Source organism: Ruegeria sp. O11, assembly GCF_056535285.1.
Map to the genome: position 1 here is coordinate 1 of NZ_JBQERS010000005.1, position 57,671 is coordinate 57,671.

Below are 57,671 nucleotides of genomic sequence, written 5' to 3' on the forward strand. Positions count from 1 at the left end.
AAATCTCAGCACGCTGTGCGGCGTTATAGTAAATGCGACGACGATACTTCATGGGAAACACTCCATCTTTGCTCAAAGATTAAAGTGTTGCGTCCACCTGTTGAGGGCACCCCGCAAAGCGGTCATTTGACAAAAACTGTCGGATGACGGCTTTCCAGTGAAACCCCCTGCCCGCACTTAAACGCATTTTTCAAAATGTCCCTCAACCTTCGGCAGCTCCACCTAAGCGGTCTGCCTCCCAATAGTGAAACTTTAGAACGAAGTAGATGTAGGCAGACAAACCTGCCGCAACGAAGCACCAGATTGACGTGAAGGCATGAGAAGCAAAGAAGAACCCCAAAGCAACGGAAACGACAATTAGATACCCGAAACCTCGTAAGCCTTTATCGCTCGATCCCACAAGCGGAACGCAGATCACCAAAGCGTAGAAAACACGTGCAAAGTTCCTCGTAGTTTCGGACGGGAACGTTTCTATGTTTTCATACTGAATGGAGTGTTGAGCTAGGCCAATATCTAGGTTTGCAGGTGACAACAACACTGGTAAGTAAAGCAACAAGCCTAAGCAAAAACCAATTCCGCAAATCCCTTGGAATATGAGCCTGCGACGCCGGTTACGTTCAATCGAAGCCGCGGACAGCGGAACCCAAAACGGCCAAAAGAAATAGGCAAAGAAGAGAAACGTCAACGCAGCTGCCGAAGAAGGGTTTGCCGACGGGTTGTCAATGGACACCCACAAGAAGCCTTCGGACAATTGCTGAATCCCAAAGAAAAGTGGAAAGCTGGCTAGCGGAAGAAATCGTTCGCCCATTTGCAACGCCAAACGTATCGTAAGACCACTGCAGGCTATGATTGCTGCACCGGCTACAAAACTGGCTTGTGATGAGAAACACATGCTTAGACACCTCTGCCGTTTTACATAGCTGAAGTCGTTGAAGCAAAGAACACTTTTCATTCCGAAGTACTGGCTTGTGCTGCCTAAAGGGGGCATTGTCTGTTGTCTGGCCAACTATTTAGGAAACGGTGCTGTCAGGTAAATTCGGACCAGTCAAATCGGACCAACCAGCGGAATGTTGGTCGTTAAGCGCCGACGATCTCAGCGGCCGGGTCCGCGAAGAAATTGGTTAAAAAGTTAAGTGTCTTTATGTTTTCTTCCGACGTACCAAGGAATGCCGATAGCCTGTGCTACGCGGATTTTCGGGCTCGTCTTTTGACGTTCTTCCCCATGCTGTTTGTCTTGACCAACGAAATCGCTCCGGCCTTGAGTTTACAGTTGAGGAAGTGACTTCAACGCTGGCTTGCAGCTATCAGGAAAAATCGCGGCATTGAGGCTCACCTTAACTAAAAAGTATCCATCACTCGGAATTAGCCGCGCTGCCAACGATCCGTCCCTCCGGTCCAGTTGATGGCGCGAGTTGCGAATCCAATCCGGGCTTTGCCGGCTGTCACATGCACCCCAAACCTGTAACCTGCGCGTACCACCCATCCCTCGGGCGCCGTTTTTTTTCGGTCCAACCGTCTGAATTGTACGTGTTAGCAATATCACAAATCACAAACGGTTTGTCTTGTAATTTGATCCCGCTGCTCCACTGGCAGCGAACACTCCAGTTATGCTCAGTGGAACTGAGATCACGAATTAATTGGAATTGGGAGGAAAATCATGACCAATAGTTTAGACGTGAAAACCACATGGGCTTCGGTAATGGATGAAACCAAAAACCCACTAAGAAATCAGTCCTTACCCGTGGCCCATTTGCTGATGCAAATGTTGGCATGGATGTGGAGCGCAATTTTTTCGCTTATGGTCGGCAGTTACTTCGTGTTCGGCGTAACAGCGGCGGCGCATATGCTACTGATAGGCGGTCTCTTTGTAACACTGTTGGTGTTCAGAAAGTCGGAAGCGACTAAAATCGACTAATTGGCTTCTGTTGCTGGCGTGTTTCCTATGTGCCCCGGTGGTCCACAGAGTTCCTGCTCGGTCGGTATGGCGTGGTCTGGCGGTTCGACGCCGTGATGGTTCAAGATCCGCAAATTGCGGTTGAACTGGAACATAGTCGCGTCCCACCTGCCAGCCGTCGTACGAAAGCGTAGATCGCTGAATCTTGCCGCCATCCGGCACAGGCACAGCCTCCATGTTCGTCCAACCTTTGGCCTATCCCTCCGTTGCAGCGGCCCACACTGCACCTCCAGGAGTTTCACTTAGTCAGTTGCTCAGCTTCGTCGATCAGATCAGCGACACACAACGTGAATATTGAATGCCCTACGGCCGCCCGCTCTTACCATCCCTTGCAGTAAAAGCGCTGGCTTTTTGTGGTCTGGGCTATCTATTGATCCGTATTCCCAGTACCCGGTATGCATAGCCCTCTTTGCAAATCGGGCGTTCCCGCGCTGCGAGTGTGCAAGCTTCCGTCGGCGCGGGAGCTTTGATTGGCCCGATGACGTTTCAGTCTAGTATCCAAACTGCCACCGCTCCCGATGGTTCGCCTTGTCGTGAACGCCTCATTGATCGAACGCGACATGCTTCGCAAATTGCTTCAGGCCAACGGACGACTCGATCGAGCAACTTTGCAAGAAGTCTATAGATACCTGATCACAGGTCGCCAGATCGGCGAACAAATAGTATTTTAGCGTCAGTCAAACACTCTAATGGGTGAGTTTGCCATAATCCGTTCGATTGGAGGCGCTGAACTGGTTCCAAATCTGCTCGCTGAATTTAGACCCAACCCAATCAACTGCACGACCTCCGGCGACCCAGTGAACTTGCTGTGGCTTCCAGAATCGGAGTTCTCAATGTCGGATAGGTCTATGACAAGAACTCCGAATTCTTTTTCAAGTTCCTCCGCATCAGAGGCCCCAACCCTAGGGATGCCACCTGCCAATCGGCGTGAGAATTTCAAAGCACTGTCATCTTCTGACGTCAAAATGAAGATTTTCTCGGTGATCGACTGGGGGATCGCCTCCATGTGGCTTCTGAATAAGTCGATATCGATATCTGGCGAAGCAAGCATGATGTTTTCAACTTTCGTGATGCCTCGCGCGCGACCAGTCTCGACGGAGTTGACAATACCTTCCATAGTTAAAAGGCAACCCATCGAATGAGCGAAGATATTGACACTTGTAGCGTTGGTCTGTTGAAGAACACTCGCAATTTCAGGAAGTTTACTGCGTGCAATCAGCGTGCTGTTTAAGTCGTAGACATACCCAGTTGTCTGAGCAGAGGACGCCCAAGACATTAAAACGGGCACTCCTTCGTATCCAGAGTCCTCAACGAACTGCGCAAGCCTCAAAAGTGCATCAGTGGTAGTGTTATTATAGCCGTGCACAAAGAAAAGGATTGTGCGTTTAGAAGGTGGGCGAGAGTTCAATTCCTTGTTTACCGCAGAAATAAACCTTGCATCGCTGGAATAGACAATAGGGTCTATTATTGTGAACTCTTTGCTCGGATCAGGGGGCAACTTCTTGGGTCGTTTCAATTCGCCAATCTCATGCGTTGGAGGAATTGTCACATCGACCGACGCCAAACCGACTTCTTTTGCTCTGTCTCCGGAGAAAAAAACACCCTGCACACCTGTTGCCGCCCTAGTCGTCGCCATAAAGATTTTTTGCTTCTTCACTCCAGCTTGGTCTTCAATGCTAACCTCAGGATTTTCTATCCCGACCAGTTCAGGAGGTCGTGAACACGCACTAACCAGAACCATTAGACCCAAAATGAGCAGAGTGAGCTTTAACACTTCGCTTTTTTTGGTCATGTGAGTAGCCCTATTTGACGCATCCAATGTGATTGTAAGTGCATCTAGTAAATATCATCTTTTAAGGTTTGGGGACACCTACTCGTATGGCCTCCGAATAGCCGTCCACCAAGCCGAAGGCCTCAGCCTTCTCAGTGATATCCCCCAATCGAAATATCTCTTCGATCGATAGATCAGTGTTCATGCTCCCATGATCATAAAGAAAATATGGGAAATACCCGTTGACAATGATTCTCCAATCCATCGGTATTTTGATGCCAATATGCCGTGCGATCTGGACCACTGTACGTGAGCAATTGGTGAACACCGAATTAAACCAATGCGGTTTTTCTACGACCCCGTTCGCCGCTGCAACATACCCTTCGAGAAGCTTCCTACGATTCCCAGGCACTGTTCTGAGACTAAAAATCTGAACGCGAGCGCCCTGAATGTTCGAGCGTAAGCCGACAACATCTTTTTCTTCGCTCGCCACAACTGCAATCGAGTGCGCTTTGAAAAAGTCAGCAACTGGCGAGAAAGAAACCCCCTTCTCTCGACGGACTTCATTTGACCAAGCAAGGTACCGCCCGTCTTTGAAGCCAAAGCTCAAAATCATATGCGCCATGGATGGCCCGCCCCAATACGACATAAAAAGATCCACTGTCTCAATCTGCGAGAGATTGTAACTGCGTGTTTCCCATGTCTCCGTCACGTCGGTTTCGCTTCGCCAATCGAAGTTCCGTACATTCTCTAGTGTTAAGATGTCCCCGTCGATTGAGCCTGTTACCTGTTGCGCGACCTCCGGAGACCAATTTCCCGCGAACGGCGGAACCAGCGTGTTCCACCACAAATTCAGTGCAACAAGAGCTGTTGCGAAAACAACGAGCCAGCGCCACCGCACCCGTGTAAACATTGCGACTAGCGTTCCCATGCCGAAGACTGCGAAACCACCGCAAACGACCCACTTCAGCCACTCGGGTCCGGGAAGTTTGAACCATAGAGCGAGAGTTCCCCAAATTACGGAATAAGCCAGGGCAGGAAGAAGCACTGAAACACTTAGAACCGTAAAGACAACTCGCATTCTAGAATGCTCCTCCAAATGATGTGAGCAATCTTAAGCTAGCACGACCAACGGACCATTCGATGTCAAATCTTCAGTTTCTTGAAACAGCAGATCTAAGAAACGAAGGCGCGCAATTGCAAATATCACTTTAGTGGATACAGCTGAAAATCCCCAAATAGCAGAGAGTGTCCAGTATCCGCAAAACCTTGTCCCGACGGCAAAAGACAGCAGACGGTGGTCCGTGCAAAACAGATCATGAAGGACAATATCGTGATCGATACGCTCAATTGCGTCGGAATGGAAAGGCCGCTCGGCTGGGTACATGATGATCAGTCAAGAGACCTGATGCTCGGGTATTGGGATCGCGCGCGAGAAGCAGGTGTCACGGCGATGGCGATGACAGTCCAGATCGATCCCGCACGCAGCGAAGCGGCCATCAAAAAAATCGGGACCCACCTGGATGCGATCAGCCGTTACCCGGAGAAGTACCTGCTTGTCCGCAACACACAAGACATCGAAACCGCGCATGCCACCGGCAAGCTCGGCTTGTATTTCACATATCAGGGCTCGTGCATTTACGACGAAAACCCGGAACTGGTGGCCGTGTTCCGACAACTGGGCCTTGGCTACAGCCTGATGGCCTACAACAACCGATATCGCGTCGGAGACGGGGTCTATGTGCCCGACAATGGGGGTTTGACGCCTTGGGGTAAAACCATCATTGACGCTCAGGTTCGCTATGGCATGCCCGTTGACGTGACCCACACCGGCATACGCTGTACCGGCGAAGTCATCGCCTACGTCAAGGACACCCATCCCGGCTGGCCAGTGATCTATTCCCACACAGGATTAAAATGCTGGGTCGATCACGAGCGGGCTGCCACGGACGAAAATGCTCTGGCCCTCGCAGAAACAGGCGGTGTTATGCATGTGAACCTTTGCAACCCGGTCGTCAGTGCCGACCCGCAACCAGAAATCAAACCTGAAGAACACGCCGGGGCCATCGACTGCGCAGTCCAGCTATTGGGCGTTGATCATGTAGGGATTGCAACCGACGACTTTGAGGACAACCAGCCTTTCATCGATTTGGTTCTGGCTAATGCTGACAAGTACGATGAACGCAGCCTCAACGATGTGCGTCGCGGAGTGAACCTCTTTGCCGAATTATCTAAATGTCTGCCCGCGATCATCGACGTGCTTCTGGGCAAGGGCTACTCAGAAGACGACATCGCCAAGATTATCGGTGGAAACACGTTGCGCGTGCTGCGTCAAACCTGGGACACAGGAGTGGCAAAATCGACAGGATAACTGATGTACAAAGTTCCGGTTCATCTACCTGCTGACCTTGCGCATGACAACCTGGATGAACTTCTTCTGATGACTCGCCTCGGTGCTCTTGCAGCGGCCATGGCACTGTTCGCCGGTCCCTTGGCTGCACAGGACACTGGCCCACGCGGCCGCCTTGAGGCTGCAGCTGGATCCTCGATTGGTGGACCGGCCACTGCTCCCGCTCAGCAAGAGCAGGATCGGCTCAAGCGGCTGGAGGACAGTCGGTTACCGTTGGTCGACCGGTTCTTCGATCCCTTTGAGGCGGCCAAAGAGGAGTTCCGCAAGGACACGGGTCTCGCGCTTTCCTTTGACTATCAGGCGCTCTACCAGCGGGCCTCTCACAGCCTGACGGGTGTCGATGACGGCGCGGCTGGACACCTGAGGCTGCTGGGCACCTGGACCCTGTTCGACCGGGGAGGCGGCAACCCCGGCAGCCTGGTTTTCATTCTCGAGAACCGGCACAAGCTGGGCCTCGAACAGACGCCAGCGGGTCTTGCCGGAGAGATCGGCTATGCCGGTCTGACCGGCCTGACCTTTGGAGACACTGGCAACAGCCTCTCGGTCGCCTACTGGTCGCAGACGATCCTCAATGGTGCCGGAGGGCTTGTATTCGGGCGGATCGACCCGGCGGACTATCTCGACATTCTTGGATATGTGAACCCGCGAACCGGGTTTCAGAACTTCGGCATCAACTACAACCCGGTTCTGGCGATCCCCGACCCAGGCTTCGGCTTTGGGGGAGGTGCTTATCTCACCGACCAGATCTACGCCTTGGCCATTGCATCAGACGCCAATGGATCATTGACGGATGTCGAGTGGTTTCCGGGCGGTTCGGAGTTCTTCAAATATGCTGAGATCGGATGGACCCCGGCCCGGGACCAACGCTACCTGACCAACGTCCACCTCGGCTACTATCATGTCGACGAGCGAATACAGGCCGGAGTTCCCTCAAGCTCGGGCTGGGTCGTTTCCGCGAACCACACCTTCGACAATGATCTGATGATCTTCGGTCGCTATGGGCAATCCGATGGAGACACTCCTATAGCCCGGGAAGCAGGCACAATAGGCCTGATGTGGAGGCCGGGGATTTACGACGACCTCTTCGGCATTGCGGTAACGTTCGCCGAACTGGTTGACCCAACGCTTCCGACGCAGACCACGACCGAAGCCTTTTATCGGCTTGATCTCGCGGACAACATGGCCCTGACAGCGGACGTGCAATACCTCAGCAATCCCGGCTTCAATGATCGCGACCCGCTAGTGTTCGGCCTTAGGTTCAGGATTAACTTGTAAAGGCAACGGGACGGCTGGCGCGATTGTCTGCTTTCCGCTTGGGATTGGACATTTGCAATGACTGAACAAACCGTCCGCTCCAGGCTGGAGACAGTCATCTGAGTCTTTCAGTCAGATGACGGTTTAAGAACGGATAGCGGTCATTGTTGGTGGTCATTCCGAGAATTTTCGCTTGAAGGTCTGCATTGAACGGCAGCGGACGTTCGCTGAAATCTGCTGAACGGCAGAGTTGCCGGACAAAGCCGTAATTTACCGTCCATACGAGCGTTGTTAAGCTGTCATCCATGTGGCGTTCCGTGCAACACCAGCGCCCAATTACTATTGTTTGCGGGGGTGAGGCTATTTCCATCCCTTCCCGAGACGCAACACTTGCCTACTTTGCGAATTCAACTGCGGCTGCTGGCATTTCGGGCAATCTGCTCTTTTTCATGTTCTGGGTGCCTGGCGTTTTGCATCGCGGTTGCGTGCGTTGCTGATTTTTCAGAAACAGTTTGTTTCGAATATATTAATTGTCAAATTTGATCCGGTGAACGACGTCAAACGTAAGCCCTATATCGAAACAAATGGGGGCTAAAAATGAAAAAGCTTTTCGTAATTTCCACTACCGCGCTCATCGCGTTCACTGCACCTGCCATGGCTAACGGTAATTCCGATGCCGCGAAAAATATGGCGGACACTCTTTCCAGTACGCCGGGAATTGGAGCTGCCGCACCGTCGGTCAGTGGTAAAAACGCTATCGATGGTGACACGAGTGATAGCGGTTGGGGGAACGCCGGCAGTCGTGAGGTTTCGGGACAGCAAGTCTCTCGCGGAAAGAAATAATAAACCACCTTCGTGTACCGAACCTAGTTGGGTACAAGTTATCATTTTTGGAGGGCGTCGTTCTAATGATCGGCGTCCCTACTTTGCTTTTTGCGTCGCGTCTCAGTTGGAATAATCTGCAAAGCAGCGCCGACATGATGCACGTCTGCTTAGGGCTCGATGCAGCCATTCGCGGATTTCACCTGAACGCCTGCTTTGCGGACAGAGCAGACAATTGATTAGCTGCAGCATAGTTACTTCAACGCCGCATGCGCAACGATGGTGAATCATCAGACTAGTGTATAGACTGAGCGCATAAGGGGCGAAGTCTATGAGCGATCTCGGTGATTGGCTGAACAAGAACGGGCTCGGCGAATTCGAGGGCATTTTTGACGAGAATAGGGTCGAACTCAACGACCTTCGATTTTTGACAGATGAAGATCTCAGGGACCTGGGAATTCCACTTGGACCACGGCGCAGGCTTCAGGCTGCTACGAAAATCCTGTCTGACCCGGATAGTCCCGCAGTTGAATCCCGTCGCCGTTCGGTGGAATTTGATGGGGAAAGACGGCAAGTGACAGTTTTGTTCGCCGATCTTGCTGGTTTCACCACGTTATCCGAAGAGCTCGACGCGGAAGAGCTGCACGCCATTCTCAATCGCTATTTCGACACCACCGACGCGGTCATCCAGCGCTACGGCGGGCAGATCGATAAGCATATCGGGGACGGTGTAATGGCAGTTTTCGGCGCTCCGATTGCACATACCGACGATCCAGAACGCGCGGTCAGGGCAGCGCTGGATATCCATCGGGCGATGGGCGAACTCAGCCATTCAATAGGACGCGAACTCTCGGCCCATGTTGGCATCGCCAGTGGTGAAGTTGTGGCAAGCGGGACGGGAAGTAACGCATTCAGCGAATACACAGTGATCGGGATGACTGTTAACCTTGCGTCCCACCTCGACGACCTCGCGGAGTCCGGCGAAACGCTTGTTTCAGACGATGCGTATGAGGCTGTTTCCCGCAGGTTTTTATGCGTGGATCGTGGAAGCCTGACGGTGAAGGGTATTGCAGAACCCGTGCGGGCATGGAGCGTCGAGGGGCCATTGGCCGAAACTGCCAAGCGACCTGTCGGCAAACTTCTTGGGCGGCGTATGGAACTCAGCCAATTCCGGGCGTTGCGCGAGGAATGCGTCTTCGCAGGCGAAGGGTGTTGCCTTCTCGTGCGAGGCGATCCAGGGATCGGAAAGACCAGGTTGGTCGAAGCATTCATCGAGGATGCAGAGTCTCAAGGCTTCAAGTCGATTAGGGGCCTTGTGCTCGACTTCGGTACGTCGCACGGAAACGACACCATCAATGCTCTGCTTCTCGGTTTGCTCGCCATTCCGCAAAGTAGCGATGCGGAAGATCAGGAAATTGCGCTGCAGAGGGCGATTGCGAAGGGCTGGTTGCCTGAAGATCTGAGAGTCTTTGCAGCGAACCTTTTGGCTGTGCCGCGGAGCCCTGAATCTGAGGCGATATACAACAACATGGACTATGCGGCGCGCGAAGAGGGGTGTCGCGAGACGCTTACGAAACTCGTTCTTGCCCAGTCTGAAGAGAATCCACTGTTGGTAATCGTTGAAGACATTCACTGGGCCGATGCTCAAACCCTAGCTTACCTTTCGGATCTTGCCCGCGAGATTGCGGACACGCCGGTCCTGCTCGTCATGACGTCGCGAATTGAGGGGGCCTCAACGCAAGGAGACTGGTTTGGCAAGATGAGCGGGGCCTCACACAGCGTTATGGAGCTCCAACCGCTGTCAGGGCGAGAATCCCGTGCACTTGCGGAAAGCCTTGTGCCGAACGCCAAACAAGATCTTGGCGCATTTGTTGAAAGGTCAGGCGGCAACCCGCTTTACCTGGAACTCCTGATGCGAAACCTTGACGAGATCACAGAGGAAACCCTTCCGAGTACAATTCAGGGTCTTGTCCTATCCCGGATAGACCGGCTTTCTCCGGTCGACAAAGCGGTGCTGCAGGCAGGCTCTGCGATCGGGCAGAAAATGACACTCGAATTGCTGCGTCACATGGCGTGCGAACCTGGCTATGACGCCCAGGGCCTTGTCGAACACCGTCTTCTGAAACCAGAGGGTGAGGATTTTCTATTCGAACACGCTCTGATCAGGGACGGGGTTTATGCCTCGCTACTTGGCAGTCGGAGACGGCAGCTTCATCTGCGCGCAGCTGAGTGGTTTCAGGACAGGGACCCGGTGCTTTGGTCGGAACATTTGGATCGGGCTGAGGATCCAGATGCGGCCAATGCCTATCTCGCCGCCGCAACTGCCGAAGCCGCAGACTTCCGACCAGAGAAGGCGCTCGAATTGCTGCGTCGGGGATTGGAAATTGTGGATGAGGACAGGCTTCGATTTCAGCTTTTGAAGTTTGATGGAGAGATCCTAGAGATCCTGAACCAGTTCGATGAGTCTGCGTCCGTATGGGAAGCAGCGACTTCGATCGCGCCGACAAGAATTGATGCGTGCCATTGCCTGACCGGGCGTGCGCTTGCGTTGCTTAGGTCGGACCGACACTCTGAAGCCGACAACCTGCTCAACGAAGCAGCCGCCATCGCGTCGGATCTGAATCTGAAGAAAGAACAGGCGCTAATCCATCGACGGCGAGCGACAATCGAGTTTGCGCGCGGCAATAACAGGGCCACTTTTTCCGAAAGCCAGGCGGCACTTGACCTTGCGGAGGAGTTGGGTCTTGTCGAGCTAGAGGCCGAGGCGCTGAGCTGCCTTGCCGATGCCGAGGCTGCAGCCGGAAAGTTTGTGAGCGCTCGTGCGTATTACACCCGATGCATCGACATTTGCCGCGCAAATGACCTGCGCCGCTTTGCGATCGTCAATGAAAAGATGTTGGGCGACAACGCGTTCTACCGGGGCGAGCTGATGGAAGCCCGCGCCAACTTCGAGCGTGTCGTCGAAAACTCGACAGAATTGCGCGACGTTCGATCCGAAGCTCTGGCTCGCAATATGCTTTCGTATCTCGACAATCTCGCCGGACGCGCAGAGGCGGCGATGGAACACGCCAGACGCGCAGAGGAACTGATCGAAAGCATCGACATTCGACGCTTTCTTATGAACACATACTGCCTACTAGCCATGGCCCACCGTGTGAACGGGTCTCCAAAAATTGCGTTGAGCCATCTAGATGACGCTGAATCTCTGGCCAAAGAGTTGAACGTCATTTGGTCGATGCCGTGGGTTTACGGCGAACGGGCTATGGCGCTTGGACCAGGCAAAGGGCGCAACCAGTCTCTCGACAAAGGGATGGAACTTCTCGCAGCTGGCCATGGAGGTTATTTCACGTTTGAATTTTTCCGTCCAGCCATCGAAGCCGCGCTGGACAGCCAAGACTGGCCGAGGGCCAAAAAGCTTTGTGATGCCTTCAGTAAATCCATGGGCGACGAACCTGTGGGACTTCCCGAATATGTCATCAATAGAGCCAAAGCGATAATCGCGGCGAGGAATGCAGTTAAAAACGATGACCTCATTTCGAAAGTCCATGCTCAGGCTTTGGAGATGGAACTTCTGGTCGATTTACCCGCGATATGCGATGCCATGGGTCAGTAGGGGATTCTCATTACCTGCCCGAGGCAAGAAGTCTTCGGATATGTGGGCGACTGGCCGCTCTGCGGACATCGAGTCGTTCAAACTAGCGATTTCTCAAAAGCGGACCGCCTGGTCCAATATAGACCGCCGATTCCCATACCCCTTTGGCAACCTTGCAGTTGCAGGCTCCTTTTTCCTTATCATCGGCTCTGCCGATTTCTGCAGCTGCTGACCTCTGCAAGGACGTTGGCCAAATCCTGAATGAAATTTGTTCCCAAAGCGTGTTCACCATACCCAAACCCTCCTACGAATTTCGAGTGGTGGTAGACTGTTGGACATTTACTGTTGGGCGTGAGCGGCAGAACGGCTAAAAAGGGGGCAAATTCACCAATTTGGAATTTTGACGATGCCATTTTCAGTTCAGATCGTGACCACTCCAGAAACGAGCGCTTCCAGCGTTTTTGGTCTATATGACACATTGGTAGCCGCGGGGCGGGACTGGGAATATTTGGTCAGCGGCGAAGAGCCTGCGCCAGTGTTTGACGTCAGCCTCGTTGGCCCGGACATTGAAGGGTTTCGTTGCGGAAGTGGCGTTTGGGTCGTGCCAGACCAGACATTCGACCAAGAAGACGACGCTGATATTGTTGTCGTACCTGGGTTGACGCTTTCACCTCATGACAGACTTGACCCCGAACAACACCCTTGTTTGGCGTGGCTTGCTAAACGCGACTTGTCCAAAACGCGAATAGTTTCAGCGTGTACGGGGGCGGTCTATCTAGCGGAAATTGGTATTCTGGACGGGGTTGAAGCGACGACTCATTGGGCTTGGGAAGGTCTCTTCCGAAAGTTTTATCCAAATGTGCGGCTTCGGACCGAACGCGGCCTTTGCTTTGCTGATGCGTCTCGCGGACCTGTTACGTCGGGCGGTACAACCGGATGGCAGGAACTCGCAACATTCCTGATCGCGCACTATGGCAGCGCGCAAAGGGCGGCACGGGCAGCAAAAGTCTGGCTTATGGCCAACCGGGGAGAGCTTCAGTCGCCTTTCAGCTCAATGATTACCACGGCACCCCATGCAGACGCGGCTATAGCACAGGCTCAGCAATGGATTGCTGAGAATTACGGCATCGATAACCCGGTTGCCGAAATGGCGGAACGTTCCGGCTTGCCGCCAACTACTTTTGCGCGCCGCTTTCGCAAAGCCACCAGCAAGCCACCGCAAGACTACGTTTTGGCGCTTCGCATTGAAGAAGCCCGGCAAATTTTGGAAACCACCGAGGACTCGGTTGCAGAGATTGGAGAAGCAGTCGGCTATGTTGATACGCCGTCGTTTAGGAGGTTGTTCAAGCGAAAGACCGGGCTGACCCCTAGCGAACATCGCAAGATGTTCGGCCAGTCTCGGTTCTCCAAATACTCCTGATGGAAGGTGGCGCGGATCGGCAATCCCACTGACCGCCTTTGGAGCTCGAAGCGGCCGTTCGCTGCACTCGGTTTAGACGACTAAGCGGATATCGCTGATGCAATGCCGAAATGACCACTTTGGGCTCGAATCGGTCGCTCGTAGAGTTTGGGCGAGCGTCTGCTGTAAGTGGACAAACCTGCCCTTAGCTGCGCTGCGGCAGGTTTGCTTTGCTTGGACGACCGCTGTGCGGATAACGCGGACACGCCGCGTAAGAAAATATTCGATCGAACAGAGCGCATCGCCGCTCAGATGACAGTTCGGACATATCGCACAATTTTGTGTATGATGCCGCCGAGCCATACGCTCAAACAATTTCGGACAATATTTAATGTGGAGACGATAGATGCAGCATTTGCATACCAAAGCCCGCAATACTTTTGTCGCCTGTATTAGCTCGTTTTTTGTTTTCGTGCCCGCAGTCTCAGCGGACGCTAATTTCCAGACGACATGCAACCCAAAAGCGGACCAGGCTTTCAACGAAGGTCTGAATCTCATTCACAACATGATGTATATTCAAGCCGAAGAAGCGTTCAATATGGCAGCGGCGGCAGATCCAGCATGTGCTATGGCGCAATGGGGTATCGCGATGTCGAACTTTCATCCTCTTTGGCCCGGCACTCCAAGTGAAGCCGAAACAGAGAGAGGGTCTGCTGCAGCCGAAAAACTCGCGTCAATGTCCACCGAAAGCGCCCTTGAACAAGCGATGATGGATGCTGCTGCTGCTTTCTACGCCCCGAACCAAGAAGGCTACCGCGCTCAGCTTACTTCTTGGGCAGAGACACAAATCGCTGCTGCGGACCAACATTCGGACGACGTAGACGCTGCGGCTTTCGCATCGCTGGCGCGCCTTGCAACCGCGCCGCGGGGCTCCGACGGGATCAAAGTGAAGTCGCAGGTGGGAGACACGCTCGACAAACTTCACCAAAAGGTACCAGAACATCCCGGTGTCATACACTACGCCATCCATGCTTATGACAATCCGCCCCTAAAGGATCGAGGCAGGCCATATGCCGAGATTTATGACAAAACGGCTCCTAGCGCTCCACACGCGCTGCATATGCCCGCCCACATCTTTACACGGACAGGGGAATGGGAAAAATCAATCGATCTGAATGGCCGATCGGCCGAAGCTGCTCTTGAGCAATCCAAAGACGTTGTGCAAAGCCATTATGCGCATGCCATCGACTATATGGTTTACGGCCATTTGCAACTTGGCGATGTGGACGAAGCCGAAAGGCTCGTCGGCGAAATGCTGGCAATCCAAAACCATCAGGTCAGTTTCGGCAGCGCTTATGCACTGGCGGCTGCGCCTGTTCGGCTGCCTCTTGAGCAGGGACAATGGGACGTCGCGGCGGCACTGTCGCCTGAGATGCATCCGGTCATTCCATGGGAGAAATTTCCACAAACTGTTGCCATGCGGTGGTTTGCGATCGGTATCGGCGCGGCCCGTAGCGGTGATGTCGATACAGCGCAGAGCGCGCTTGCCGAGCTCAAGTCTTTGCACGCTGTGATGAAGGAGCGTGGGCAGGGCTATTGGGCGCAGTTGACCGAAGCACAGATCATGTCGGTGGAAGCCTGGATTGAACTGGCCGATGGGGGCTCTGAGATCGCAGTTGCTAAGCAGGCAGCTGCGGCTGATCTCGAGGATAAGATTGGCAAAAGCCCGGTTACACCCGGCCACGTCCTTCCGGCACGAGAACTTCTGGGGGACATGTTGATGGTGCTAGGAAAGCCCGATGAAGCTGCGGTCGCTTATCAGGCAACGCTGGATCTTTCTCCAAACAGAGCACGAAGCCTCGCGGCACTTCAATAAGCGGCAACAAAACACTTGGTCGGTGCTTTGTAGTTTTTGCAGCAGCATCGATCGCTTTGGGCAAAAGCAACCGCATAGCGATCATGGCCCGAACGACTGCCATGCTGGACAAAGCTGACTATGTCTTTTTGGCCGCCCCGGCTTGGCTTAAACCACCGGAAAACTTCAGAAATGGAAGATTTCGGAAAAGGTTATGCCATGACACGCTTCGAAACGAACCGCGCTTTCGAAAGCCGTAATTTTCAAAACATTTTTTGAGTCGTCGACGCGACGGTGTTGGCATGGGAGATACGATCAGCCCCTCTTCGCAACTCGCCGCTATAGTGGCACGATGGATCAACGCCTAAACCAGCCTTGTCCCGCGCATACTGTTCGAAGATGAATGCCATTTCGATCTGATTTGGGCTGTTGATAAACTGCCCAAATTCCACACCAGTTTCTTGCGCGGGAATGACCGGCGGCATGACCTACCATGCAATCAGGGGATCAGATGCTGCCGGCGAGCCAGACAGCCATTTTCCTGTCTGCGTATCTTCCGGTTACGTGGCGTAGCTTAAGTGCGTGATTCGATGCAGAGGGGGTAGTCGGAGATGGGCGACGCCAAATACCGAAATGATGCCGGGCGACCGCATCGCGACCGCCCGGCACAACAGCTTATTCAGCCGGTGCAGCGTGCTTTTGCCGCAATCCGTCACGATACAGCGCCTTGGCAAGCGCCACGCACATCAGCCCCATCACCATCGTAAAGGGCAATGCGCCGATAATCATCGCGTTTCGCAACGCGTCCATCGGGTTGTTCTCACCCGCAGCCAGGATCAGCGCACCGATCACAGCCGTCAGGATCAGACCCCAGATGATCTTGTGCTTGTTGCCGATATTCTGATCGCCACCCGACATGATGGTGTTCATCACCAGAATGCCCGAGTCCGCCGATGTGACCAGGAACGTCATGATCAATACGACGCACATCACGGTGATGCCGGACAGCAACCCACCCGAAATCATCTCTTGCAGGGTTACAAACAGCTTGGCGGTGTTCGATGCACCGATGATGGCGCCTTCGGCCGTGCCGTTCAGTTCCAGATCGATCGCGGTGCCACCCAGAATGGTCATCCATGCAAAGCAGACCAGCGCTGGTGCGAATACACAGCCAACGATGAACTCACGAACCGAACGCCCTTTGGATATGCGCGCTAGGAACAGGCCCACGAAGGGCGAGAACGCGATCCACCAGGCCCAGTAGAACGTGGTCCAACCTGCCTGCCAACCAAACTGACGACCGGGGTCACCAGCGGCATAGACCGAAGCGAGAACGGATTCAGGCAGGGCTGCGGCGTCGCCTTCAAGTCCTGATTTGAACCCGTCAAACGAACCCCAGGGGTTGGTTGCACCGCTGTACAGGGCATCGGCAAATGGGGCAGCTTCGCTTGGCAACGCTGCATCAAATGCTGCCGCTGACTGCGGGTTGAACGCGCCAAAGCTGAGCGAGATGAAATGCAGGATGTAGTCGATGAACGCCGTTGCATAGGTGGTCATTGCAAACAGGAACGACCCGAATACGACGAAGACCAGCAGCAGGATCAGAGACAACACCAGATTTAGGTTAGACAGATACTTAACGCCACGACCAACGCCGGATACAGCCGATACGATCGACAGGCCCATGATGACGATCAGACCCGCCAACAGACCTACTGTACTTGGCGTCGGCACTTCTCCGTTCAGATCCATAATCCATCCCATACCGGTGATGGCATAAAGACCGTCGATAAACTGTGAAACGCCAAAACCGATCGTTACCGAGACACCCAGGATTGTTGCAACAACACCCAGAACGTCCACGACGTGGCCAAGAAAACCGTTCATCAGCTTGCCGAACAAAGGTGTCAGCGCAGTGCGGATCGTTAGCGGCATGTTGCGTGTGTAGGCATAGTAGGCCAGCGACAAGCCCGTCACGACATAGATCGCCCAGGCATGAAATCCGTAGTGCAGGAAGGTATAACGATACCCGGACTGCAGTGCCTCTTCGGTATTACCAACTACCTGTTCGGCGATCACAACCGGGTTTGACCCCCAAAGGCCCAGAGGCTCAGCGGTGGCAAATACCATCAGACCGACGCCCAGACCGGCGCCGAACATCATAGAAAACCACGAGAAATCCGAAAATTCCGGTTTTTCACCTTCCGGCCCCATGAGTCGTTTACCAGTTTGCGGCAGCGCAGCCACAACAAACAGGAAAAAGGCAAAGAAGCCGACGATGATGATATAGAAAGCGTTAAAGTCTTCCAGCAGGCGAGAGTTCAGGCTGCCAAGAACACCGTTTGCATTAGCGGGCCAGACCAATGCCCAGATCACCAGCGCGACCATGATTGACTTGCTGAGCAAGGCAATTTCGACGCTGTGGCCTTCGTAAAACCCACCCGAAGATCGCTTGATCTCCAGATCGGTAAAAGGGTCCTTCATAGACATGTGATTCCTCCCTGTTCGCACGTGTCCCGATTTCCAGGTCATTCTCTTCTGGCACCCCGGATTTGCACCACAAAGCCCTAAGTCAGCAGGGCCTCAATTTTGCTAAGTGTCGCTACGTTCACCGCAACGCCATCAGATTTAGCTGCCAGTCGCTTTGCACGGCGGCCATCTCCGGGCAAATGTGCGCCCTCTTGCGACCGGATCGCTTCGACAAGATCGACAATTCCTGTTGAAAATGCGTCATTCGCCGTCGCATTTGCGTCAATCGCAATAAAGAACTGCCCCGTCTTCGGCGGACCACCGGCCGTGCCAGAAAACGGAGAGGCGTGGATTCCCAAAGTCGCGCCGGTCAGAGCAGCAGCCAGAACTTCGGTCAGCAGCGCGATGCCAACACCTTTATAACCACCCGACGGCGCCATCGAACCCTTGAGGCCCACATTCGGATCAGTGGTTGGATTTCCTTCATCGTCCAGTGCCCAACCAACAGGGATCGGCCTGCCTTCACGCGCGTGTTTCATGACTTCGCTTTTGGCGATGGTGCTGGCGCTCTGGTCAATCAATAGGGCGGGCTGGCCGTCCGTGCCCGGAGCGGCGATTGAAAACGGATTGGTGCCGACCACCGGCTTGGCCCCGCCGGAGGGCGCAATTGAGGCCGGAGCGTTGGTGAAACCCAGACCAACCAGGCCGGCCTGCGCCAGACGATAAGTATGATATCCAAGAACGCCGCAGTTATAGCTGTTTCTGATCGCCAGCGCCGCAATCCCCTGCGCGCGGGCAGCGGGGATCAAGGCGTCGAACCCGGCTTCAATGGCGGAATGCGCAAATCCGGTGGCAGCATCGACTGTAACGACGCCGGGGCGTGGCTGCGCCAGAACCGGCTGTGCCAGCCCATCAACCTTGCCGCATTGAACATGCTCACAGTAGATCGGGATATAGGCCAGACCATGGCTGGCAACCCCGTCAGCCTCGGTTGCCGCGGTCGCAACCGCTAAAGGACGCGCGTTTTCTTCGCTCGTCCCCGCAGCCACCAGCGCGCGAAAGGACAGGTTTTCAATTTCAGCAAGTGAAAGGGTGCGGGTTTCAATCATGTCTGTCTCTTTTCAGTCATTGTCAGAAAGCCCGGCCCCTGCGCCGAGCAAACGGGATTCTTCAGTCGCAGGAGCATAGGTAAGATGGGCAAAACGGTTGAGTATCGTCCATGCCGCCGGATCAGGCGTTGCACGCGTCTGTCGTGAACACGGCTCGATCAGTAGGTCGCTAAATGCAACCTCGACATGATCCGCGCGAATCGGGCATTCGTTTCTCGGCATCAAACTCGCACCATCCGTCAAAGCCTTGAAATCGCCCGCCGTGATTGAAAACACCGTGTTGTGTATGCGCGCAGCATAGGCCGCAAATGGCAGTAGCATCATTGGCGAAGCAACCTGTCTGATCCGGATCGGGCCTGCCAACAGCATGTGCGCACAGTCAGAAAGCAGAGCACCGACCATCAGTGGGCATAGGTCTTTGCGACCAACCCAGTCTCCGTCCAGCCCTGCGGGAACATGATCTTCCAGTGACCCGGCAAACTCGCCTGCCAGCACGCGCGACAATTCGACCGTTCCGTCCAGCCCCTGCGCACAGAGCCATCGCGTCGCTTTTGCGGCCTCTTCAGAGATGCCCCAGGCATAGCCCGCACCCCGCGTTGCACGCTTGGCCGTGGCTTCGATTTCATTAAGGGAAAAACTCATTGGGTGCGCTCCGGATAAACCCACAAATCCGCGTTTTCCGGACTCAGTTCCTCGGGGTAAGGTGCCCCCGAATACATGCAAATACGCACCCAACGATCCGAGCGCGGGTCGAAATGCGTGGCACCAAAGAACGACAATTTGGCGCGCAACATGTCTATCGGCAGGACCTCCGCACTGATCGTATTGTCGCTGATTTCGCCATATGGTGCCAGACGGCTCATCTGCGCACGACGTACGGTGTGGCGGTGTTCAGGGTGGCGCAGCAGGAATTCGGCGATCGGACTTTCGCCCGACCAGTCCGCCAAAGCCTTATCGGCAAGCGCGGAATCACGTGCCGGAGCAAGCGGTTGCTCATATTCCTCTATCGGTTCTTCAAACCGTTCCCCCAAACGAGGCTCAAGCTTTTCTTCCGACACATACCAGGCGCGCGCGCAGTTTTCAGGCGCCGACCAGTCAAGATCGAGTGCCCAGCCAAAACTGGAGCGGATCAGGTTGCGCACCTGTGCGACTGGCATCGCCCCGTCAATTGTAAAGGCCGCGCTATTGCCATCCGCCATGCAGCAGGCCAGCCCGTCCACCAACTCGCCATACGGTTCAAGGATCAAAGAAGCCAGCAACTCTTGCCCTTCTTCGCTAAGCGCGGTCCGGGACCACAGGATCAGGCGATCCCAGGGCTGATTTTCCGTCAGATCGGTCTGATCGAGATGCGCGGCTATCGCACCCAGATCGGCATTCAGTGCGAAGAGTTTTTCAATCTGGATCGGGTGCTCGGACCGCCACCACGAGATCGACAATTTACTGCGCTCGAAAATCTCGCGGAACAAGGCAACTTCGGCGTCTGTGGCGGCATCAAGGGACCGAACGCGTGCGATGGCCTCTTCACGGACCATGATCCAGTTGTTGAACAGGATCGGGTGATTGACGATGAAAGGCGCCATGCCCAATCCCGTCGAGTTGCCGATCCCCAGCCAGCGGGCGATATCGGGGTCAAGCTGCGCGGTCTGCGTACCACCCTTGGCATTTGCCATATGCTGCACCAGATCACGGACGAATATTCGCGTCAGATATACCGACAGCATCTCGGCCTGAAACGGGCCGCTGACCTCGGGGCGATCAGCGATCTTTTCCCGATCCGCCGCGCCGAACTTGCCCGATCCGTAAACCGCAGTTGTGCGCATCAGATAGCCAACCTTGTAGATCTGCGCGAGATCCGGTTGCTGGCCCGCAGCCAACTGGTCGACCACATGAGCCCACAACCGAACAGAACGGTTGGCACGCGACAGCGACAACTCGTTTTCACTGACACGCCCGGCCTCTTGCAGTGGTACGTTCCGAGACAAACGTTGGATATCGTCCTTGGTGGGAACACCATCAAACAAGGTGAAGGTCGCATCCCAGGCCTCGGCGATCACACGGTCCGAGCGTTGCTCGGGCGGCAGGTCATGGGCGAATGCGACCAGTGAATAGGTGCGATCGGGTCCTTGTGCGGAATAGACCGCGTGGCCAACCCCGTTGTCATCGATATCGAACACGGGGCGGCTAAAAACCCACTGCTCGGCCGCCATGCGACGGGTGAGCTGGCGCATAAAACTGAGCCGACATTGATGAAGCGAGCCCAGACGCGAAAGGCGCATCACCGTAGCGGGATCGCGGCGTTCGATATTTGGGTTCACGGTATTCATGGTTTATAAGGTCCAAAGTTCTCTGCAAAGAACCGATACCAGTTGCCGCCCATGATTCCGGCGACTTCCTCGGCATTCATGCCAACGGCACGCAATCCAGATTCGATATTGCCAAAATCCCGATTGTCGCGGAACCAGTTTGGCATCGGCGGGAAACCGGCGTTAGAAGCCGAGCCTTCGCCATAGTCGATCTCTTTTGTCCAGCGCCCAACCCGCATCCATTCGACCACGCTATCGGGTTGGTCCTGACACAGGTCGGTACCAATCCCCAGATGCTGAGCCCCGTACTTGTCAGCGGTGCGGGCGATCATCTCGCAAAAGCTTTCCAATGTGCAGTCGGACTTGTCTCTCAGGTGATGAGGATAGACCGAAAAGCCCAGCATCCCACCTTTTTCCGTCACTGCCCGGATCACGTCATCCCGCTTGTTGCGAAGCGCTGGAGACCATTCATGGGGGTTTGCGTGGGTGATCGCGATGGGGCGTTCGGACAGTTCTGCCGCTTCGATGGTCGAACGGTCCGCCGAATGGCTCATATCAACCACCAACCCCACACGGTTCATCTCTTTGATCACCTGCTTGCCCATGCGGGTGATGCCGGTGTCTTCGGCCTCATAACACCCAGTCGCCAGAAGGGACTGATTGTTGTAGGTCAATTGCATGAACCGCGCGCCCAGATCGTGCAGGATTTCGACCAGCCCGATATCGTCTTCGATGGGGCTGGGGTTCTGGAAACCGAAGAACACTGCCGTCCGCCCGGATTCGCGGGCTGTGTCGATATCGCTGGCCCAGCGGCCTTTCATGATCAGATCCGGGTATTGTTCGAACCAACGATTCCACTTTTCAAAGTTAAGAACGGTTTCGCGGAAATTCTCATGGTAGGCGATGGTGACGTGGATCGCGTCCACGCCTCCTTCACGCAGTTGCCGGAAGATCTTCTCCGACCAGTTTGCATATTGCAGGCCATCGATCAGCATCAGACAGGGCCTGCGCTGATATAGGCGGTTTTGACGGTGGTGTAGAACTCCGCCGCTGCCTTGCCCTGTTCACGCGGACCGTAAGAACTGTCACCCCGCCCACCGAAAGGCACATGGTAATCGGTGCCTGCGGTGGGCAGGTTGACAGTAACAACACCCGTGCGGGCATTGCGGCGGAAGTGAGTGGCACGTGCCAGAGATTTAGTAACGATGCCCGAAGTCAGACCGAAATTGGTGTCATTGACCACGCTCAGCGCCTCGTCATAGCTGCTGACCTTGATGACGCTGGTCAAAGGCGCGAACATTTCCTCGCGGTTGATACGCATGTCATTATTGGTGTTCAGAAACACGCCCGGCGACATGTAGAAGCCATCGTGCGGCATCTCAAGGCGCTGACCACCGCAGGCCAGTTCCGCGCCTTCGGATTTGCCCAGATCAACATAAGCGAGGTTCTCGCCTAGTTGTTGTTGGCTGACGACGGGGCCCATCTGAACGCCCTCTTCCAGTGCATGGCCGACCTTCATCGCCTGCGCGCCTGCAACCAGTTTCTCGACAAAGGCATCGTGAATGCCCGCGTGCACCACCAGCCGCGAAGAGGCGGTGCATTTTTGACCGGTGCCACCGAACGCGCCACCCAAGGCCAGCGAAACCGCCAGATCCAGATCGGCATCGTCCATGACCGCCAGCGCGTTCTTGGACCCCATTTCCATCTGAACCTTCGTCAGATTCTGTATGGCCGCTGCGGCGATGCCCTTGCCCACCGGGACCGATCCGGTGAACGAGATTGCATTGACCTTGGGGCTTTCAACAAGACGCTGCCCGATTGAGCGGCCAGACCCCATAACGAGGCTGAACAATCCTTTGGGAACATCCTGACGCTCGATGATCTCGGTCAAGGCCACTGCCGAGGCCGGGGTGATGTTGGCAGGCTTCCAGACGACAGCGTTGCCATAGCACAGCGCCGGGGCGATCTTCCACGAGGCCGTCGCGGTGGGGAAGTTCCACGGACTGATGATCGCAACAACGCCAACGGCTTCGCGACGCACATCCACTTCGATATCCGGGCGCACAGAGTCCGCGTTCTCACCGATCTGACGCAGGCATTCTGCAGCGTAGTACGTGAAGAACTGACCGGCGCGATAAACTTCGCCCTTGCCTTCGGCCAGCGGTTTGCCCTCTTCCCGGCTGAGCAGCGTACCCAGTTCCTCGGCGCGCGCCATCAATTCATTGCCGATTGCGTTAAGAACTGCTTGCTTGCGCTCCAGTCCGTAGGCGGCCCATTCCGCCTGTGCCACGCGTGCCTTATCCAGTGTCGCCTCAAGCTGGTCGCCGCTGGCTTGCGCGAACATGCCGACTAGATCGGTCAGATCAGAAGGGTTCCGGTTTTCAATTTCGCTTTCGCCTGCCAGCCATTCGCCAGCGATTAGGTTCAGTTTGGTCACAATGCGCCCCAGAGTCAGAATTCGTTTGTCACAGGATGGATTTTCGGGGGCGCATCAGTCAAACTCAAATAACTTAAACAAACTTCAAGGAAGTTGAAGGTTGGCTATCAAAATCGAAATGTTGCGTTGCTTTTGCACAGTCGCGCAGACCGGCAATCTGGTCGAGGCAGCCGATCGCCTTGGCCGAACGCAATCAGCCATCTCAATGACGCTGAAACAGCTCGAAGACCATCTGGGTAAGAAACTGTTTGAAGGCGAGCGAAAAAACCAGCTATCGCCGTTGGGTGAGCAGGTGTTCGAACTTGCCCTGAAACAGATCCGCCAATTTGACCAGGCCGTCCAGAACATCGATGCGGCGGCACAGGCTCAACAAGGTCTGATCCGGATCGTATCTGTCCCTTCGGTCGGGGCGTTGATATTTCCACCTCTGCTGGAATACATGACCAGCCAGTTCCCAGGTGTTAAGATCGAACTGCGCGACTCGGATACGCAACAGGTGTTGGATGCGATTGCGCAGGATCAGGCCGATATCGGCATTGCATCGGGATATCATCCATTGAATGGTGTTCGCGCTCTTCCACTATTTCAGGATCCATTTGGACTCGTCGCAGCCTCAGATCATGACCTGATCACAAGTGCAAAACCGCTGAGCATCGCTGATATCCCAACCGCGCCATTTGTGCGAAACAGGCTTTGCGATCTCATTCAATCGCCAGCGTTCCTGTCAGCCACCGAAAATGCCGCGATCACAATCCACAATACACATTCACTGATCACTCTGGTTCGGTCCGGTAATTGGATCACTGTTTTGCCCCAAACCGTGGCAGAATTTCTGCCAGAGGCGGTCGCTTTCCGCCCTATCGTGGACCTTGACGACAAGAGGCAGGTTTATCTGTATGTCCGCGAACGGTCGCGGTTTCAGAACCTGACCGAACAGTGCAGCACTTTCATATTGTCATGCGATTTCGCCAAGAAATAGGATTCCGAAATTCAGCCTCCGCGCAGGCGCTGCATCAGATAAACTTCGGCACCTTCCGGGATCGGCTCGGACAGACCCGTCGCGATGATGCGACCGTCAACCGCAACCGATACGCCCGCGTCAATTGGGGCCTGTAATCGGGGATGATGGCGCACCAGTTCTTTCAACAACTCGCCCGTGGTAGCCGCCTCAACTTCGACCACCTGCTGGCCTCCGGTCAGAGACCGGAGGCTGGACCAGAGGTGAACCTGGATCATTTTTCCTTAAGCGCCGCCAGAATGCGCGGCGGTGACATTGGCAGTTGCTTCATCCGCACACCAGCTGCGTTGGATACCGCGTTGGCGATGGCGGCCAGAGGCGGCACGATCCCGGTTTCTCCCACGCCGCGCACGCCAAAGGGGTGGCCGGGGTTGGGCACTTCGACAATCACCGTATCAATCATCGGCAAATCGCTTGCGACCGGAATGCGGTAGTCAAGGAAGATCGAGTTCTGCAATCGACCATCCTCGCCATAGATATATTCTTCGTTCAGCGCCCAGCCGATGCCCTGGGCGGCGCCGCCTTGGTATTGGCCTTCCACATAGGTCGGGTGGATTGCCTTGCCGGCATCCTGAATGACCGTGTAGCGGACGATGCTTGTTTTGCCGGTTTCCGAATCCACCTCGGCATCCACTATATGAGTGCCAAAGGACACACCCGCGCCTTCAGGGGTGGCTTCGAAATGACCTGAGATCGGACCTCCGGTCGCGCCCATATCTGCGGTGATGTCAGCCAACGGCAGCGGGTCGAAATCGCCCGCATTCGGGCCCGACGGTACTGCGCAACCATCCTCCCATTTCACCGCATCAACCGGAATGCCCCATTTGGCTGCTGCGCGTTCGCACAGTTTCTCAACCGCGTGGTTTGCGGCTTTGATCGTTGCCAGACCACTGGCATAGGTCACGCGGCTGCCGTGAGAGACATCATTGTAACCAAGCGAAGCGGTGTCCGCGACGGTCACCCGAATGTTTTCATAGGGAATACCCAGAACCTCGGCCGCCATCAGGGCCATTGATGCACGCGAACCGCCAATGTCAGGCGTTCCAACCATAACTTGCGCCGAGCCATCCTCGGACAAGGCCAACGAAACAGACGTCTCGCCACCATGATTGAACCAGAAGCCACAGGAAATTCCGCGCCCCTGCCCCGGTTTCAGCGGCGCCGAATAATGCGGATGCGCCTTGGCTGCTTCAAGTGTTTCGACAAGGCCGATGCGCTCATATGTGGGTCCATAGCTGGCTTTTGAACCTTCAGCCGCCGCGTTCTTGAGGCGCACATCCACAGGGTCGAGACCCAGTTGATTACACAACTCATCCAGCACGGATTCAACCGCAAAAGCACCCATTGGTGCGCCCGGCGCGCGATAGGCGGCCTGTTTGGGGCGGTTAGCTATGACGTCATACCCCACCTGCCGCACGTTGGTCAGGTCATAGGGCGCAAAAGCACACATCGCAGTCAAATCGCCAGGTGCACCGGGAAACGCGCCGCCCTGCAGACGAAAAATACCTTGGGCCGCTGTGATCGTGCCGTCTTTCTTCATCCCGATCTTAATATCCATCGACGCGGATGAAGTGGGGCCAGTGGACCGGAATACCTCGGATCGGTTCATCACCAGCTTGACCGGGCGGTTGGCTTTGCGGCTTAACGCCAAAGCCACCGGTTCAATGAAAACAGTGGTCTTGCCGCCGAAACCTCCTCCGATTTCGGAAGCTGTCACGCGCAACTGCGCGGTTTCGATGCCTAGCAACGTGGCACAGTATTTCTGAGCGTACCAATGACCCTGAGTGGTGCACCACAATTCTCCCTTACCATCCATGCCCAACGACGCAAGACAGGCATGAGGCTCGATATAGCCCTGATGAGTCGCCTCGGTCACAAAGCTGTCTTCGATGACCAGATCAGCCTCGCCAAACCCGGCCTCCACATCTCCGTGACCGCTTTCATGATAGCGTACGACATTTGGATGCATGCCTTCAGGCACCGAATAGTCGGCCGCACCTTCGCGGATCACCGGTGCATCCGCAGCCATCGCCTTGTCTACATCGGTGACATGAGGCAACACTTCATATTCCACCTCGATCAGTTTCAGTGCATCACGTGCAGCCAACGCTGAAGTCGCGGCAACCGCAGCAATCGCATGGCCGTCATACAGCGCCTTCTCGCCCGCCATGACGTTTTCCAGGACATTCCAGAACTCGCCTTCCAGACCCGGCTTGAACGGGAGTACGGCAAAATCTGCGCGAGTGACGATAGCCTTGACGTCCTTGAGCGCCTCGGCCTTTGAGGTGTCGATCCTGACGATCCGCGCATGTGCGTGCGGTGAGCGCAGGATTGCCCCGTGCAACATACCCGGCGCGTAGGCATCAGCCCCGAACCTGGCACGACCTGTCACTTTGTCGAGCCCATCAGGGCGGTCGGGGCGCGTGCCTACGAAGTTGAAGATGGACTTACGATCGTCGAGTGCCATTACGAAGCCTCCCGCAGCTCAGCAGCCGTATCCATCACGGCGCGGATGATCTTGTCATAACCGGTGCAGCGGCACAGATTGCCGGCCAGCCAATAGCGCGCCTCTTCCTCGGTTGGATCCGGGTTCTTTTCCAACAGGGATTTGGCCGCAACCAATATGCCCGGCGTGCAAACACCGCACTGCAGGGCGGCATATTCAATGAACTTCTTCTGCAACGGATGAAGGACATCGCCATCTGCGATCCCTTCAACGGTTTCGATCTGCTTGCCCTCAGCCTCGACGCCCAGCATCAGGCACGAACACACCAGACGACCATCGACGGTCACAGAGCAAGCGCCGCAATCACCCGTGCCGCAGCCTTCTTTCGTGCCGGTCAAGTTCAGCTTGTCGCGCAAACAATCCAGCAGCGTTTCGCGCGGATCGCAGAGATATTCAACTTCATCACCGTTTACGGTGGTCGTTACGTGCAGCTTACTCATGCTTGCTCTCCCTTGGCGCGGGTATAGGCGATCTTGGCGGTACGCTTGGCAAGAACTCCGGCAACTTCGGTCCGAAACGCGATGGTGCCACGTTTGTCATCAATTGGGTTGCACGCGGCCGATGCGGCAGCGGCGAGAGCATCGAGAGCGGCGTCATCCAAAGTGGTGCCAATGATCGCGCGGACTGCTTCTTCGACCAGAAGAACGGTCGGAGCGACAGCCCCAAGTGATACGCGCGCCTCGGTGATGATGTCGCCGTCCAGTCGCAGGTTTACACCCACTCCGACCACGGCGATATCCATTTCGGTACGCGGGATGAAACGCAGATAGGCATCCCCACCGTTTTCGCCACGCGCCGGAATGTTGACAGACGAGATTACCTCACCCTTAGCCAGTGAAGTTCTACCGGGGCCGGTCGGGATGTTTTCAACCGCCACGTCCCGCACACCCTCTGAGCCAGTGACTGTGACCGTTACACCTGCCGCGACCATGGCGGGAACGGAATCAGCCGCCGGAGAGCCATTGCAAAGGTTGCCGGTCAACGTCGCGCGCCCCTGTACCTGAGTCGATCCGATCAGGTCCATTGCCTCGACCACGCCGGGCCAGTCGTGGCCAAGCTCAGGGTGCTCGCTCATCTCTGCGCCGGTTGTGGCTACACCCAATGTCCAACTGCCGTCGGAATTACGGGTGATGTCATGTACGCCGTTGATCTTCTTGATATCGATCAGCGTATCCGGTGTCACCAGTTCCGAGCGCAGTTGCACCAGAACGTCGGTGCCCCCCGCCAGAAACCGCGTGATGCCCGTTGCATTTTGTGCCAGCGCCGAAGCTTCGGCAAAACTGGCGGGGCTGTGATAGTCCATGAAAGTACCTCGCACCTGTTGATCAGGGTTCACTGGGTTTTGCGAGGGACGTTAGTGCAGCGACCCCTGTTCGTCCATGGCCTGTGCGACCTATTTTTTGATCTAAATATGTCGCATTCAGACTGCGCTCAGAGATCGATTTCGATCACACCGTCTTTTTGCGCCGCACGGCTTTGGCAGAGTATGATCGCCCCTTCTCGTTGTTTGTTCGATAACACAAAATCACGATGTTCGATTTCGCCCGAAATCACTCCGCATTTGCAGACACCACAGATGCCATCGGCGCATTTCACATCAACGTGTATTCCCGCTTCATTCAGGACCTGAGCAGCATCTTTGTCCTCTGGCACTTTCAGTTCCCGACCGGATTTTGCCAGCTTGAGGGTGAATTCGTGGTTTTCGTATTCCGGCTGTTCAGGGACCGAAAAGTACTCCAGATGCCGCGCTTCTTCTGGGAAACCCTGCGCTTCGGCGGCTTGCATGACGCCATCCATGAAACGATCCGGACCGCAGGTGTAGACATGCCAACCCTCCTGATAACCGCCAAGGATCGCATCTACGTCGGCACGCGTGCCCTCATCTGAGAAATGATAGTGGACGTGATCCGCCCAGGGCATCGTGGCCAAGTCGTCCAGATATCCCGCCCCGGCGCGCGTGCTGGCGGAGTAGTGCAGTTCAAATGGCCTGCCTAACGCATGCAATCGATGCGCGAAGGCAATCATCGGAGTAATCCCGATGCCGCCCCCCATCAGGAAGGTTCTTGATGCATCTTCATTCAGCTCAAAGTGGTTGATCGGTTTGGAAATGAAAACCTTACGACCTTCATTGAAAATCCGATGCAAGAGGGCTGATCCACCACGCCCCTCGTCTTCACGCAGAACGCCGATCTGATAGGTCGAGCAATCTGACGGGTCGCCGGACATGGAGTATTGGCGCAAAAATTCTGGCGCGACCAGCACGTCCAGATGCGCACCAGCGGTCCATTCAGGCAGCGGGGCACCATTGAGCGTCGAGAATTCATACTTCGTGACATCCGCGGTCATCTTGTCGACCTTAGTCAGCTCCACCCTCATGACCGGAGCATCGCCTGCGATCTGATAACGATGAATGACCGACATATCGCCCGCTGCCTTGCGCGCCTTGTATTCATCGGCGGTCAGCATCGCTTCATACGCTGCGATCCCGGCCTCGCGGTCCATCGCAAACGGATAGGGCCACGGATGCGGCGCAAGATAGGCCGGATAAACCGCAAGCGTCTGATCCTCGTATTTCAGGTCGAGGTCCTTTTGCAGATCGCGCCGGTTCAGGGGATGTTGCGTTGGGCGATAGGCACCGTCAGCTTCCAGCTCTATATCCCACCACCATTTCTTGGTGTCATTCAGACCGCCATTGCCGACGGCATCATCCAGTTTTGCTAAGGCAGGCGCAGCCTGAGGGATATTCATCGCGGCCCATCGGAAAGGGCGTTCCTTAAATATACCTTCCAGGTTCCAGGGGCAGGTTTTCATGCAACGCCCACACATGGCGCCGCCCGGAGTGGTGACCCGGTAGGTCGCGCATTTCTGGCTATCGGACTTCCAGATTTCGTAGCCATTGAACATCAGCTTCGGCCCGGCGGTGATCGCACCCGATGGGCACTCACGCGCGCATTTGTTGCAGTTCTCACAGAAAGTCTGCAGGCCAAAATCGATCGGCTTGTCATGCGTCATCGGCATGTCGGTTGTCACGACACCCGATTTCAATCGGGGGCCGAGATATGGGTTCAGAATAACTTCTCCGATCCGACTGACCTCGCCCATTCCCGACAGTAGCAACAGAGGGGGTTGCAGCACCTCTCCATCCATCACCGTATGGGCCTTGGCTTTGTAGCCGAGGTTGCGGATTTGCTGCGCGATTACGCCGCCCAAAAGCGAAAACCGCAGATATGCGCGCATCGACTGGGCCACGCTGATCCAGTCATCACCGCTGGCACCTTCCATCGTCTCGTAACCCTGGTCAATGATCATGCTGATCGCCTGGTCATGTGACGGGTTTATCTCTTCGCCAGTGGCGTCGTGGGAATACCAACTCCATTCGGGACACCGGCTGAGGCCCACCGCGTCGACTCCAAGGAAGTAAGTCGCAGCCTTGATGTTCGCGCCATTTCGGTCGGCATCTGCAGGTCCTTCGACCATGGCGCTGTCGCCATCCTGCAGCAGAACAAACGCGCCCAGCGCACGGCGCTGTGCAAAGCTTGGGGCCGCTTTGCGGACATAATAGCCGCCTTTGGCTGCGTCCTGCAGGTTTTTGCCCATGTCGCCGAACTGTGCGCGCGCGAACATATCCGCCCGTTTGGGAACGCGGGCGACATTCTCTTCGTCGATATATGTGGTGGGGTTGTCCACGCGTTTGAGGTTTTCGAACGGATGCGCACCATCGACATATCGACGCTTAGCATACGGATCACGGTTCATGGCATTCTTCGCAAAGCCGGTACCCAACCACCACGCCGGACCCTGGGTCCGGAACCAGGGTTGTTCCGCCATGGGACAAAGCGGGAGGTCATGAGCAATTTCCATTTCGGTGGTTACCGCAGCCAGACCAAAGCGTTTGCCAAGCCAGGGCACTACGACTTCGCCGTCCTCCAGTGAAGCCAGGCCTGCGGCCACGGCGAGTTTGCCCAGATCAACCTCGGATGACATTGCCGAGTGTGCCCGTGCATCAAACCCCAACAAACGAATATAGTTGGCTATCACAACGGCATTTTCGGTGGCCAAGAGGCAGGCGCGGTGATCCTGCGCCTCCGCGATCCATTCGGCCCCCGGCTCCGAAGGATCAGGATCACGGTTGAATTCATAAAGAAACACAAGTGCATGGCGATGGCTGTCGATGGGCTTGGGCGCGGCTTCCATGCTTTCTTTCAGATCAGCCATGATCACATCGATGCCCGAGGCCAGGGTTTTGGTCTGACGGGTTCGAAGGGCATGGGCCAAGCGATCGATATCCGGGTTGCGCCGGGGTTCGGCCAACATTGCATCCGGCAGCAGAGGTCCGCAGCCCATCATCGACACGTCGTTAAAATAGCCGAACGCTTTCAGGTGGTTGACGCGATCAACGGGATCGGCTGGGATTTCAGACGCGACTGGATTCACGAAACCGTCCCGGATCGCATCCAGCATTGCCTGGAATTCTCCCATTGCATTGACGATGCTTTCGGGCCGATCAGAACGGTGAAAGCTGAGCGCGCGCATTGGTGGGACTTGTGTCAAGTCAGGCATCCGGTTTTGCCGTGCCAGCCGTTCCAATGGGTACGAGCCCATATGAACGGGTCGGTTCTTGTCCGAGAAAAAGCGGATCCCCATCGTGTGCCTCCTGCTTGCTGCCCTTCCCCCTATCCCGGCATGGACACCAAATCCATTCATGAATAATCATATACAGTATGAATAAAATTGATTTCACTGATCTTGATGGCAAAGTCCTTCGGGTATTTCTGACAATACTCGAAGAAAGTTCAGTCTCGAAGGCAGCCGACCGGCTCGGGGTGACGCAATCGGCCATCAGCCATACGCTGGGAAAGTTGCGGCAAGTGCTTGGTGATCCGCTGTTCGTTCGATCCGGTCAAGGGCTGACCCCGACTGAACGCGCGCTTGCCCTCAAAGAGCCGGTTCAACAGGTGTTGGACAACATGCGCGCCTTGACCGTCGGCCGTCCATTTGATCCTGTGTCTGAACAGATGGGCATCCAGATCGCCACCAATGATATGCCGCGCGAGCTGATCTTTCCCGAATTGCTGCGTAAAACGCGCAAGGAAGGCGTCCGGTTGCGACTGGAATTCATCCCTTCGGGGGTTCCGGACCCGGACCTACTACGCAGTGACCGGTGCCAGTTGATGCTGACCCCATTGCCGCCAGATGGACCGGATATCTTTCAGAAGCGCCTGATCACCAGCCCACTGATGGTGTTTTATGACGCTGCCCACCGTGAACCACCCAGGGACTGGTCCGCCTATTGTGACAGCGATCATGTCGAGGTGCGTTTCACCGACGGACGAAATGCCCGTGCCGTAATGCGTGGCGTGGACCAAAGCCAGATCAGACCACCCGTTGTTACCTTGCCGCATTTCAACGCAATCCCGCCTTTCGTGAAAGGCAGCGACCTGATCTCGACCGATACAGCTTTGATGCAACGCGGCCCGCTTGCGGCGCTGGACTGTGCACCCTTACCGTTTGAGTGCGATCCCGTCTCTATCTACATGGTCTGGCACCAGCGCTCGACCAACGATCCCGCGCATCGCTGGTTACGCACACGGATCGAGAGCATTGCCGCCAATCTTCAGACCTGAGATAGAAGCCAGTCGCGCATGTGTCCTACTAATTCTGGTTGACGTGGCTTCTTGGGTATGACGATAAAAAAGCTCAGATCATCAACCAGCACCTCGGATAATGGTTGCGATAGGCGCCCCGAGGCCAGTTCATCCGAAACAAGCGGGGCATTGGCCAGCGCAAACCCCTGACCGGAGATTGCGGCGTCAATCGCCAGGCTTGTCTGACTGAAGCTTATCGTCCGGGGTTTCCCCTCTACCCCGGCACGTTCCAGATACAGAGGCCAAAGTCTGTGGGAATCGCTGAGTAGAACGTACTCCATCAGATCATCTGGGCTGGAGATTTGTGACGCCAATTTTGGAGAGCTGACAACAACGAACTCGGTCGAGAATAGCGGTATGGCATTCAGGTCCTTCGCAATCGGCGAACGGCTTTGACGTACTGCGATGTCGATCCCATCCGATCTGAAATCCGCCAACCGCTCGCGCGCATCAACCTGAACTGAAATATCGGGATAGCTGGTCAGAAAATCATTCAAACGCGGCACCAGCCATTTAGATGCAAAACTGGGCGTGACCGATATTGCGATCTGCCTATTATTGGATAGGTCATCGAAGGCATCTTCGATCAGACGAAACGCCCGACGTAGTGGCGCTTGTAGCCTGCGTCCCGCTTCGGTTAGCCGCAACCCGCGCGGAAGGCGTTCAAACAGAGCAGTCCCCAATCGCGCCTCAAGTCCACGCACTTGCTGAGCAACGGCCCCTTGAGTGACCCCAATTTCTTCCGCTGCAAGGCGAAAGTTCAAGTGACGCGCCGAGGCCTCGAAGGCGCGCATCGCGTTGAGAGGTGGAAGAGCAGGCATACATAGACTGTAGATTTTCTACTGCTACTGCGCAACAGAACTGATTGGTCAAATTCATACAGGTCAGCCATCTTTACACCAGTTATCGCAGAGGGGCGCGAAGATGGAAAAAGTTGCATTGATCACTGCAGGCGGCAGCGGTATGGGCGCGGACAGCGCGCGCCGGTTGGCGGCGGACGGGTTCAAGGTTGGCATCCTATCCTCTTCGGGTAAGGGTGAGACGTTGGCGCATGAATTGGGCGGCGTCGGTGCCACGGGTTCGAACCAGTCAACTGATGACCTGCAAAAACTTGTGGATGCGGCGATGAACCATTGGGGGCGCATCGATGTATTGGTCAACTCGGCTGGTCATGGCCCACGCGCACCGGTGCTCGAGCTTACGGATGAGGACTGGCACACTGGTATGGATGTCTATTTCATGAACGCGGTGCGGACCACACGTCTGGTTACCCCTATCATGCAGGCGCAGGGTGGTGGATCGATCATCAACATCTCGACCTTTGCCGCCTTCGAACCTGACCCGGTGTTTCCGACTTCGGGCGTATTCCGCGCGGGGCTGGCGGCCTTTGCAAAACTGTTCTCGGACAAATATGCCATCGACAATATCCGCATGAACAACGTCTTGCCGGGGTTCATCGACAGCCTTCCCGAGAAGGAAGAGTTCCGCTCACGCATTCCGATGGGCCGCTATGGGCGCAGCTATGATGAGATCGCCTCGGTCGTCTCGCTGCTGGCCTCTGAGGGTGGCGGATATATCACCGGCCAGAATATCCGTGTGGACGGCGGTATTACCCGGTCTGTCTAAACTTCAAAATCGGGTTTTGACGAGGTGCGTCAGTGCAGCTCCGGTTTCGAAAAAAGCACGGCGCAGACCCGTCCAGTTTTCACTGTATTCGTTTACCGGCGGCACAGGCAGCAGCGACGGATCATCGTTCAGCAGGCTTTCGGCCATTAAGCGACCGAACACGGTGCCCGGTCCGATCCCGCGCCCCGAGAACCCATGGGCGGCAAGCGCATTCGGGCCGATCTGAATGATCTTGGGGATGTGGTCTGAAGTCATCGCAATGCGTCCGTGCCAACCTTTGACCAGCGGTTGATCCGCCAGTTGTGGATAGAGCTCCACCAACTTGCGACTGACCCAAGCTTTGTGCGCAAAGCCTCCGACGCTGTTCAGATCACCCATTCCGCCGATGATAAATCGTCCCTCCTGATCCAGCCGGAACGATGTCATGATCAGCCCTGTATCCCAACACCCTTCACCCTCGGGCAGTATGCTGGCTCGTAGGTTATGTGACAGCGGAGCAGTGGCGTATTGGAAATAGTACACAGGTACGTAGGCGGGCGCGGTATCGACGATGCCTTGATGATAGGCGTTGGTCGCCTGAATGATCGATTTGGCACGCACGGTGCCGTTTTCTCCGTGCAAAACCCACATCCCCGCCTCCTGTCGCAGGGATTGGATTGGGCTTTCGGTATAGATCAGCGTCCCCACATCCTGCGCGGCGCGTGCCAAGCCGACTACAAAGGCCAGCGGTTGAATTGTGCCAGCACGGGGGTCGAACAAAGCGCCATGGACAGCGGGGCTACCTGTGCGCTTGCGTGAGGTGTTTGCATCAAGTAGCTCGACCGGCGCTCCAGAAACGCTCAACTGGCTATGGCGTGTATGCAAATCCTCAAAGCCCTTGGCCGAATGGGCACAATGTAACGTGCCATGCCTCACCGGCTCGCAGGCGATCTCATGCGCATTGACCAGCCCAAAGACTTCAGACGGTGCATTCGCCAGCAGATCGATCAGACGGCTACCCGGCACCTGCCCCAGATGCGATCGAATTTGATCAGGCGGCAGCCAAAGCCCAGCATTGACCAACCCAACATTTCGACCCGAGCCGCCATGCCCAATCTGATGTGCTTCGAGTAGGCAAACCGAAGCCCCAGCCTTTGCTGCGGTCAAGGCGGCAGAGCATCCCGTGTACCCGCCTCCTATAATTGCAATGTCTACGGTTACGTCACCGGAGAGTTTTTGCGTTTTGATACTCTCGCCGCAGGTCTGCCGCCATAACGATTGATCATAGTCAGGCATTCCCAAGCCTCGCCAAATTTTCGTCGATCATCAGGCCGGATCTAGCCAGTTGCAAGGGCGCGTTGATCGGCCCGCCCCATGGCAATCAGAAACGGGTCAGTTTCCTGCAGCGACTGGAACGACATCTTGTCCGTCATACCGCGCCAGTTCCCCAAAGTCAGAGATTGCGCGACGGCACCGCCTAGCGTTGCACCGGGGCCTGTCACAATAAAGAGGTCCGGAGCGAACTCGCGCGCGGCCGTCTGGATGGCATGGGTGAAATCATAGGTCTCGGTCACCTGATGGCCAAGTGTATACTCCCACAGTGCCCCGGCATCTGTCGCTCCTGGCCACCAGATTTTGCCACGGCCGTCTATCATCGGGAACACGGGTTGGCCAAACAGATCAGCGCACAGTAGCGCCCGACCTTCGGTCGCTACTGGTGCCTGTAGCGCGGTGTGGAAGGCAGCGTGGTTCGCCAGTCGCAAAGGAAACCTATCCTGCACAACGGGATTGGCGGTTTCAAATGCATTTAGCCCTGCCTCATTCCCTGCAAGTACCAGCATCCCGCCCAGATCAATCGAAAGCGCCAGAGTATGGTCTTTCAATGTGTTGATCCGTGCAACCGCGTCTAACAACGCTGATTTGCGTGCAACATCATTCGACCATTCTTCGTCGACGAACGGGTACACCAATTGGCCACCGATCAGTTGCTTTTGCATTAGCGTACCCATCGTATTGACCACACGAAAGCCGTTCTCTGGGGTCAATGCACCAGCGACGGCCAGCGCGATATACCATCCCATCGAATTGCCGGTGACGGCGACAACATCAATATCCTTGGCAAGTGCCTGCGCATCCGCCAATGACGCCGCATAGATCAAGGGTGAGGCCACATCGCCACGCGAATATTTACCAACGCTGAAACGGCCAGCACCATCCAGCGCCGTAACCGTCTCCTGACCCGCTTCAGCACGGATCTCATCGAAACTGTGAAATTGGCTCATCCGACCCGCATGATGTTGATGCAGGTAGCCCAATTCAGGCTTGTTATAAGTACCCCGACCAGGACAGATCACAACAGCAGTGCGGGTCATGATTTTCCTCCGGTCAGCGCCAAAGCAGCGTCAACAATTCCGTCTTTCGAGGGGAGAGGCGCAGCGTAGGCCGGGCCGGTCGCGATAAAGCAATCCTCGGCCACAACACGGGCGGTTGGTATCGCGGGGCTGTCTTCCGCGAAGAAAGTCATCAGCGCTTCAGACTGGCTGCCGGTGCGGCGGCATTCGTCAACGATCAATACATGTGCGCATGTGTTGGTGGCCTCGCGCAAGGCGTCAGTCGGTAGTGGAGCAAGCCAGCGCATATCAATGATCCGGGTTTTCAGCCCTGCCGCCTCAAGCTCGGGCAAAGCCTGTCTCGAAAGATAGTGCCCATTGCCGTAGGTCACGATCGCCAAATCTGTGCCGTCAGCATGTACGCCAACCTCGCCCAGCGCGATCTTTTGATCCGGTGACGGATATGTGGTCATCCACCCTCCATCCTGCGCCCCGTGCAGATCGCGCATGGGATAGAGCGCGATCGGTTCAAGAAACACCACAACCCGTTGCTCCTCTCGCGCCAAACGCACGCACTCGCGCAGCATTTTTGCCGCATCCGTACCAGTAGAGGGGCAGGCGATGATCACCCCCGGTATGTCCCGCAAAACGGCCAGAGAATTGTCGTTGTGAAAATGCCCGCCGAATCCCTTCTGATACCCCAGACCAGCGATCCGCAGGACCATCGGATTAGTGAATTGTCCATTCGAGAAGAACGGCAAAGTTGCTGCCTCCCCCCTGATCTGATCCTCGGCATTGTGCAGATAGGCCAGAAACTGGACTTCGGGGATCGGCACGAAGCCGTTATGACCCATGCCGATAGCGAGCCCCAAAATAGATTGCTCGTCCAGAAGTGTATCAATCACCCGGTCCGGGCCAAAACGCTGCTGTAGCTTCTGTGTCACGCCATAAACGCCACCTTTGCGTCCTACATCTTCGCCCATACACACGATCTCATCATGCGCCAGCATCAGATCGGTCAGCGCCCAGTTGATCAGCCGACTCATCGGCTGGGGCTCATCCATCGCACGCGTATCGCCGCCAAAAGTTTCAGTCCGCGCTTTGGCACTCGGGCCATTTGTCGGCTTGCAGGGACGTTTGGGCGGGATCAGGCTTGCCATAGCCTCGGCCGCATTCGCCAGATGAGGACGACTGGAAGCCTCGGTCGCCACGCGGTTGGTTCTTGCGCAAGTGTCGCGGTAAATACTCAGCGCCTGCTCCGTCGACAACGCACCTGCCTGATCCAGCAGCCGTACGGTGTGCAATAGCGGGTCGTTTGCCTCATCTGCTTCAACTTCAGACTTTGGCAGATAAGTTGTCGGCACATCCGCACCAGCGTGGCCATACAGGCGCACTGTTTTCAGATGCAGGAAAGCTGGTTTCCTACGCCTGCGGACATAGTCGGCGGCGTCTTTTGCGACAGCGTGAGTTTCATAGATATCCAACCCGTTTGCCTGAAAATACCTGATCCCCGGACGGTGCTCCATCGACGCCTGAATCCAGCCTTTGGGCGTTTTGACGGAAATCCCGATTCCGTTGTCTTCACACACGAACAGCAAGGGCAGCGGTGTCGACTGCACGCTTGTCCACCCTGCAGTGTTGATCGCCCCCTGAGCCGTCGAGTGATTGGCTGAAGCATCCCCAAAAGAACACATTGCAATTCCGTCTTCCGGCAGCACGCGATGTTCAGGCGTGTTTCGGCGCGCAGCCCCCAGCGCATAAGCCGCACCGACAGCTTTGGGTAAATGGCTGGCGATGGTCGAGGTTTGTGGCGGGATCATCAGTGCTTTTGACCCCAGAACCTTATGCCGTCCGCCCGAGATCGGGTCATCACTTGAGCACGCAAAGCTGAGCAGCATGTCCCATGTGATCTGTTGACCCGGTACCTGTTCCGCCCGCGCGATCTGGAAGGCCGCGTCCCGATAATGGAGGAACGCAATATCGGTCGGGCGCAGGGCATGCGCAACGGCTGCCATCCCCTCATGCCCGGACGAGCCAATCGTATAGAACCCCTGCCCAGCCTTTTGCATCGCTCGGCTGGTCCTGTCCAATGCACGGCTCAGAACCTGTGACCGGAACAGCGAAACCGCATCTGCATCGCTCAACCCGGAGCACGGCGGCACACCGTCGGGAAAATCGCGATCTGCAACGCGGGTCAGAAAATTCTCATGTACGATCTGGGCGCGGTCCATGGTTCTCGCTTTTGTTTGGTCTGTATCATCGGCGTTGACCGATCTCGGCGCGGGTTCGCCCAGCCTCTCGATTTTCCCGCGCCCGGGCGCGCGTTTCAAGATCACAATTGGCGATGCGTTCCAGCTTTCATCGCTCTGGTGGTTGGAAATAACCAGTGTTATTGCATTCAGAAGGTATGAGGATAAGTCATATGATTGCGCCCAGGCGGTTTCTTCCATCCATCTCATCTCTGCTCGCGCTCGAGGCTGTTGACAGGTTGGGCAGCGCTTCGGCTGCGGCGGCTGAACTGTCCCTGACCCAAAGCGCAATCAGTCGCCAACTGAAGACAATGGAGGACCAGTTGGGCGTGCAACTGATCGAGCGCAGCCAAATGCGGCTGCACCTCACGCCCGCCGCCAAAGATTATGTCCAGACCGCAAGGTCTGCAGTGCAGGAACTGGCGCGCGCGGCATTGAAGCTCAAAGCCAACCCGGCTGGCGGGTCGCTTGACCTGTCGATCCTTCCCGCGTTCGGGATGCACTGGCTTGCACCGCGCCTGCAGGATTTTGCCCGCCGCCATCCTGAGGTCACAGTCAATCTGGGGACCCGCCTCAAGCCATTTGATTTTGCCTCTGAACCATTTGATGCAGCGATCCATTTTGGTCAGCAGGATTGGGCGGGTGTTCAGTATCTGCCGATCATGAGGGAAGAGGTCCTGCCCGTTTGTGCCCCTGCACTTACCAACGTCAATTTCGACACCTTGGATACCCTCTGCGCCGCGCCGCTGTTGCACCTGGATTCCCGACCAGATGCCTGGGAGCGCTGGTTCGAGATCCAGGGCCAATCAGTCACCGGCCTGCGGGGTATGATGTTCGATCAGTTCTCGACCATGATCCAAGCCACGATCCATGGATTGGGCGTAGCTTTGGTGCCTTCATATCTGGTTCAGGATGATCTGCGCTCAGGGAGACTTGTTAAGGCGTGGGACGGTCCGTATGTGAGTCTTGGCAGCTATTATCTCGTATGGCCGAATGACCGGTCTACCCCCGAGCCGCTGCGATCTTTCCAAGGCTGGATCAGTGAACAATTGGAGCCTGATACCAGCCTTTAGAACTCCCTTAGAATTTGCCGTTGTCATTCTTCCATTCGCTGCGCGGTGCAATGGTCTCAACCGTATCCCAATGTTCAGTGATCTTGCCATCAGATACGCGGAACAGATCATAGAAAGAGCTATGCTTGCCTGCTCGCTCGCCCTCACAAACGGTCAAAACAAAATCGCCTTCCGCCAGAACCCGGTGAAGATGCTGATAGTCTATGGCCTCTATGTCGGACAATGCGGCGCGCAACGCTGTTAACTCGTCTGAGAAACCCGGGCTGTGTTCCGCAAAGGCAGTGGTGTTAACAAAAGCTTCTATCTGATCTGGATCTCCTGCGATCAGGGCATTTTCGACGAAAGAACGGACAAGCGTCCGGTTCTTTTCTGTATTCTCGATGTCCCGGCTTTCTGTGGGGCCATCCACCATACTGCGCCCCGAACCATTTGGACCCAATCGTTTCTGAATATTGTCCCAATGCTCGACCGCTCGCCCGTTTTCAAAGCGGAACACTTCAAAACCAATGTTTCGGCGCGAGAAATCATATTCGGTATGCGCAAAGACAAAGTCTCCATCTTCAAACGCGCGCACAATGTTCACGCGTGGAGAGGTATCAGACAGCCGCTTGAACAACGCCGCCAAGCCCTCACTGCCTTCATGAGTTTGTGGATTGTGCTGGATATACCGCGCTTCGTTCACCACTGAAATCGGGCCCGGATCGCCCGTCTCAATGCTCTTGAGCAGGGCGCATATGCGATCTTTGTTAGACGCAACCATGTCGAGGTTCCTCTCGGATAGAATATCCCTCAATCACAATGGCAGGCGGAATGCAGTGCTTCAATGGCAACGAGTGCCGCAAACCTACGCGGCCTCAGGCCTTGCGTCCTGCGGACAGCAGGGGCCGGGCAGGTGCGGACTGCGCCCGCGCCTGCCTGGCCCAATTGGAGGAGACGTTCTGCAAGGAATGCCGACGACGGGCGGGAGTGCCTCGCGTTAGACGTCCAGCGAACGGGCGATAAGCTCTTTCATCACCTCATTGGTGCCACCGTAGATCATTTGCACCCGCGCATCCGCGTAGAGCCGCGCAATCGGGTACTCCATCATGAAGCCATAGCCGCCGAACAGTTGCAGGCATTCATGCATGATTTCGTTCTGCACCTCTGAACCCCAGTATTTCACCATCGAGGCTGTCGCTGCGTCCAGTTCACCGGCCTCTAGCTTGCCGATGCAATCATTGACGAAACTGCGCAGGACTTCGGCCTTGGTCTTACACTCGGCCAACTTGAAACGGGTATTCTGGAAATCCATCACCCGCTGGCCAAAGGCTTTGCGTTCCTGCACATATTTCACAGTCTCAGATATTGCAAAGTCGATCGCGCCCAGCGCCATGATCCCGATGGTCAGCCTTTCCCACGGCAGCTGTTTCATCAGCTGATAGAACCCTTGCCCCTCCTCTGGGCCCAGCAGGTTAGTCATTGGAACTTTGACATCCTCAAAGAACAATTCTGCCGTGTCGTTGCCCTTCATCCCAAGCTTTTCGAGGTTCCGTCCCCGGCGGAATCCCTCGGTTCCTTCGGTTTCGACGGCAATCAGCGAGACACCCTTTGCCCCAAGGGATTTGTCGGTCTTCGCCGCCACGATGACCAGATCAGCCGATTGCCCGTTGGTGATAAATATCTTAGAGCCATTAAGCCGATACGAATTGCCATCCTTCTCAGCCGTAGTCTTCACTGCCTGCACATCCGATCCAGTACCCGGCTCGGTCATGGCAAGCGCTCCGATCATCTCGCCCGAGGCAAGCTTTGGCAGCCATTTGTGTTTCTGATCCTCACTGCCATAGGTGGTGATGTAATGGGTCACGATGGACTGAATGCCATATCCCCATCCAGCATCACCGCGTGCGGTCTGTTCGTACAGGGTGACAGAATCGAAGCCCATTCCACCGCCAACACCGCCATATTCCTCGGCAATCGAACCAGCCATCAGACCCGTCTGGCCCGCCTGCAGCCAAAAGTCCCGATCGACAACGCCGTTTTCGGCCCATTTCTCTGTGTTGGGAACCAAAGCATCGTCCATGAAACGGCCGGCCATCTCGGCAAACATCCGGTGTTCGTCAGTAACCCAGGCGGCGGTGCTGGTAAAAAGCGACATCAATAAGCTCTCCAGATCAGGTGTTTGACCCAAGGCTACCTGCGTGTGCGATTCCTTCCAATCCATGTGACGTGGCGTCGAAAAGCGTTGCTACGCAACGTCTTTGGTCCAGTTTCCGGCCCTGTTCACTTCTGCGTTCCCACATCTGACAGCCCACGCAATTGTCATCCATATTGAAGACGATCCGCGAAAGGCTCAGGAGACAGCAAAAATGCCCCGCGCCTTTTCTGAACTGACCTTCACGCCCGCAGTGCGCGCCCATCAAGAACGGATGGGATCAGCCAAAACCTACTCAAAATTCCTCGAATCCGGGCCGCGGCAAGGCCATCAAATCGGACCGGCAGAAGAGGCATTCATTCACGCACGCGACGGATTTTATCAAGCCACTGTATCAGAAACAGGGTGGCCCTATGTTCAGTTTCGGGGTGGACCGGTCGGGTTCCTGAAAGTGCTGGACCCGCAAACTATCGGTTACGCTGACCTGTCGGGAAACAAGCAGTACATCTCGCGCGGAAATCTTGATGGAAATGACCGCGTGGCGTTGATTCTGATGGATTACGCGAACCAGCGTCGCCTCAAGATCCTGGGGTGGATGACATTTTCCGAGGGTGTTGAGGCCGCAACCAATCTCTACGTCGATGGCTCGGAGACCGAGGCAGAGCGTGCTGCCATCATCAAAGTTGAGGCGCTCGATTGGAACTGCCCGCGCCACATCACGCCTCGCTTCACCGAGGCCGAGCTACGGCCCCACCTAAACACTCTGGGCAAGCAACTGGCTGATTTACAGACAGAAAATCAACGGCTGCAACGCGAGTTGGCCGAGCTCAAGGCTTCCGGCGCGTAGATCAACTTCAATCCAGGTGCGACGGTGGCGCGCAGTTGAGAACAGTGTCTTGACCTTCCAGTGACTGGAGCCTCTATATCGAGACCAAAGTACATTACCAGGACGCCACGAATGGCCGAGTTACTGCATACACAGATCAGGATTACGGGCATGGGATGCGCTTCGTGCGTTGGCCGGGTCGAGGGCGCATTGCGTGCGACGCCCGGGGTGTGCTCCGCCGAAGTCAACTTCGCGACCAAGACGGCCGATATCACCTATGAGACCTCATTCGACGAGATTCTAGACGCGCTCAACACAGCGGGCTATCCCGCGGCGACAAGACAGATACGACTGGACATCGATGGCATGACCTGCGCCTCGTGCGTGAAGCGGATCGAGCGTATTTTGCAGGCAAGCCTGGGTGTGTCAGATGTGGCAGTCAATCTTGCCACGAAAAGCGCCACAGTGACCTTTGCCGAGGGTGTGACCGAAGCGGCAATGCTTGCGAAGACTTTGACCGAAGCGGGGTATCCGGCGCGCCCGCAGGCCGAGGACGGAGCCGATCATAATTGCAAAATAGATGAGTTTGCGGAAATGCGGCGCGCGACAGTGTTTGCGGCCATGTTGGCCTTGCCGGTTTTTGTTCTGGAAATGGGCGGGCATATAATCCATGCATTTCACCATTGGGTTCATTCTACTATCGGCCTTCAAACAAGCTATCTGATCCAGTTTGCGCTAGCTTCAGCGCTGCTCGTCGGTCCTGGCCGGGTGTTCTACGCCAAAGGTATCCCATCACTGCTGAGGGGCGCCCCCGATATGAACGCATTGGTCGCTTTGGGGACAGGCGCGGCATATCTGTACTCGGTCCTCGCGACATTTGCGCCGCAGGTTCTGCCGCAAGGCACAGCCAATGTCTATTTCGAGGCTGCGGCAGTTATCGTTGTACTGATCCTGCTGGGCCGTCTGATGGAGGCCCGCGCAAAAGGGCGAACAGGTGCAGCAATTCGCAAACTGGCCGGACTCCAACCCAAAACAGCACGGGTCGAGAGGGATGGAACAACCCAAGACCAGCCCATCGCCGAGATCATTGTGGGTGACATCATTCAGATCCGCCCGGGTGAGCGCGTTCCCGTGGACGGGAACGTTTTGGACGGAACCTCGTATGTCGATGAGAGCATGATTACCGGTGAGCCCATACCCATCGGCAAAGCCAAGAACGATCCGGTGGTCGGAGGAACGGTGAATGGAACAGGTGCCCTTCGCATTCGGGCCACGCATGTAGGTTCGGATACCGTGCTGGCGCAGGTTGTCAGACTCGTCGAACAGGCACAGGGGGCAAAGCTGCCGATTCAAACGTTGGTGGATCGAATCACCTACTATTTTGTACCTGCGGTGATAGGCGTGGCCTTATTGACGGTTGTTGCGTGGCTGATTTTTGGACCCGCCCCGGCTTTACCGCTGGCACTGGTAGCCGGGGTCTCGGTGCTGATCATCGCCTGCCCTTGTGCGATGGGTCTGGCTACGCCGACCTCAATCATGGTGGGTACCGGGCGTGCAGCTGAATTGGGCGTGTTGTTCCGCAAGGGCGACGCGTTACAGCAGTTACAACAAGCCAAAGTCATTGCCCTTGATAAAACAGGCACGCTGACTCTGGGTCGGCCCGAACTGGAAGAGATTGCGACAACAAACGGCTTTGAATGCGCCGAAGTCCTGCGCCTGGCCGCGGCGGCTGAGGCGCGATCGGAACACCCTATAGCTACCGCAATCACTCGCGCAGGTCCTGACATTTTGCCTGACGTGAAGGAATTCAGCTCCCTAACAGGGTTGGGCTTGCGCGCGCAGGTCGAGGGGCATTCTGTATTGATTGGGTCTGACCGCCTTATGGTACAGACCGGCATCGACCTTGGTAGCCTGCGGCCTGATGCGCAGATACGTGCAGCCCAAGGGGCTACACCGATCTATATTGCGATTGACGGACAGGCCGCTGCTGCGCTGACAGTTTCAGACCCAATCAAACCGGGCACGCCCGAGGCACTGACCCGACTGCATGAGATGGGTGTGACCCTCGCCATGGTCACCGGCGATAACGCGCAAACCGCACAGGCGCTGGCCGATAAGCTGGGCATTGACCACGTCGCCGCCGAGGTACTGCCGGAGGGGAAGGTTGACGCAATCGAAAAGTTGCAAACCAGGTTTGGAACGCTCGCCTTTGTTGGTGATGGCATCAACGACGCGCCTGCTCTGGCAAGGGCTGATATAGGTGTGGCAATCGGAACCGGCACTGACGTGGCAATCGAAACCGCGGATGTCGTGCTGATGTCGGGCGATCTGCGCGGTGTCGCAAACGCGGTCGAAATCAGCCAGCGCACGATGCGCAATATTCGCCAGAATCTCGGTTGGGCTTTCGGATACAACACGCTGCTGATCCCGGTCGCAGCCGGAGCGCTATATCCGTTTGGCGGTTATCTACTGTCACCCGCTCTAGCCGCCGGGGCCATGGCCTTGTCCAGCGTCTTTGTCGTATCCAATGCTCTGCGGCTGCGGCGCATCCGGACCAGCATACCGGGGGCCAGTGACAATTCACTTCAGCGGGAGGCTGTAGCATGAACATCGGAGAGGTCTCGACCCATACGGGCCTGCCCGTCAAAACCATCCGCTATTATGAAGATATCAACCTGATCAAACCGCTGCGCGACAACAATGGGTATCGTCGGTTCCGCGATCAGGACATTCACAAACTGAATTTCCTGGGTCGCGCCCGAACGCTCGGGTTCACCATCGAAGACTGCCGCACATTGCTGGCCCTTTACGAGGATGAGACCCGGGCCAGCTCTGACGTAAAACGCGTTGCGCGGGATCATCTGGCGCAGATTGACGCCAAAATTGCCGATCTCAGAGGTATGCGCGAAACGCTTAGCCATCTCATCGACGCGTGTGCCGGGGACGACCGTCCTGATTGCCCGATTCTGAAAGACTTGGGCGGCAAACTGTGACGCAGGGTTGCCCTTTAGCCCAACCTTTGATTTGTCTCTGCTGAACATCTCGCCCTGTTGTGCCGTCGAGGCCTGGGACGGATTACAAAGAGGATCATCACATGGCAAAAATCGCTTTCCTTGGTCTGGGCGTCATGGGCTACCCGATGGCCGGGCACCTTCAGGCCGCCGGTCACGACGTCACAGTCTATAACCGCACCGCATCCAAAGCAGAGGCCTGGGTTGCCCAGCATGGCGGAACCATGGCGCTTACTCCGCGTGAAGCCGCGGCAGGGGCAGAATTCGTGATGGCCTGTGTCGGCAACGACGACGATCTGCGCATGGTGTGCACAGGTGAGGATGGGGCCTTTCACGGAATGGCCAAAGGTTCAATCTTTGTGGACCACACTACGGTATCCGCCAAAGTGACGCGCGAGTTGTACGAAGCTGGCAAAGCTGATGGGATCGCTTTTGTGGATGCCCCGATCTCGGGCGGTCAGGCCGGGGCCGAGAATGGTGTATTATCGATCATGTGTGGTGGCGATCAGGAGGCCTATGACGCAGCTGAACCGGTGATGCAGGTCTATTCCAAGATCTGCCGCCGCATTGGCGACAACGGTGCAGGCCAGATGACCAAGATGTGCAATCAGATCGCTATTGCCGGGCTGGTTCAAGGCCTCAGCGAAGCGCTGCATTTTGCTGAGAAGGCCGGTCTAGATGGCCGTGCTGTCGTCGAGGTAATCAGCCAGGGCGCTGCGGGCAGTTGGCAAATGGCAAACCGGTACGAGACCATGTTGGATGACCACTTCGAACATGGCTTCGCCGTGGATTGGATGCGCAAGGATTTGGGGATCTGCCTGAATACAGCAAATGAGACCGGCGCATCGCTGCCCGTTACCGCGCTAGTCGATCAGTTCTACAAGGATGTGCAGAAACTGGGCGGCGGCCGGTGGGATACGTCCTCGCTGTTCAAACGCCTGCGTGCTTTGAGCTGACGGCAGGGGGGCTATCTGCCCCCCATCGCACCGGGGCGCGATCCCCCTGAGAGTATTATTGGCCAGATGAAGGGGATCAAGTTGGGAATGGCATGGGGTAATGCATGGGCGATCTAAATGCATATTGGGCTGGAAAGCTGCGTCAGAACTGGGGGCTGGAAGCCCGTCTAACGCGGTTGGATGGGGAATATGACCTCAACTTTCTAGTCGAGGCCACGAATGGGCAGGACTATGTGCTCAAAGTAATGCGGGCCGGCTGCGACGCCGATCTGGTGGATTTGCAAATCAAAACACTAAAGCATCTTGATACCGAGGCTCCGGGCTTGCCGTTTCCTGACGTTGTTTCTGATTTGAACGGAACCATGTTGCCTGAAATTGCTGACGCGGACGGGCAGCCGCGGCTGGTCTGGCTGCTTGAACGAATGCCGGGGCAGTGTTTTGCCCGCAGTGTGCCAAAAAACGAGGACCTGATCCTCAAGCTGGGGCGTGTTCTAGGCGCAACGGACCGGGCGCTGGAGGCGTTCAAGCACAAGGGCTTAAGTCGTGCAGAATTCAAATGGGACCTGACCCAAGCTGGTTGGATTGTTGATCAACTGGGGGCAATTTCTGATCCGGCACGGCGCGCGCGACTGCAACAGATAGCCTTGGAATTTGATGCCATCGGTGATCAGCTAAACGGCTTACCTAAACAGGCGATCCACAATGATGCCAATGACTACAATATCCTTGTTGAAGGTGAGTTGAACGAACGTCGAAGCGTCTCGGGCCTGATCGACCTTGGTGATATGTGCGCAGCACCGCGTGTATGCGAACTGGCCATTGCCGGGGCCTATGTCGTTCTGGACCACCCAAAACCCGAACGCGCATTGGCCGCTTTGGTGCGTGGCTATCACGCCGCCAACCGTTTGCGACCTGATGAGATCGACCTGATCTGGCCCCTTCTGCAGATGCGGCTGGCAGTGTCGGTGGTGAACTCTACTCTTATGGCGGCCGAGAACCCGGACGACCCTTATGTGACAATCAGCCAGGCTCCGGCGTGGCGATTCCTGGAAGACGCGAAGATCAATGGCGCGCTCATGCCAGCCCGCCTGCGCGCCGCTTGTGGCCTGCCGGTAGTTGACGGAGCCGAGCGTATCCACACCTACCTATCCAGCCATCGCGGGCATTTCGCACAGATGTTCGGGCAGGATTTATGCGATGCGCCGATGGGCTCGTTGTCTGTTGAAAATTCAACATGGCCACAAAATCCATTCCACATGCCGCTTGCTGAGGCGGCACGAGTCGGAGAGGAATTTGGAGAGGGCCTCTGGCTTGGCTATTACAATGAACCCCGCCTGATCTATGCGGAGCCAGGGTTCCGCAAGGGTCCGTGGAAAGCGTCGGATCGGCGCACCGTGCATCTGGCGGTGGATGTGTTTGCACCCGCCGGAACGGTGCTTCATGCGCCGCTGAGTGGTCGGGTCGAGGTGGTTGAGAACCGGGACGCTCATCTCGATTACGGTGGGGTGGTGATCCTGCATCACGAAACACCCGAGGGTGACGCGTTTTATACGCTTTACGGTCATCTGGACCCCGAGGTTAGCGAGCGTTTGAAACCCGGTGATCCGGTAGCTCAGGGTGCGGCCTTTGCCCGGCTGGGCAATGCCAGCCAAAATGGTGGCTGGGCCCCGCATGTGCATTTCCAACTGGCACTGACGACCGACGGGATGCAGGCCGACTGGCCCGGAGTTGCCGACCCGGATGAGATGGAACTGTGGAACGCGGTGTGCCCCAACCCGGCGGCTTTGTTGAATCTGTCGGATGAGAAGGTTTTATATCGCCCAACCGACAAGCAAGCTATCCTGCAAGACCGACGCGATCACTTCGGTGGCAACCTCAGCCTGACCTATGACGATCCGGTCATGCTGGTGCGCGGTTGGAAGCATCACCTGTTCGACGAATGGGGGCGCCCCTATCTGGACGCGTACAATAACGTGCCACATGTGGGCCATGCACATCCGCGCATTCAAGCGGTCGCGGCGGATCAGCTGAAGAGGATGAACTCCAACACCCGCTATCTTCATCCTGCGCAGACCGCCTTTGCCGACAAGATTTTGTCGAAACTGCCAGATCACCTTGAGGTTTGTTTCTTTGTCAACTCGGGGACCGAAGCCAACGAATTGGCCTTGCGGCTGGCGCGCGCGCATACCGGGGCGAGGGGTATCGTGACGCCGGATCACGGCTATCACGGAAACACAAACGCAGCGGTGGCGATCTCTGCCTACAAATTCAACAAACCCCGAGGGGTTGGGCAAGCCGATTGGGTGGAACTGGTTGAGGTCGCAGATGACTATCGCGGTTCGTTCCGCCGTGACGATCCCGACCGTGCCCGGAAGTTTGCGGATCTGGTTGACCCGGCGATTGAGGCATTACAGGCGAAAGGCCAAGGCCTTGCGGGCTTTATCGCAGAAACCTTCCCTTCGGTCGGCGGGCAGATCATCCCGCCAAAGGGCTATCTGCCTGCTGTCTATGAGAAAATCCGCGCTGCTGGCGGGGTCTGTATCGCAGATGAGGTTCAGACTGGTCTTGGGCGATTGGGTGAACATTACTTCGGCTTTGAACATCAGGGCGCGCTGCCTGACATCGTGGTCATGGGAAAACCCATCGGCAACGGCCACCCACTGGGCGTGCTGGTCACCACCAAAGAAATCGCCCAAAGCTTCGACAACGGGATCGAGTTCTTTTCTACTTTTGGCGGCTCAACCCTGTCCTGCAGGATCGGGAAAGAAGTGCTGGACATTGTCGACGACGAAGGATTGCAAGAAAATGCCCGCGTCATGGGGGCTCGCCTGATGGACGGCCTCAGGCAGATTGAAGCAGACTTTTCCTGCGTTGGCGATGTGCGCGGTATGGGCCTTTTTCTGGGCGTAGAACTGATCAACCCAGATGGCTCGGAAGGTGGCGAGATCTGTAGCTACGTTAAAAACCGGATGCGCGATCACCGCATCCTGATTGGCAGCGAGGGGCCGAAGGACAATATCCTGAAAATACGGCCGCCGCTAACCATCGAAGCGGAAGATGTGGACATGATCCTTTGGGCGTTGCGGGAAGTACTTGCGGAGGTTGGGGACTATAGCCCCGCCCTCAAATGCGATCACGACCATCACCATGCAGGCTGTAGCTGTTGCTGAGTAAAACAAAACCCCGGCAAAATGGCCGGGGTTTTGCTACCACCGATCAGTGGAGCACCGCATTTGGGGGTTGGTGCCCTGTCGTCGGCAAAGGTGCCGCTAAAATCATCCGGCGTAGAGCCAGCCCCAGTTCCTCGGACAATAAGGCCAATGCTGGGGCAAAATCAGGTCGCACAATCAGCGAGGCCATCATCATCGCGTCCTCGCGCCCGCCCTCGGAAGCGGCGCCGATCATCTGGGCAAAGCAGTTCTCATCAGCCCCCAGACAGGCGCATCCCAAGCCATGGCGCACCAGCGGGCGGCGACCATGATGCGTACACAGTGAACACAGCCGATCCAAAGTCAGCATCGTGGCATGGCCCTGATCTGCGCCCAGCGCGATGTCGAAATCACTAGCAGCGTTGGCGCGGCCTTTGTCACCATCACCCCAGAGGCGCAGGTACATGACGGCACCGGCCTCAATGGGGTTCAGGTCGGTCAGACGACCGACGGCCGCCCCGCCGCGCGAAGAAGGTGCGCTCATTTGGTCAGGATCAGTTTGCCCGCGCGGGTGATGCGCAGTGTATAAAGCTGATCGCCCAGCTCGATATGGGCCAGATTGCCACCGTTTGTCAGGTCTTCTGCTTTATGAGCCGGCAGCATTGAAACAGCATAACTTTGCGTCGAGGAGGGGGTTTGCATGTTCATCGGGGCATCTCCAGAGCGTCTTTGGCACGTGGCCTGTCGGTTTGTTTCGCTTGATCTGGCTGACCCTGAATAGGGTTGGCTATCTGTTCGTAAGATTAATCTTACAAAAATAGTAAGGTTTGTCAAGCCACAGTTTTAAAGCCAATTATTCGGCTCTCCATTGCGTCGTCACGAATTGCGACCTAGGCACTAATCATCAATAGTTATAGGTGGATTCGCAGATGACGGCAGTCGTTGTATTTGACCTGGACGGCACCTTGGTGGACAGCCTTGCCGACATCGCTACTGCAGCAAATCGAATGCTTGATGATCAAGGGCATCCGGCATTGCCTAATGACACAATCCGTAGATTCGTCGGAAACGGTCTGCCTAAATTGGTCGAGCGTGTGATGGCTCATTGCGGGATAGAGCCGGATCGGCACGAGGAACTGACGCAGCTTACCTTAAAGCACTACAACGCGGGCGCGTGCGACCAGACCGTCGTTTACCCCGGAGTCTTTGAGGCATTGGAAGAACTGCGTGAAATGGGTTGTGCTCTTGGGGTCTGTACCAACAAACCCGAAGCGCCGGCCAGGCATGTATTGAGCGAACTGAAGCTGCAGCCTTATTTCGACACGGTGTTTGGCGGCGACACCTTGGATATCCGCAAGCCCGACCCAGCGCATCTGAACGCCAGCTTTGAGGCACTGCAGGCTGCCGGCCCGCACATCTATGTCGGTGACAGCGAGGTTGATGCCGAAACAGCCCAGCGTGCAGGGGTACCGTTTTTGCTATTTGAACAAGGCTATCGCAAATCACCTATTTCGGACCTGCCGCACACGCTCAGCTATCAAGACAGCGCCAAGCTGCCTGCACTCGTTCGGCAAATCCTTCAAAACGATACGGTGTGAGCCTAGTCCCAAAAAAGTAGAGGGGCCGGCCAAGGGGGTAGGAAGCCAGCCCCTCATCGGGGGAAATTAGTGAAAGTGGTTGGGCACACTGGCCCGATAGTTAATCAAAAGTTAACGCATCCATGGGAATCGCGAAATTGGGGGATTCCCGTAGTGTCGAAACATTTTTGTCTGATCCCAGAAAAAAATTTCAAACCAGCGCGCTTCGAAAGGGAAGATTCAGCCGATCTGCGCAGCCGCCGCCCGCGCTATTACCAATTCCTCATTTGTCGGAATGACCATCAATTTCACGCGCGACAAATCGGTGGAAATAACTCGCCTGTTATCAGCGTTTGCATCATGGTCCAGCTCGATGCCCAACCATCCCATATCAGTGCAGATGCGATCACGGATGTAGGTCGAGTTCTCTCCGATCCCACCGGTAAACACGACCGCGTCCAGCCCACCCAGCACGGCGGCCAATGCACCTAGTTCGCGGCGTATCCGGAAGGTGTAATAGTTGATTGCATTACGCGCACCCGGCGTATTCGACGCCTCGAGTGTGCGCATGTCATTGGTCATACCCGAAAGTCCCAGCAAACCGGATTTGCGATAAAGAAGATCCGATATCTCGTCCGCATTCATGCCCTGTTGATCCATGAGATACAGCACAACCCCAGGATCCAACTGACCGCAGCGCGTGCCCATAGGCAAACCATCCATGGCCGAAAATCCCATGCTCGACCCGACCGAGCGGCCTGCGATCATGGCGCACATCGAGGCACCGTTCCCAAGATGGGCTACAACCACACGCCCGCCGTGAATTAGTGGGGCGGTGTTGGCCAAATGGTCCGAGATGTAATCATAGCTCAACCCGTGAAAACCATAACGCCGAACGCCCATGTCGTAATACTCAGTCGGCAATGCGAATGTGTCATTGACCCAGGGGTGATGGCGGTGAAAGGCCGTATCGAAACAGGCAACCTGCTTGGCATCTGGGAACCTTTCCATCGCCGCGCGTGCACCATGCAGATTGTAAGGCTGGTGCAACGGCGCAAAAGGCTCGAGCTTTTCAAGCACCTGCAAACTATCGGGGGTCAGCAATATCGGTCGATCATTGTCCGGCCCGCCGTGCACAATGCGGTGCCCAACGGCTGCCACACGTGCAGCCGGGAATTCTCGCTCTAGAAAATCCAGAATGTAATCCAGTGCGCTGGCCTGATCGTGAAGAGCCTCGGAAGTGGTATCGACAAGTACCCGACCATCCGTGGTCTTTGCGCTGATCTGTGCCGCCACATTGCCAATACTCTCAACTTCACCCGAGCAGATCAGCACCGGATCATCTCCGGTGGTTGTGAACAACCCAAACTTGAGCGAAGACGAACCCGAATTCAAAGTAATGATATGGTCCATCAGAATCTACCCGATATACGTTCCCGTTGCAGAGTCGCATCCAAGGCAGCTGCATCCTGTATTGTGAAGCGCCGCGTCAGATCTGCAATATCGCAATTCTGTAACTGATCATTTGGATTGTAGTGGCAATGCATTGAATCTCTCAGCGGTGGATTTGACCGGAGCATTATGAGATTTCAAGCAAATGTCCAATGACATGGCCAAGCTCTTCTAGGGTTCAAAGCCCTCGGGCACACCAAAGAGCGGCGTATCAAGCGTCGTTCCCGTCAGAGCATGAAGAAAGGCAACTAGGTCGGCGATCTGATCATCCGTCAGATTTTGCGGGGTAATATCGATTTTGCGGCGCTGGCGAGCCATCTCTAAGCTATCTTCCCAGACGATGAAGTCGACACGTTCCAGCCACGGCACTTCGGGAAGGGCTGCCATATCTGAGGTCCATGTCGCAAGGCTTTCCTGCGGGTTCAGGTGATGGCGTACAATACCTTCAAGATCGGGAAACGCACCGTTGTGACCATAGGGCGCCGTTTTGGCGACGTTTCGCAGCATTGGCGTGCGGAACCGATAGGCGTCTTCCAGGCGATTGCTTTCACCCACACGGCCCACGTCGCGCGCATAAGGATCCCACAGACGGGTTTTCCCCGGACCAAACGGAGGCAACCCCAATGCATGGAAACTCTGATCCGAAAGCAATGGGCCAGAGTGGCAGGCAGAACAGCCCGCATCGCCAAAGAACAGGGACATCCCTTCTTTTTGTTGTGGCGTCAGGGCCAACCGATCGCCGGCCAGAAATTGATCAAACGGACTGTCTGTGCTGCGCCATTCCAATGCCATGAACGCGGCCAGCGCGTTGGCGATCTGGGTAATCGTGATGTCTTCGGTCGTGTCGATTTCATCAAACGCACTGACCATGGCTGGGCCATAGAGAGGGTCGGTGCGGACGCGCTTCGCGAGGATCGGCCAACCTTTGTCGATGCGGTCATGCACCGCGCCCGTCACCTGATTTTCGGCGACATTGCCAGCCATCTCGAACTGCGAGGTCAGCGGGAACAATGCTTGTGCGGCCAATAGGGAGTTCAATCCTTCCGGCAGCCACTCCTGTGCAGGTGAATTGAAGCCGTTGCCATAAACGTCCGAGATACTCAGGCGGCCGTCGTGAAAGACCGTATGGATCTCCTTGGCCCCCAGATTCCACAAGCCCGGCGAGTTCCGCGGAATTCGCTTGCGGATCTTGTCCGCCCCGATGCCGGGCGTGCGGTCCGGGCCAAGCCCTTGCCCGCCTTCGCCGATGCCCAGAGACAGCCCGTCCGAGGTGCCAAAATCCGGGTGATGGCAATGAGCGCAAGCAATGTTTTGGTTACCCGACAGGATCGGATCGTAAAACAGTTGATGACCGATAGCCGCCTGTTCCATATCAAAGGGAATGAAATCAGCATCCGTCAGCGGGCGCGGCAAATCCTGAGCCGCCGCGGCCCCGGCCAAGAGGAAAGCAACCCCATGCGTCAGTTTGTAATTGCCCTTTGTCTGCTTGCGACTCCGGCGCTGGCCGAGTTGGAACAGGCGCGTGATTTGATGGAAGCCGGGGAGTTTAAGGCCGCGCGCGAAGAACTGTTGCCAGCGGCGCGATCCGGCAATGCCGAAGCCGAAGAGTTGATCGGTGTGATGTACGGGCTGGGTCTTGGGGTCGAGCAAGACTATGAGCGCGCGTTCGAATGGTATCTGCGCGCCTCGATGAAGGGGCATCCGGGGGCACAATCCGGCATCGGCTGGTATTATGAGCTGGGTCTGGGCATGCCTGCGCCTGATCTGGTGCGAGCCTACATGTGGTACACGCTCAGCGCGATTGGCGGCGACCCCGATGCGGCGATCAGCCTTGAGGAAGTGGTTAAGAAGATGTCGCCGGAGCAGATCGAAAGGGCGCATGTTCTGGTCAACGACTACAAAGGGTGGATGTACCCGTTTCGATGAGGGCCGGGCCCAAAGGCCCGACCCAACAATTTAGTTCAGGTCCGCATCACGCGAGGCGTTTACATCCGCCTCAGCCGCTGCAACGGCCTCGGTCAATGCGTTAAACACTTCATCTCCGCGTGCCACGTTGGACTGGAACCAGGCATAGACCGGCGTTGCAGCCTCTTTGAACGCGGCTTTCTGCTCGGGTGTAGGTACGTAGAGATCACCTCCGCCAGCAACGAAATCTTCGTATGCTTGGATCGATTTGCGCTTGGGCGAGGCAAAGGTGGCCTGCTGCAGCGCATAGAAACCATCCACGACAACGCGACGCAGGTCCTCGGGCATTTCCTGGAATTTGGCGTTGTTCATCCACCACAGCGCACCCATGTAAGCGTGACCATCAAGCGTGACGTATTGCAGACCCGCATCGGGGAATTTCATGCCCATGATGTCGGTGATGCCGTTTTTGGAGCCTTCGACAACGCCGGTCTGGAAGCTGGTGAACAGTTCCGGCCATGGGATTGGGGTCGGCGATGCGCCCAGCGCCTTGACAAGTTCCTGCGGTAGGTCGGCCACGACTGTGCGAATTTTCAGACCTTCCATATCGGCAGGCTCGGCCACACGACGCTGCGTATTGGCGAAGTTGCGCCAGCCACCGGTGTTGCCAATGGTCATCAAGCGGATCGCGCCGCCGGAATCTTCCAGTGCCATGTCGCGCATTTTGCGGGTGAAATCGCCTGACAACACGTGTTCGGCAATGCGGTCATCGGCCATCAGATATGGCAGGTCCAGAACCTGCACGTAAGGAAAGATGCCCGACGCGCCGCCAGAGGTGGAGATGTAGATGTCGATGGTGCCATCCGCCACGCCCTGCAGACACTCGGCACCGTTCGAGCAAAGCTGCGTTCCGATGAACAGCTCAACCTCAATGGCTCCATTCGAGGCCGCCTCGACATAGTTTTTGAAAACGACCAGACCGTCATAGTCTTCATCGTTTTCATTCGAGTTTGCTGTGGCGCGTAGCGTGTAGTCGGCGGCTGTCGCGGCAATCGCGGATGCAGCCACCAACGATGTGGCCACCGCTGCGGTTTTGATAAATCTTCTGAGCATGCGTTTCCTCCCTGTGAAACTCAGTTTGCAAATCCCGTTATCCTCGGGATCGTCATGGATAGTGCGGGGATGTATGTGATCAGGAAGATCACAATGATTTCGACTGCCAGAAACGGCAGGATGGCTTTGGCGATGGTTTCTACCCGCTCCCGCGACACTGCGGCGGCTACGAACAGAACCAGGCCCATTGGCGGTGTGGCCAGACCAACGGTCAGGTTGACGCTCATGATGATGGCGAAATGGATCGGATCCACACCGAGGCTGGTGAAGATCGGACCAAGGATCGGGCCAAGGATGATGATCGCCGGACCTGCGTCCAGAAACATACCAACGATGAACAAAAGCAGGTTGATCAGGAACAGCAGGATCAGCGGGTTTTCCGATAGGCTGAGGATTAGCGAAGCCAACTGTTCCGGCGCATGGCTGAGGCTGACCACCGTCTTAAACGCCATTGCCGCGCCCACCAACAGCAAGACGACCGCCGAGGTCATTCCCGCGTTGCTAAGTATTTCGGGAACTTCCTTCAAAGTAAGGGTGCGCAAAACAAAGAAACCGATGATGAAAGCGTATCCCACGGCCACCGCGGCGGCCTCGGTAGGGGTGAAGATACCGCCGAGAATGCCGCCCAGAATGATCACAGGCGTCATCAGCGGAAAGAACGCCTTCAAGCTCGCCTGACGGCGTTCGGGCCAGGTGTATTTGCGGCTTGCGACGGGAAAATCATAGCGATCGGCCATAACCTTGATCATCAGCATCAGGCCGACGCCGACCATCACACCCGGCACGATGCCCGCAAGGAACAGGGCGGCCACGCTTTCGCCCATGACATAGGCATAGATGATCATGATGCCCGACGGCGGGATGATCGGCCCGATCACCGAACTGGCCGCCGTGATCGCGGCAGCAAACTTGCGGGTATAACCTTGCTTCTCCATCGCCGGGATCAGCATAGAACCAAGCGCCGAGGTGTCCGCCACGGCGGACCCTGAAAGGCCCGCGAACAGGATCGAGCTGAGCACGTTCACATGCGCAAGGCCGCCCCGCAGGTGGCCCATCAGGGCCTGGCTGAACTCAACAAGGCGAATGGTGATACCGCCGCGGTTCATCAACTCGCCCGCGAGCATGAAGAACGGGATCGCCATCAGCGGGAAGCTGTCCATGCCGTTATAGACATTGCGATACAGCAGCGTGATGTCGTTGGTCTGACCGCTGAGCCACAGCAGAATGCCGGGTGCCGCGAGCAGTGCAAAAAAGACCGGCAGACCGATCAGCAGGAAAATCAGGAAAGTGGGCAGGAACCAGATCAGCATTTATTCAGCCCCCACTGCGGCTTCGGGGATTTCGGGCAGAAGATGTGCGCCACCCATCATGGTGACGATGGACCGCAAGATCAGTTCGATATTCACCGAGATCAGCAGGATGATCCCCACCAGCAGCGAAGCCATCATCCAACTGCGCGGGATGCGGTACCATTCATCGAATCCAAAAGACGTGGGCAGATACAGGGCCGCGGTGGCAAACTTGCCGCCAAAACCTGTGACCTCGGACCAGCCAATATTGACAGCAACCAACAGCACGACCAGCGATATCAGCAGCAGGAACAGATTGAGCGAAAGGCCAAGCGCACGCGGCAGGAAACGTGCGAGCATGTCGATGGCGACAAACCCTCCGCGACGGAAAGCGGTGGGGGCCATCAGCCCCGTCATCCAGAGCATGCAGAACCGCGCAGCCTCATCCGGCCACGGCAGGG

General features: G+C 56.1%; 47 protein-coding genes (1 of these 47 running past the window's edge). 18 read left to right on the forward strand and 29 right to left on the reverse strand.

The features are described from left to right. Positions 1 to 202 precede the first annotated feature (202 nt). Entirely contained in the window at positions 203 to 988 is a 786-nt protein-coding gene (locus tag ACRZ91_RS11610) for a DUF6629 family protein (RefSeq protein ID WP_480905443.1), read from the reverse strand. A 669-nt stretch (positions 989 to 1,657) separates the two neighbouring features. Between ACRZ91_RS11610 and ACRZ91_RS11615 the strand changes: the two genes are divergently transcribed. Continuing rightward, complete coding sequence (locus ACRZ91_RS11615) at positions 1,658 to 1,915, forward strand: hypothetical protein (protein WP_170546638.1); 258 nt, start codon at positions 1,658 to 1,660, stop codon at positions 1,913 to 1,915. A gap of 712 nt (positions 1,916 to 2,627) precedes the next feature. Here the strand turns inward: ACRZ91_RS11615 and ACRZ91_RS11620 are convergent. Then, a complete protein-coding gene (locus ACRZ91_RS11620; protein ID WP_480618106.1) occupies positions 2,628 to 3,746 on the reverse strand; it encodes an alpha/beta hydrolase in 1,119 nt (372 codons plus the stop codon). A gap of 61 nt (positions 3,747 to 3,807) precedes the next feature. Then, positions 3,808 to 4,806, reverse strand: coding sequence for a lipoprotein N-acyltransferase Lnb domain-containing protein (locus ACRZ91_RS11625; protein ID WP_480905447.1), 999 nt, complete (start codon positions 4,804 to 4,806; stop codon positions 3,808 to 3,810). Positions 4,807 to 5,022: 216 nt separating this feature from the next. On the opposite strand from ACRZ91_RS11625, the gene ACRZ91_RS11630 reads away from it, so the two are divergent. Both ACRZ91_RS11630 and ACRZ91_RS11635 read left to right on the forward strand, forming a co-directional pair. Continuing rightward, positions 5,023 to 6,096 carry a dipeptidase gene (locus ACRZ91_RS11630; protein ID WP_480905450.1) on the forward strand — a complete coding sequence of 358 codons (1,074 nt, stop codon included), beginning with the start codon at positions 5,023 to 5,025 and terminating at the stop codon, positions 6,094 to 6,096. Positions 6,097 to 6,099: 3 nt separating this feature from the next. Further along, entirely contained in the window at positions 6,100 to 7,410 is a 1,311-nt protein-coding gene (locus ACRZ91_RS11635) for a carbohydrate porin (protein ID WP_480905453.1), read from the forward strand. Between the two features lie 94 nt (positions 7,411 to 7,504). Here the strand turns inward: ACRZ91_RS11635 and ACRZ91_RS11640 are convergent, their stop codons facing one another. After that, on the reverse strand, positions 7,505 to 7,696 hold the full coding sequence (locus ACRZ91_RS11640; RefSeq protein ID WP_480905456.1) for a hypothetical protein: 192 nt from the start codon (positions 7,694 to 7,696) through the stop codon (positions 7,505 to 7,507). Positions 7,697 to 7,986: 290 nt separating this feature from the next. Between ACRZ91_RS11640 and ACRZ91_RS11645 the strand changes: the two genes are divergently transcribed. The 4 genes from ACRZ91_RS11645 (at position 7,987) to ACRZ91_RS11660 (ending at position 15,078) form a co-directional block, all read left to right on the forward strand. Then, on the forward strand, positions 7,987 to 8,232 hold the full coding sequence (locus ACRZ91_RS11645; RefSeq protein ID WP_480905458.1) for a hypothetical protein: 246 nt from the start codon (positions 7,987 to 7,989) through the stop codon (positions 8,230 to 8,232). A gap of 310 nt (positions 8,233 to 8,542) precedes the next feature. Further along, positions 8,543 to 11,824 carry an adenylate/guanylate cyclase domain-containing protein gene (locus ACRZ91_RS11650; protein WP_480905461.1) on the forward strand — a complete coding sequence of 1,094 codons (3,282 nt, stop codon included), beginning with the start codon at positions 8,543 to 8,545 and terminating at the stop codon, positions 11,822 to 11,824. 385 nt (positions 11,825 to 12,209) lie between these two features. Then, entirely contained in the window at positions 12,210 to 13,223 is a 1,014-nt protein-coding gene (locus ACRZ91_RS11655) for a GlxA family transcriptional regulator (RefSeq protein ID WP_480905464.1), read from the forward strand. Positions 13,224 to 13,608: 385 nt separating this feature from the next. Next, entirely contained in the window at positions 13,609 to 15,078 is a 1,470-nt protein-coding gene (locus tag ACRZ91_RS11660; protein WP_480905467.1) for a tetratricopeptide repeat protein, read from the forward strand. 242 nt (positions 15,079 to 15,320) lie between these two features. Here the strand turns inward: ACRZ91_RS11660 and ACRZ91_RS11665 are convergent, their stop codons facing one another. The 7 genes from ACRZ91_RS11665 to ACRZ91_RS11695 all read right to left on the reverse strand — a co-directional run bounded on the left by ACRZ91_RS11665 (position 15,321) and on the right by ACRZ91_RS11695 (position 23,375). After that, positions 15,321 to 15,542, reverse strand: a complete 222-nt coding sequence (locus ACRZ91_RS11665) for a hypothetical protein (RefSeq protein WP_480905470.1) — start codon at positions 15,540 to 15,542, stop codon at positions 15,321 to 15,323. A 190-nt stretch (positions 15,543 to 15,732) separates the two neighbouring features. Continuing rightward, the gene (locus tag ACRZ91_RS11670) at positions 15,733 to 17,547 is read right to left on the reverse strand and encodes a BCCT family transporter (protein ID WP_170476013.1); all 1,815 of its coding nucleotides are present in this window, start codon (positions 17,545 to 17,547) and stop codon (positions 15,733 to 15,735) included. A 77-nt stretch (positions 17,548 to 17,624) separates the two neighbouring features. Further along, positions 17,625 to 18,635, reverse strand: a complete 1,011-nt coding sequence (locus ACRZ91_RS11675; protein ID WP_480905474.1) for an Ldh family oxidoreductase — start codon at positions 18,633 to 18,635, stop codon at positions 17,625 to 17,627. 12 nt (positions 18,636 to 18,647) lie between these two features. Then, positions 18,648 to 19,277, reverse strand: coding sequence for a DUF3726 domain-containing protein (locus ACRZ91_RS11680; protein ID WP_480654217.1), 630 nt, complete (start codon positions 19,275 to 19,277; stop codon positions 18,648 to 18,650). Further along, positions 19,274 to 20,959, reverse strand: coding sequence for a hypothetical protein (locus tag ACRZ91_RS11685; protein WP_480905477.1), 1,686 nt, complete (start codon positions 20,957 to 20,959; stop codon positions 19,274 to 19,276). The genes ACRZ91_RS11680 and ACRZ91_RS11685 overlap by 4 nt, the downstream gene beginning before the upstream one ends. Beyond that, positions 20,956 to 21,933, reverse strand: a complete 978-nt coding sequence (locus ACRZ91_RS11690) for a membrane dipeptidase (RefSeq protein ID WP_480654214.1) — start codon at positions 21,931 to 21,933, stop codon at positions 20,956 to 20,958. Before ACRZ91_RS11690 ends, ACRZ91_RS11685 begins: the two co-directional genes overlap by 4 nt. Then, positions 21,933 to 23,375, reverse strand: coding sequence for an aldehyde dehydrogenase family protein (locus ACRZ91_RS11695; RefSeq protein WP_480654212.1), 1,443 nt, complete (start codon positions 23,373 to 23,375; stop codon positions 21,933 to 21,935). The genes ACRZ91_RS11690 and ACRZ91_RS11695 overlap by 1 nt, the downstream gene beginning before the upstream one ends. Positions 23,376 to 23,475: 100 nt before the next feature. Here ACRZ91_RS11695 and ACRZ91_RS11700 point away from each other — a divergent pair, with 100 nt between their 5' ends. Next, positions 23,476 to 24,354, forward strand: a complete 879-nt coding sequence (locus tag ACRZ91_RS11700) for a LysR family transcriptional regulator (RefSeq protein ID WP_480654210.1) — start codon at positions 23,476 to 23,478, stop codon at positions 24,352 to 24,354. 11 nt (positions 24,355 to 24,365) lie between these two features. Here the strand turns inward: ACRZ91_RS11700 and ACRZ91_RS11705 are convergent, their stop codons facing one another. The 5 genes from ACRZ91_RS11705 to ACRZ91_RS11725 form a co-directional block, all read right to left on the reverse strand. Then, on the reverse strand, positions 24,366 to 24,611 hold the full coding sequence (locus tag ACRZ91_RS11705; protein WP_010441051.1) for a MoaD/ThiS family protein: 246 nt from the start codon (positions 24,609 to 24,611) through the stop codon (positions 24,366 to 24,368). Then, complete coding sequence (locus ACRZ91_RS11710) at positions 24,608 to 26,860, reverse strand: xanthine dehydrogenase family protein molybdopterin-binding subunit (RefSeq protein ID WP_480875152.1); 2,253 nt, start codon at positions 26,858 to 26,860, stop codon at positions 24,608 to 24,610. The genes ACRZ91_RS11705 and ACRZ91_RS11710 overlap by 4 nt, the downstream gene beginning before the upstream one ends. Next, entirely contained in the window at positions 26,860 to 27,339 is a 480-nt protein-coding gene (locus tag ACRZ91_RS11715) for a (2Fe-2S)-binding protein (protein ID WP_480905484.1), read from the reverse strand. The genes ACRZ91_RS11710 and ACRZ91_RS11715 overlap by 1 nt, the downstream gene beginning before the upstream one ends. Continuing rightward, complete coding sequence (locus tag ACRZ91_RS11720) at positions 27,336 to 28,202, reverse strand: FAD binding domain-containing protein (RefSeq protein ID WP_480905487.1); 867 nt, start codon at positions 28,200 to 28,202, stop codon at positions 27,336 to 27,338. Before ACRZ91_RS11720 ends, ACRZ91_RS11715 begins: the two co-directional genes overlap by 4 nt. Before the next feature lie 128 nt (positions 28,203 to 28,330). Further along, positions 28,331 to 31,543: a reductive dehalogenase gene (locus ACRZ91_RS11725; protein ID WP_480905490.1), complete on the reverse strand. Its 3,213-nt coding sequence runs from the start codon at positions 31,541 to 31,543 to the stop codon at positions 28,331 to 28,333. A 77-nt stretch (positions 31,544 to 31,620) separates the two neighbouring features. On the opposite strand from ACRZ91_RS11725, the gene ACRZ91_RS11730 reads away from it, so the two are divergent. Then, positions 31,621 to 32,523, forward strand: coding sequence for a LysR family transcriptional regulator (locus tag ACRZ91_RS11730; protein ID WP_480905492.1), 903 nt, complete (start codon positions 31,621 to 31,623; stop codon positions 32,521 to 32,523). Here ACRZ91_RS11730 and ACRZ91_RS11735 read toward each other — a convergent pair. Then, the gene (locus ACRZ91_RS11735) at positions 32,514 to 33,365 is read right to left on the reverse strand and encodes a LysR substrate-binding domain-containing protein (protein ID WP_480905495.1); all 852 of its coding nucleotides are present in this window, start codon (positions 33,363 to 33,365) and stop codon (positions 32,514 to 32,516) included. The two genes, ACRZ91_RS11730 and ACRZ91_RS11735, sit on opposite strands and share 10 nt — an antisense overlap. Positions 33,366 to 33,468: 103 nt before the next feature. Here ACRZ91_RS11735 and ACRZ91_RS11740 point away from each other — a divergent pair, with 103 nt between their 5' ends. Next, positions 33,469 to 34,170, forward strand: a complete 702-nt coding sequence (locus ACRZ91_RS11740) for an SDR family oxidoreductase (protein ID WP_480905498.1) — start codon at positions 33,469 to 33,471, stop codon at positions 34,168 to 34,170. Between the two features lie 3 nt (positions 34,171 to 34,173). On the opposite strand, the gene ACRZ91_RS11745 is transcribed toward ACRZ91_RS11740, so the two are convergent. The 3 genes from ACRZ91_RS11745 to ACRZ91_RS11755 are packed head-to-tail and all read right to left on the reverse strand — an operon-like array spanning position 34,174 to position 38,710. After that, a complete protein-coding gene (locus ACRZ91_RS11745) occupies positions 34,174 to 35,445 on the reverse strand; it encodes an NAD(P)/FAD-dependent oxidoreductase (RefSeq protein ID WP_480905501.1) in 1,272 nt (423 codons plus the stop codon). 41 nt (positions 35,446 to 35,486) lie between these two features. Continuing rightward, positions 35,487 to 36,521 carry an ACP S-malonyltransferase gene (locus ACRZ91_RS11750; protein WP_480905504.1) on the reverse strand — a complete coding sequence of 345 codons (1,035 nt, stop codon included), beginning with the start codon at positions 36,519 to 36,521 and terminating at the stop codon, positions 35,487 to 35,489. After that, positions 36,518 to 38,710, reverse strand: coding sequence for a dehydrogenase E1 component subunit alpha/beta (locus ACRZ91_RS11755; RefSeq protein ID WP_480905507.1), 2,193 nt, complete (start codon positions 38,708 to 38,710; stop codon positions 36,518 to 36,520). The genes ACRZ91_RS11750 and ACRZ91_RS11755 overlap by 4 nt, the downstream gene beginning before the upstream one ends. 191 nt (positions 38,711 to 38,901) lie before the next feature. Here ACRZ91_RS11755 and ACRZ91_RS11760 point away from each other — a divergent pair, with 191 nt between their 5' ends. After that, positions 38,902 to 39,801 (forward strand): LysR substrate-binding domain-containing protein, encoded by a 900-nt coding sequence (locus ACRZ91_RS11760; protein ID WP_480905510.1) that lies wholly within the window; start codon positions 38,902 to 38,904, stop codon positions 39,799 to 39,801. Between the two features lie 7 nt (positions 39,802 to 39,808). On the opposite strand, the gene ACRZ91_RS11765 is transcribed toward ACRZ91_RS11760, so the two are convergent. Next, the gene (locus ACRZ91_RS11765) at positions 39,809 to 40,561 is read right to left on the reverse strand and encodes a nuclear transport factor 2 family protein (protein ID WP_480905513.1); all 753 of its coding nucleotides are present in this window, start codon (positions 40,559 to 40,561) and stop codon (positions 39,809 to 39,811) included. A 216-nt stretch (positions 40,562 to 40,777) separates the two neighbouring features. Next, positions 40,778 to 41,935, reverse strand: a complete 1,158-nt coding sequence (locus tag ACRZ91_RS11770) for an acyl-CoA dehydrogenase family protein (protein WP_170544993.1) — start codon at positions 41,933 to 41,935, stop codon at positions 40,778 to 40,780. A gap of 211 nt (positions 41,936 to 42,146) precedes the next feature. On the opposite strand from ACRZ91_RS11770, the gene ACRZ91_RS11775 reads away from it, so the two are divergent. The 5 genes from ACRZ91_RS11775 (at position 42,147) to ACRZ91_RS11795 (ending at position 49,895) form a co-directional block, all read left to right on the forward strand. Then, the gene (locus ACRZ91_RS11775) at positions 42,147 to 42,779 is read left to right on the forward strand and encodes a pyridoxamine 5'-phosphate oxidase family protein (RefSeq protein ID WP_480905516.1); all 633 of its coding nucleotides are present in this window, start codon (positions 42,147 to 42,149) and stop codon (positions 42,777 to 42,779) included. A 111-nt stretch (positions 42,780 to 42,890) separates the two neighbouring features. After that, the gene (locus tag ACRZ91_RS11780) at positions 42,891 to 45,365 is read left to right on the forward strand and encodes a heavy metal translocating P-type ATPase (RefSeq protein WP_480905519.1); all 2,475 of its coding nucleotides are present in this window, start codon (positions 42,891 to 42,893) and stop codon (positions 45,363 to 45,365) included. After that, entirely contained in the window at positions 45,362 to 45,751 is a 390-nt protein-coding gene (cueR, locus tag ACRZ91_RS11785) for a Cu(I)-responsive transcriptional regulator (RefSeq protein WP_170780765.1), read from the forward strand. Before ACRZ91_RS11780 ends, cueR begins: the two co-directional genes overlap by 4 nt. A gap of 101 nt (positions 45,752 to 45,852) precedes the next feature. Then, positions 45,853 to 46,725, forward strand: coding sequence for an NAD(P)-dependent oxidoreductase (locus ACRZ91_RS11790; RefSeq protein ID WP_170771418.1), 873 nt, complete (start codon positions 45,853 to 45,855; stop codon positions 46,723 to 46,725). 104 nt (positions 46,726 to 46,829) lie between these two features. Beyond that, positions 46,830 to 49,895 carry an aminotransferase class III-fold pyridoxal phosphate-dependent enzyme gene (locus tag ACRZ91_RS11795; protein ID WP_480905524.1) on the forward strand — a complete coding sequence of 1,022 codons (3,066 nt, stop codon included), beginning with the start codon at positions 46,830 to 46,832 and terminating at the stop codon, positions 49,893 to 49,895. A 46-nt stretch (positions 49,896 to 49,941) separates the two neighbouring features. On the opposite strand, the gene ACRZ91_RS11800 is transcribed toward ACRZ91_RS11795, so the two are convergent. After that, entirely contained in the window at positions 49,942 to 50,418 is a 477-nt protein-coding gene (locus ACRZ91_RS11800; RefSeq protein ID WP_480905527.1) for a hypothetical protein, read from the reverse strand. Continuing rightward, positions 50,415 to 50,582, reverse strand: a complete 168-nt coding sequence (gene hemP / locus ACRZ91_RS11805; RefSeq protein ID WP_010441016.1) for a hemin uptake protein HemP — start codon at positions 50,580 to 50,582, stop codon at positions 50,415 to 50,417. The genes ACRZ91_RS11800 and hemP overlap by 4 nt, the downstream gene beginning before the upstream one ends. 221 nt (positions 50,583 to 50,803) lie before the next feature. On the opposite strand from hemP, the gene gph reads away from it, so the two are divergent. After that, complete coding sequence (gene gph / locus ACRZ91_RS11810; protein ID WP_480905531.1) at positions 50,804 to 51,472, forward strand: phosphoglycolate phosphatase; 669 nt, start codon at positions 50,804 to 50,806, stop codon at positions 51,470 to 51,472. A gap of 219 nt (positions 51,473 to 51,691) precedes the next feature. Here gph and ACRZ91_RS11815 read toward each other — a convergent pair whose 3' ends face one another. Further along, entirely contained in the window at positions 51,692 to 52,864 is a 1,173-nt protein-coding gene (locus ACRZ91_RS11815; protein WP_480905534.1) for an acetate/propionate family kinase, read from the reverse strand. Positions 52,865 to 53,074: 210 nt separating this feature from the next. Further along, positions 53,075 to 54,343 carry a cytochrome-c peroxidase gene (locus ACRZ91_RS11820; protein ID WP_480905537.1) on the reverse strand — a complete coding sequence of 423 codons (1,269 nt, stop codon included), beginning with the start codon at positions 54,341 to 54,343 and terminating at the stop codon, positions 53,075 to 53,077. A gap of 15 nt (positions 54,344 to 54,358) precedes the next feature. Between ACRZ91_RS11820 and ACRZ91_RS11825 the strand changes: the two genes are divergently transcribed. Beyond that, entirely contained in the window at positions 54,359 to 54,829 is a 471-nt protein-coding gene (locus tag ACRZ91_RS11825; RefSeq protein WP_480905540.1) for a tetratricopeptide repeat protein, read from the forward strand. A 30-nt stretch (positions 54,830 to 54,859) separates the two neighbouring features. On the opposite strand, the gene ACRZ91_RS11830 is transcribed toward ACRZ91_RS11825, so the two are convergent. The 3 genes in view from ACRZ91_RS11830 to ACRZ91_RS11840 are tightly spaced (at most 20 nt apart) and all read right to left on the reverse strand, a layout consistent with a single transcriptional unit that may run on beyond the window. Beyond that, positions 54,860 to 55,921, reverse strand: coding sequence for a TRAP transporter substrate-binding protein (locus ACRZ91_RS11830; protein WP_480905543.1), 1,062 nt, complete (start codon positions 55,919 to 55,921; stop codon positions 54,860 to 54,862). 20 nt (positions 55,922 to 55,941) lie between these two features. Beyond that, on the reverse strand, positions 55,942 to 57,231 hold the full coding sequence (locus tag ACRZ91_RS11835) for a TRAP transporter large permease (RefSeq protein ID WP_039540899.1): 1,290 nt from the start codon (positions 57,229 to 57,231) through the stop codon (positions 55,942 to 55,944). After that, a protein-coding gene (locus ACRZ91_RS11840) for a TRAP transporter small permease (RefSeq protein WP_480905546.1) crosses the window boundary here: on the reverse strand, positions 57,232 to 57,671 show its 3' portion. 148 nt of this gene lie beyond the right edge of the window; 440 of the gene's 588 nt are visible here — the last part of the coding sequence; its start codon lies beyond the right edge, outside the window; its stop codon occupies positions 57,232 to 57,234. It abuts the gene before it with no gap.

What these genes read in the sequence shown, in the direction of transcription:
- ACRZ91_RS11625 (WP_480905447.1), bottom strand. Translation starts at nt 4,806, where the DNA reads ATGCGAGTTGTCTTTACGGTTCTAAGTGTTTCAGTGCTTCTTCCTGCC.
- ACRZ91_RS11655 (WP_480905464.1), top strand. Translation starts at nt 12,210, where the DNA reads ATGCCATTTTCAGTTCAGATCGTGACCACTCCAGAAACGAGCGCTTCC.
- ACRZ91_RS11690 (WP_480654214.1), bottom strand. Translation starts at nt 21,933, where the DNA reads ATGCTGATCGATGGCCTGCAATATGCAAACTGGTCGGAGAAGATCTTC.
- ACRZ91_RS11775 (WP_480905516.1), top strand. Translation starts at nt 42,147, where the DNA reads ATGCCCCGCGCCTTTTCTGAACTGACCTTCACGCCCGCAGTGCGCGCC.
- ACRZ91_RS11710 (WP_480875152.1), bottom strand. Translation starts at nt 26,860, where the DNA reads ATGGCACTCGACGATCGTAAGTCCATCTTCAACTTCGTAGGCACGCGC.
- ACRZ91_RS11765 (WP_480905513.1), bottom strand. Translation starts at nt 40,561, where the DNA reads ATGGTTGCGTCTAACAAAGATCGCATATGCGCCCTGCTCAAGAGCATT.
- ACRZ91_RS11730 (WP_480905492.1), top strand. Translation starts at nt 31,621, where the DNA reads ATGAATAAAATTGATTTCACTGATCTTGATGGCAAAGTCCTTCGGGTA.
- ACRZ91_RS11780 (WP_480905519.1), top strand. Translation starts at nt 42,891, where the DNA reads ATGGCCGAGTTACTGCATACACAGATCAGGATTACGGGCATGGGATGC.
- ACRZ91_RS11610 (WP_480905443.1), bottom strand. Translation starts at nt 988, where the DNA reads ATGCCCCCTTTAGGCAGCACAAGCCAGTACTTCGGAATGAAAAGTGTT.
- ACRZ91_RS11725 (WP_480905490.1), bottom strand. Translation starts at nt 31,543, where the DNA reads ATGGGGATCCGCTTTTTCTCGGACAAGAACCGACCCGTTCATATGGGC.
- ACRZ91_RS11750 (WP_480905504.1), bottom strand. Translation starts at nt 36,521, where the DNA reads ATGACCCGCACTGCTGTTGTGATCTGTCCTGGTCGGGGTACTTATAAC.
- gph (WP_480905531.1), top strand. Translation starts at nt 50,804, where the DNA reads ATGACGGCAGTCGTTGTATTTGACCTGGACGGCACCTTGGTGGACAGC.
- ACRZ91_RS11835 (WP_039540899.1), bottom strand. Translation starts at nt 57,231, where the DNA reads ATGCTGATCTGGTTCCTGCCCACTTTCCTGATTTTCCTGCTGATCGGT.
- ACRZ91_RS11640 (WP_480905456.1), bottom strand. Translation starts at nt 7,696, where the DNA reads ATGGATGACAGCTTAACAACGCTCGTATGGACGGTAAATTACGGCTTT.
- ACRZ91_RS11720 (WP_480905487.1), bottom strand. Translation starts at nt 28,202, where the DNA reads ATGGACTATCACAGCCCCGCCAGTTTTGCCGAAGCTTCGGCGCTGGCA.
- ACRZ91_RS11685 (WP_480905477.1), bottom strand. Translation starts at nt 20,959, where the DNA reads ATGAATACCGTGAACCCAAATATCGAACGCCGCGATCCCGCTACGGTG.
- ACRZ91_RS11675 (WP_480905474.1), bottom strand. Translation starts at nt 18,635, where the DNA reads ATGATTGAAACCCGCACCCTTTCACTTGCTGAAATTGAAAACCTGTCC.
- ACRZ91_RS11825 (WP_480905540.1), top strand. Translation starts at nt 54,359, where the DNA reads ATGCGTCAGTTTGTAATTGCCCTTTGTCTGCTTGCGACTCCGGCGCTG.
- ACRZ91_RS11645 (WP_480905458.1), top strand. Translation starts at nt 7,987, where the DNA reads ATGAAAAAGCTTTTCGTAATTTCCACTACCGCGCTCATCGCGTTCACT.
- ACRZ91_RS11705 (WP_010441051.1), bottom strand. Translation starts at nt 24,611, where the DNA reads ATGATCCAGGTTCACCTCTGGTCCAGCCTCCGGTCTCTGACCGGAGGC.
- ACRZ91_RS11795 (WP_480905524.1), top strand. Translation starts at nt 46,830, where the DNA reads ATGGGCGATCTAAATGCATATTGGGCTGGAAAGCTGCGTCAGAACTGG.
- ACRZ91_RS11800 (WP_480905527.1), bottom strand. Translation starts at nt 50,418, where the DNA reads ATGAGCGCACCTTCTTCGCGCGGCGGGGCGGCCGTCGGTCGTCTGACC.
- ACRZ91_RS11815 (WP_480905534.1), bottom strand. Translation starts at nt 52,864, where the DNA reads ATGGACCATATCATTACTTTGAATTCGGGTTCGTCTTCGCTCAAGTTT.
- ACRZ91_RS11680 (WP_480654217.1), bottom strand. Translation starts at nt 19,277, where the DNA reads ATGAGTTTTTCCCTTAATGAAATCGAAGCCACGGCCAAGCGTGCAACG.
- ACRZ91_RS11745 (WP_480905501.1), bottom strand. Translation starts at nt 35,445, where the DNA reads ATGCCTGACTATGATCAATCGTTATGGCGGCAGACCTGCGGCGAGAGT.
- ACRZ91_RS11620 (WP_480618106.1), bottom strand. Translation starts at nt 3,746, where the DNA reads ATGACCAAAAAAAGCGAAGTGTTAAAGCTCACTCTGCTCATTTTGGGT.
- ACRZ91_RS11665 (WP_480905470.1), bottom strand. Translation starts at nt 15,542, where the DNA reads ATGCCGCCGGTCATTCCCGCGCAAGAAACTGGTGTGGAATTTGGGCAG.
- hemP (WP_010441016.1), bottom strand. Translation starts at nt 50,582, where the DNA reads ATGAACATGCAAACCCCCTCCTCGACGCAAAGTTATGCTGTTTCAATG.
- ACRZ91_RS11755 (WP_480905507.1), bottom strand. Translation starts at nt 38,710, where the DNA reads ATGGACCGCGCCCAGATCGTACATGAGAATTTTCTGACCCGCGTTGCA.
- ACRZ91_RS11740 (WP_480905498.1), top strand. Translation starts at nt 33,469, where the DNA reads ATGGAAAAAGTTGCATTGATCACTGCAGGCGGCAGCGGTATGGGCGCG.
- ACRZ91_RS11735 (WP_480905495.1), bottom strand. Translation starts at nt 33,365, where the DNA reads ATGCCTGCTCTTCCACCTCTCAACGCGATGCGCGCCTTCGAGGCCTCG.
- ACRZ91_RS11715 (WP_480905484.1), bottom strand. Translation starts at nt 27,339, where the DNA reads ATGAGTAAGCTGCACGTAACGACCACCGTAAACGGTGATGAAGTTGAA.
- ACRZ91_RS11760 (WP_480905510.1), top strand. Translation starts at nt 38,902, where the DNA reads ATGATTGCGCCCAGGCGGTTTCTTCCATCCATCTCATCTCTGCTCGCG.
- ACRZ91_RS11770 (WP_170544993.1), bottom strand. Translation starts at nt 41,935, where the DNA reads ATGTCGCTTTTTACCAGCACCGCCGCCTGGGTTACTGACGAACACCGG.
- cueR (WP_170780765.1), top strand. Translation starts at nt 45,362, where the DNA reads ATGAACATCGGAGAGGTCTCGACCCATACGGGCCTGCCCGTCAAAACC.
- ACRZ91_RS11660 (WP_480905467.1), top strand. Translation starts at nt 13,609, where the DNA reads ATGCAGCATTTGCATACCAAAGCCCGCAATACTTTTGTCGCCTGTATT.
- ACRZ91_RS11790 (WP_170771418.1), top strand. Translation starts at nt 45,853, where the DNA reads ATGGCAAAAATCGCTTTCCTTGGTCTGGGCGTCATGGGCTACCCGATG.
- ACRZ91_RS11635 (WP_480905453.1), top strand. Translation starts at nt 6,100, where the DNA reads ATGTACAAAGTTCCGGTTCATCTACCTGCTGACCTTGCGCATGACAAC.
- ACRZ91_RS11615 (WP_170546638.1), top strand. Translation starts at nt 1,658, where the DNA reads ATGACCAATAGTTTAGACGTGAAAACCACATGGGCTTCGGTAATGGAT.
- ACRZ91_RS11650 (WP_480905461.1), top strand. Translation starts at nt 8,543, where the DNA reads ATGAGCGATCTCGGTGATTGGCTGAACAAGAACGGGCTCGGCGAATTC.
- ACRZ91_RS11670 (WP_170476013.1), bottom strand. Translation starts at nt 17,547, where the DNA reads ATGTCTATGAAGGACCCTTTTACCGATCTGGAGATCAAGCGATCTTCG.
- ACRZ91_RS11830 (WP_480905543.1), bottom strand. Translation starts at nt 55,921, where the DNA reads ATGCTCAGAAGATTTATCAAAACCGCAGCGGTGGCCACATCGTTGGTG.